Genomic DNA, 56,725 nt, shown 5'->3' with positions numbered 1-56,725 from the left:
GGCTACTCGACCTGTCCACCCGGTACCGGATTCGTGGGCCACGAGGGCGCGATGGCCGACCCGATCTTCTTGCTGAAGGACGACGCTGCGCCGTTCACCAACAGCTACGCCCAATTCGATGCCGAGTAAACAGGTCTCCGTTCCGCGTTCGGCCTGAGCCTTCCCGTGTTCCGGGAGACTTCCGAACCAAAAATCCCAAGATTGTCGATGTCTGTCCGCGGAAGTGCACACCCACGCTGGATGTTCGCATGCATGCGCTTGATCCGTATGCAGTCGGTCACGAGGGAGCGGTGCAGGATTCGATCCGACAGACCGGTTGACGAGTTGGCTCCTGGCCACCGTCGACTTACAGGCCACGAGGGGCCAAGCGCCGGCACATCGAAGATGGGACACCTCCCTCTGGGGATTTCATCACCGTCAACACGGTCACCGGTGAACCGATCACCATCGCGGACTGGATCTGACGCGTCCACGCGGTCGGCCGCTTCCTCTCCGAGATCACCGAATGGGGTTGGAACGTGCATTCCCGCGGTGCCAACCCTCCGTAAGAGACCTGACCGACCGGAACGCGCCCCGCCTCGTATCGACCCGTCGGTTCTGACGGGCCAACTCAGCGTGGTCGTGCGGCTGACTCATGCCTCGCCCCGCACCCGCTGCCTTCCTCGTTACTCACCACGAAATGGCTCTTCGAGACTGCAGTTCGAGACGAATTGAACCGCGGCGGCAGGGCTCGGGTACGTCACCCGCATCAACTTTGGCGGATTTACGTCGCCGCCCACCTAGGTATGACGGGGGTCTCACGGATAGGTCAATCGAGACCTATTTCACTCAAAGTCTTGACCGCATAACTGGACTGATCGTATGATCTAGTCGATTGATTACACCGTCTGAAGCGATTAGAAGGGCTGAAAATGACGAGTATTACTCACACCCTGATCTCCGTACCGCGCAGCACACCCGCCACCGAGATCATCGAGATCATGGAACGCGACGGTGGGGTGGTCATTCAGGGACTGCTCACTCAGGATCAGGTTGCGCGCTTCGATGCCGAGATCGAACCGGCCATGCAGGCTTTGAATCCGGGAACCACGCATGACAACGAGGTGATTCAGGCATTTCACGGCGTCAACACCAAGCGCCTCACCAACCTGGCGACCCACAGCGCGACCTTCCGCAACGAGGTCATCAACGATCCGCTGGTGAAAGAGATCTCCGATCTCACCTTCTTGGAGAAGACCGGCACCTACTGGATGACTGCAGCCCAGGTCATCGAGATCGGCCCCGGAAACCCGCTGCAGCCGATGCACCGCGACCTGGAGAACTTCTGGCCGCTGTTCGAGCTCGGCCGGAAAGGCCCGGAAGGCACGATCAACTTCCTGATTGCGTTCACCGACTTCACCGAGGAAAACGGTGCCACCCGCGTCATTCCGGGAAGCAACCACTGGCCGGACTTCGAGGATCGCGGTAAGCACGAGGACACAATCCCGGCCATCATGAATTCCGGCGACGCACTGCTGCTCAGCGGCAAGACTGCCCACAGCGGAGGCGCCAACCAGACCGCGGACATCTACCGTCGTGCTGTCGCCTTCGCCTTCAACTCCAGCTGCTTCGTCGGCGAGGAGGCCTACCCCTTCATGGTCGACATGGACCTGGTCAAGACCATGACTCCGCATGCGCAGCGACTGCTCGGCTTCCGTTCGCAGTACCCGGCTCTGTCCGGTGGTCTGTGGCAGTACGACTACGGCGAGCTGTCCAGCTACCTGGGTCTGGATGACGAAAAAGCCTACGTCGGCCCACTCAGCGCTCCTGGAGCCCATTGATACGGAAACACTCACTCACCATCATGAATCGCCGGCCTTTGAAATCTATTGTCCGTCTTCGTTCAATGGGGATTGTCGACAACCTCATCCATGAGCAAGGCCGCGGGAAACGGATAAGGCTGTCCGGCAACCGATCACAGGTATCAGCATCCGCGCGGCGCAACTCCCACTGAAGTCTGGCACCTCGAAAAGTCCTGGAGATGCCCGCAGGGGATCGGCGCGCTGTACGAACAGCGGCGACGCAACGATCTTATTCGGAGTTCGACTTGATTCCAACTGAAGGAGAATGCATGGCTGACTCGGGCGTCCGTGCGGTGGCGGTACTGGGAACCGGGCTGATGGGCGCCGCGATCGCCCGGGTGCTGGCGAAATCTGGTTGCGTGGTGACCGTCTGGAACCGGACTGCGGAGAAGGCCAAGGTGTTGGCCGAGCTGGACGGCATCACCGCCGCGGACACGGCCGCGGACGCGGTGGCCTTCGCCGATGTGACACTCGTCGTGCTGCTGAACAGCGCCCACGTCGAGGCCGCGTTTGCGGGGGTTGATCTGGCGGGACGGACGATCGTGAACCTGGTGACCGGCACGCCGGACGAAATGGCCGGCCTGGGCGACCTGGTCACCTCGCGTGGTGGGCGTTATCTTGCCGGGGCCATCGCCGGATACCCACAGGACATCGGCGCCGAGAAGGGCGCACTGGTCTATTCGGGATCCGCGGAGATCTACAACGAGTTGAAGGGCACGCTGGTCAAGCTGGGCGGTCGATCCACCCTGGTCAGCGAGAGGCTCGGCGGCGCAGCGGCGACCATCGCCGCATTGGGCGGATTCGCCGTAGTCGCCATAACCGCGTATATCGAGGCGATCGCCTTCGTTCAGTCCGAAGGCGTCGCGCTCGACAAACTGGGTGACGTGACCGACACGGTACTGGGCGTGGTCGAGAGTGGCATCGCGGAGTCGGCTCGGGCGATCCAGGCCGGTGACTTCGAGACCGATCAGGCCGCGCTCCGAACCTACCTCAAGGCATTCGAAACGTTTATGGAGGCTTTCGACTCGGCCGGCAGTCGATCGGTGCTGATCGGCGCGCTGACAAAGAATTTGGCGGATGGCGTGGCCGCCGGCTATGGCAACAAGGCGCTGGCAGCACTGGCGAAGCTCCCGCGAGAATTGGATGTTCAGTTGATATAGTCGAACGATCAGATTTCGATCGGAGAGATTCTCGCGGGTGTGTGACCACAAAACGTGCTACGGGCGGTACCGGCCCACGGCCACCACGCCGAAGACCTGCCGGGGCCGGTACGCGGTGCGTCAGATCGACTGGGCTTTATACATAGATTCGGGAGAGTGAATGCGCACTGCATCGGTTGTCCTCGTGGGACTCGGCAGCGTTGGCGTCGACGTTGGTCGGACGCTGTGCCGACGCGATGACTGCGCCGTCGTGGGTGCGCTGGACATCCAGCCTGCCCTGCATGGCCGCGATGTCGGCGAGTTGCTCGGCGTGAGTAGCTCCAAGGGCGTCGTGGTCGGCTCCATCGACGCATTGCCGAGGGCGGACGTGGCGTTCGTCGCGACCACGTCGTTCGTCGAGCCGATCGAGCCGCTGGTCACGGACTTGCTTTCGCATGGTTACAACGTCGTGTCGATATGTGAGGAATTGGGATACCCGGCGCACGCTCATCCCGAGTTCTCGGCGCGGGTCGATGAGGTAGCACGTGCAAACGGCCGCAGCGTGGTCGGCACCGGATGTAATCCGGGCATGTTGATGGACACCCTGCCGTTGCTGCTCAGCAGTTTGACTCAGCGCGTCGAGAGCGTGCAGATCGAGCGGGCCACCCAGATGGTGCACTACGGCCACATCCTCGGAAAGTTCGGTATCGGCCTCACCGAGTTGGAGTTCGTGCAGGCCCAGGACGAGGGGCGGGTCATCGGTCACGTCGGATTCACCGAGAGCATCGCGGCATTGGCATCGGGACTGGGGTGGGTGCTGGACACGATCGAGGTCGACTGTCCGGCACCGGCATTTCTCACCGACAGTGAGCGGATCGGTGACAATATTATTGTGGCGCCGGGAACAATTGCAGCGGTCCGCCATGCCGCCCGGGGGATCCGGGACGGTGAACCCGTCATCGAGGTCGCGGTCCATTTCGGCTTCTTCGAAGACGGCGATCCGGTCGTCCCCGGCGACCGGTGGCTGATCGAGGGTGAGGAGCAGACTCTCGAGTTCCTCGCGCCGCGTGGGCTGGACAGCCTGCAGTCGACTGTCGCGGTCGCGTCGAACGCGATCACTGCGATCGTCGATGCGACGCCGGGCCTGCGCACCATGGCCGATCTTCCTGTTGCGGCGGTCGCGTCGAAAGGTGCCCATCGAATCCAGTCTGCGACTGTGGCGTAGTACCTGCGGTACACCGAGTTCGAACCCAGGGCAGGGGCGGTGTCGAACTGGACCGGCGGCGGCAGTCGGCGCCGGTCCTACGTCGATGTGGAGTCCGAATGGCGCAGTCGGCCAACGCGTTACAAGGTATTGGTATCAGGGCGGTCGACGCGAATGCCGACCGGAAAATGGGTGCTGCGGCCGGGCCGGTGTGCGCAATGTGGTGTCGAACTGGGTGGTCGGCGGGTGAACCGGCCGAGCGCGGACACCGTGGTGGGCTTTCCGCGTCTTATGATTCGCTTCGTCGGAGTCGCAATCTGCACAGCTTCTTGCCCGCTTCAGTCCGCGGGCAGGCAAACAAGCGCGCCCGGCGAGCGTACCGACATCTGAGGGCATGATGACGTACCGCCTCAGGTCGTGGACTGACCCGTGTGATGATTGATCATGACGCCCGCATAGATCTGTCGGCCAAGACTCCAGTGCATTGCGTTCTGCCGCTCGCACCGATGAGACGTGCCCCGACAGCGGTGACCTGCCCCGAATAGGGCGCCCGCGCGAGGGCGGGCGCGACGGCCCGGATCGAAATGATCCGAATGTTCGAGCGGACCAAGATATCTATTTCGCCGCCAGGCCAACGCCGCGCTGTACCGCATGGTCCTGTCCCGCTGCGCGGGATGCTGGACCGGAAAGTATCTGGGATCGCTCATGGCCGATGGCAAACGGAACCAGAGAATCGGTTCGCAGAGAAAAATTGGTATCGCAGCGGATGCCGTGCAGTTCCACGTTGGAACTGCACGGCATACAGTTATTCGGCTGAGAGCTTGACGATCGCGGCGAGGTCCTCGTTCGCGAGGCCGGCGGCGACTGCCCGGTCGAACACACCCGTGGTTGCCCGGATCATGGTGGCCGGGCCGTGCGGTGCCATCGTGTCGAGGAAGGTCTGACCGGCCTCCTGGTAAACGGTGAGTGTCGCCCGCTCGGTAGCGAAAGTGCCGGTGTCCACGCGGTTCAGGATGTCGTGGATCTCCTCGGAGAACTGATCGAGGGTGTGTGGCAGTAGGGACCGGAGCGCGTCGGTGCTGACACCGGCGTTGCCCATGTACCGGGTCGCCTCGATGAACGCCACCATGCTGGACATGTAGAAGGCGCCGACCAAACCGGCGTCCATGACGTTGGCTGCGCCGTGGACGGTGCCGACGTGGAATGCTCCTCCGGCCAGCGCCCGAACGATGTCGCTGTGCGCCGTCCAGAGTTGCTCGGGGCCGGCGACCAGGATACGGGCCTCGGCGCTGCCGATCTGCTCGGGGAAGCAGAGGATTGCGCCGTCCAGATACGGCACGCCATGTTCGGCCGCCCACGCCGCGAGTTCGTTTGCCTCGTCCGGTAAGCCGCTCGTCAGGTTCAAGATCGCGCCGGCGACCCGGGTGGGGTCGATCTGTGCGAGCAGGGCGCGGACGTCGTCGGTCGTGCTGACGCAGACGATGGTCAGGTCGGCATTCTGAAACGCCTGGCTGACTTCCGTGAGGACGGTGGCGCCTGCATCGACCAATCGCACGGCGCGCTCCGGGCTGCGATTCCATACTGCGACCGAATACTGCTTCTCGAGCGCAACCCGGGCTATAGCGGACCCCATGTTTCCGCAGCCGATCACGGCCAGGTCAAGTTGGTTCGTCCCCGTCACGTCACTCCTCGTATTCATCGATAGAACATATGAACATGTATTTTGTCCCGCGGGCAGAGCCGCGTTCGGAGGGAACTCCCCCTGGAGCCCATCGCGAGTCCGGGTCTGTGCGGGGTCCGAGAAATCCTGGCTGGCACTGTCGACCGGGCTTTTGGCATAGACACCAAGCCGACGAATGCTGCGGCGCACGTGAAATTCCCAGGTTCGGTGAACTGTCTCAGCCGACCCCGGTAACTGCTCGGCCCAGCCAGGCTTCGAAGCTGCCGTAGCGCCGCTGACCGCACTAATCGAATTGAAGTACCCCGTCGTCGGGATCGGCGCTGAGGATCTCCTTCGTGAGCTCGTGCACCTGCGGGTTCAGCCACGGGAGCCGATCGCCCTGCGACGGCATGTGATCGAGGTACCGCAAGAAGTATCCCGAGGTCACTCCGGTCATCCACGGATCGCGCGGCATGTTCTCGTCGCCGGCACGCAACACCGGGGTAACCGCTTTGGCACCCAGCTTGTCCATCGTGGTGAGCAGCGAACTCCAGAATTGGTTGACCAGTTCGAGTCGCAGCGTCCACGACGAGTTCAGATAGCCGTGCGCCTGCACCAGGTTTGGGACGCCGCTGAACGCGACACCCTTGTAGGTGTAGGTAGTGCTGAAGTCGACCGGGTTTCCGTCGACGGTGAACGCAACCTTGCCGAGGGTGCAGAGGTTCAGTCCGGTGGCGGTGACGATGATGTCGGCCTCCACCATGTCGCCGGACTCCATTCGGATGCCGTGCTCGGTGAACTCGGCGATGGATCCGGTCGCCACGTCGGCCTGGCCGGCCTTGATCGCTTCGAAGAGGTCGCCGTTGGGGACCAGGCACAGGCGCTGATCCCACGGTTGGTAGGACGGGGTGAAGTGCTTCTCGCGGAACTCGGACCCGACTATCGCGTCGATCGCATCGAACAGCGGCTTCTTGAACTCCTCGGGATAGCTCCGTGCGAACTGATAGTTGATCTGTTGCTGTTCCAGGTTGCGCAGGCGGACCGCGTCGAACGCGGCCTCGTCGCCGATTTCCGCCCGCAACTTGATGGCGTCCTCGTCGATGTCGCTGTCGATCGCGACGTACGACGGCGAACGCTGCACCATGGTGACCTTGGTGGCGGTGCCGGCCATCGCCGGGATCAGCGTGATGGCCGTGGCACCGGAACCGATGACTGCCACTTTCTTGTCGGCGTAGTCGAGATCCTCCGGCCATTCCTGGGGATGGACGATCGGGCCCGTGAAATTCTCCTCGCCCGGGAATCGTGGTCGGTAGCCGTTCTCGTTGTCGTAGTAGCCCGAGGCCATGTACAGGAATGAGCACGTGATCGTGTCGGAGCCGGCGGGCGACTCGACCTGCACCGTCCAGGTGCTGGATTCGCTCGACCAATCCGCCTTGAGCACACGATGATCGACGCGGACGGTGGAACGCAGTTGATGCTCGTCGACGGCTTCGTGGAGATAGTCGAGGATGGTCTGCCCGTCGGCGATCGTCTTCTCGTCCCGCCACGGCTTGAAGCTGTAGCCGAGGGTGAACATGTCGCTGTCGGACCTGATGCCCGGGTACCGGAACAGGTCCCAGGTGCCACCGAGGTTGTCGCGCTTCTCGAGCATGACGAACGTCCGCTCGGGATGGGTGGTACGCAGTTCGACCGCGGCGGCGATGCCGGACAGTCCCGCTCCCACGATTACGACGTCGACGTGCGAGTTTGTTGGCTCCATGAAGTCACTCCCTACCGAACGGGCCGGCCGTTACTGATATCAGTTGGGTTGTTGTCGGGACTCGGTGGATGCGGATGTCACGGGGCGTGTTGCCGACCGTGTAACGCCCGCGTCTGGACCGAGAAAAGAATCTATCGATCTAATCAAATGATCTGACTAGCTAGTTTGCAGTAAGTTCGGGATCCGCGTCAACACCGGGAACTCCGCCACGAGTCAGCTTCGGTAGCGGTTTTACCCCGGATGAACCGGGATTGTCGATGGCTCTTGACGACATCGGTGACACCGACCACACTGATCATATGACTTAGGCAGAAGTCTTGGTCAGTCATCGAAATGAGGTCAAGCAGGTGAGTTCCCTGACTGCAGAAGATTTGCTGGTCGCGGTCGAGCCGGATCCGACGCCGCTGGTGCTGTCGGTGGCTCGGACGTTGAGGGCCAGCGCAGAGGTGCCCGAGTTGCGGGCGTTGATAGGTGGTACTACCGGGACGGTGGCGCTGAAGTCGGTCGTCGATCCGCAGGCGGCGACGCTCGATTTCGCCGACGGTCGCGTACATGTGAGGCACGGCGTCGACGGCAGTGTCGAACCTCTCGAACTGCACTTCTACCCCGAATACACGGTCGTCGGGGGAGGGGAGATCGGGCACGCGGTGGGCCGGCTGCTGTCGCCGCCCCTGCCGGACTGGAATGTCGCTGCGCAGAAGTTCTGGGAACTCAACGCCGACTCGGCTGGATTCCCCGAGCAGCTGGTCATCGTGTGCATCGACAACGACGAGCGTCTCGTCTTCGGCGACGGCGTCGCCACTTTCGAGATCCACGGGTCGGCCGAATCATTGTCGGCAGTCCTCAGCGGGATGTTCGATTCATTTCTCATCGCACTGGGTGTCGGTGCCGTCGCGGTGATCGGCTCGGCTGCGCAGATCTCAGTGATGTGCGGTGCACACTGGAAGGTGCGGTTCAATGGCTGAAACAACGAGTGCCCGGGTCCGGCGGTGGCTGGACGAGCGGGCGATCACGTCGATTCGCATCGAGGCAACGAACCTCGACGGGACGTTCGTGGGAAAGTCGATTTCCCCGAAGAAGTTCCTGAGCGGACTCGAGACGGGATTTCCGTTCGCCGACGTCGTCTTCGGCAACGATCTCGGTAACTTTCCCCAGTTCGGTTTCGCCTTTCCGGAGTGGCGCGGCGATCTGCTGGACATCTTCCTTCGCCCCGACCTGGCGACGCTGATCGAATGGGAGCCCGGCAAGGCATCCGTCATCGGCGACTTCTGGACCAAGACCGGTGACCCGGTGTCGGTATGTCCGCGAAATCTCTTGCGCAAGGTGGAGCGGCAGGCTGCTGACGAGGGCTACTCGGTCAAGGCGGCGATCGAGATCGAAGCAACCGTCTTCGAGGAGTCGGTTCACGAAGCGCGACGCAAGGGATACAAGGATCTGACCCCGCTCGGCGGTTCGGCCGGCGGAGCCTATGTGCATGCCAAGTCTGGCGATTGGTGGCAGTTCCTGGACCGAGTGCAGAAGCGTCTCGTAGAAGTGGGACTGGAGTGGGAGGCGTGGAACGACGAGGCGGCCGTGGGCCAGATCGAGATCAACGTCGCCGTCGCCGACATCGTCACCACGGCCGACAACTGGGCCCGGACCCGTCAGGTCCTTCGTGAGGTCGCGAACGAGCTGGGTCGGTCGGTGACCTTCATGGCCAAGTGGTCCGACGCGTGGGGTCAGGCCTCGCATCTGAACATCTCGTTGGCGAACGAGGACGGCAACGCGTTCTTCGCCGAGAACGGACCGTCCGATGTGATGCGAAACTTCATCGGCGGCGTCGTGCAGACCATGCCGGGGGCAACCTCGTTGGCACTGCCGTTCCTGACCTCCTACCGACGGCAGATCCCGCTGGAAGGCCCGCCCACGACTGTCACCTGGGGCATCGACAACAAGACCACCGCCGTCCGCGCGGTGACCCGCCACCCGAAGTACTCGCGCATCGAATACCGGACGCCGGGAGCAGATTCGAACGCCTACCTGGTAGCTGCAGCGGTGCTGGGGGCCGGTCTTTTCGGCGTCGTCAACGGCATCGAGCCGCCGGCCCCGTTCGTCGGCATGGCCTGGTGTAACCCGTCCGGCACCGAGGCGCTGCCGCACACGATCACCCGCGCGGCCGATGCACTCGCAGCCGACAAGGCACTGGCCGAGGTCCTCGGGCAAGAGTTCGTCGACTACTGGATCGGAACCCGACGCTGGGAATGGCTGGCGTTCCACACCATGGGTGGCGGCGACCCCGACTGCGGGATCACCGATTGGGAACTCAACCGCTACTTCGAGCTTGTATGAGCACGCGTATCAAGGCGGCAGTGCTCAATGCCGCGCCAGGTGCGTTGGATATCGAAGAGCTGGTCATCGACGACCCAGGGCCCGACGAGGTGCTGATCCGGATCGCGTACGCCGGTCTGTGTCATTCGGACCTGCACGAGATGGACGGAACCTTCGAGTCCGACACGCCGATCGTGCTCGGCCACGAGGCGGTGGGCGAGGTCGTCGAGGTCGGCAGCGCTGTTACGGAGTTCAGTCCAGGTACCACCGTCGTGACCTGTCTGTCGGCGTACTGCGGGTCGTGTGAATTCTGCCTGGCCGGGCAGCAGACCCTGTGCGTGCGTCGGGCGGAGTTGCAGCAGGGCCGCGCCCGGCCCCGTCTGACCAACAGTCAGGGGGCGGCGGTGCGGGCCACTGCCGGGATCGGTGGTTTCGCCGAGATGGCGCTGGTCCACAAGAACAGCGTCGTCACGATCGAGCCGGGGGTACGTCTGCAAACGGCGAGCGTGCTCGGCTGCGCGGTGACCACCGGGATGGGCTCGGTGCTGCAGAGCGCCTGCGTTCGTCCGGGGCAGACTGTTGCGGTGATCGGGCTCGGCGGAATCGGATTCTCCGCGGTGCAGGCCGCCCGGCTGGCCGGCGCGGCACAGATCATCGGTGTGGACGTCGTGCCGGAAAAACTGGAGCAGGCCAAGTTCTTCGGAGCAACAGAGGTGGTGAATGCCCGCGAGACCGACCCGGTCGCGGCGGTGCAGGCGCTGACCGACGGCGGCACGCACCACGCATTCGAGGCGGTCGGCTCCGGTGCCACGGCAGGGCAGGCGTTCGCGATGCTGCGACCAGGCGGCGTTGCCACGGTGATGGGCATGATCCCGGACTCGCATTCGATTCCACTTCGTGGATCCGAACTCTTCATGCAGGAAAAAAGTCTGCGCGGGTCGTTCATGGGATCGAACCACTTCAAGGTGGATATCCCGATGTATCTGCAGTTCGCACGGGCCGGTTTGCTGCAGCTCGACGAGCTGGTCACCGCCGAATACTCACTCGAAACAATCAACGAAGGGTTCGATGCCCTGGCATCGGGCAGGGAAATCCGCGTTGTCGTAGGAATTGGAGCGACGTCGACATGAGACCTCTCATCGGTATCACGGGCCGATGCTATCGGCTGGAAATGGTGACCGGTACATCGCCACGGTTCACCGATCGCTTGACGAACTCCTTCTTCTCTGACTTCGACCGGTGCGTGGCCGAAGCCGGCGGCATTCCGGTCAACCTTCCGTTCGTGTCGAGTTCGACCGGTGTTGCCGACAGGCTGGACGGGTTGATCGTGACGGGCGGACAGGACGTGCACCCGTCACGCTGGGGTGGCATGCGTCCGGTCGACCCGGCCGCCGATCCGCGCCGGAACGTCGACGTCATCGACTTCGAGCGGGACCAGTACGAGGCCGACCTGATCTCCGACGCGCTGGCGCTGGGCATCCCCATCCTCGGCGTGTGCCGCGGGCATCAGCTGCTGAACACCGTCCTAGGCGGGACACTGATCGAGGACATCGAGGAAACGTCCGTCGTGCATTCTTCGCCGAAGGCTGCGCCCTACGCCGGTGACGACAACCATGTCGTCGACTTTTCCTCCGGCAGCGTCGGGCGCCAGATCTACGGTGCCCGTCGAACTTCCAACTCATGGCATCACCAGGCGGTGGACCGGCCCGGTGTCGGACTCGCGGTCACCGGCCGAACCACCGACGGAAGTGCGGAGATGATCGAGCTGAGTGGCCGACCCGTTGTCGGCGTCCAGTGGCATCCCGAATGGCAAACCGAGCGCGACCCGATCTTCGATTGGCTCATCGAACGGTGCACATGGACGATGAATGATCGCCAGCAGCATCGGAAGGTCGGATGACGCGCTCAGCGCGCTCACTATCGACGGGTTCTGGTTCGAGTTCAGCTATATGAGGAGTTTCACCGGGTATGGGTCTTCAATCTTCACTTGCCGCATTTCAGCGTTCTCGGAACAGCATTGGCGGCGGAGTCAGTTCGGGGCTGCGTGCATCCATGCAGCCGCATCCGTTGTTCGTCAGGGAAGCTCGTGGCGCCCACGTCTGGGATCTGGACGGCGATCGATATGCTGACTGTGTAATGGCCTGGGGTGCACTGGTGCTCGGTCACAGCGACGAACGGGTGGTGTCGGCGGTCCGGGGAGTCCTCGACCGCATGCAGGTGGTCGGCACCGGCCACGCCCTGGAGTACGCGGCGGCCGAAGCGGTGCTGGAGGCGGTTTCGCACGGCGAGCGCCTGTTGTGGAGCAACACCGGCACCGAGGCTGTTCAGGTGTCGCTGCGGCTCGCTCGGGCCGCGACCGGACGCCGACGCATCGTCAAGTTCGCCAAGAGCTATCACGGCTGGCAGGATTCGGTCTATGCGGGTATGTCGTCGGATGAGTACGGCAGGCCGACGCTGACCGCAACCAGAGGCCAGAGCCCCAGCGTTCTTGATGATCTGATCGTTTCGGAGTTCAACGACATCGAGATGATCACCGGCATTCTGGAGGACGCACGCGAACTCGGTATCGCCGCGGTCCTGCTCGATCCGATTATGAGCAATGCGGGGGTGACCGAACCGCTTCCGGAGTTCTTGCGGGCGGTTCGGGCTCTGTGCGACGAGGCCGGCGTGGTGCTCATTTTCGACGAGGTCATCGCGGGCTTCCGGGTCGCACGTGGTGGTGCCACCGAGCGCTTCGGGGTACGCCCGGATCTATCGGTGTTCGGCAAGGCGATGGCCGGCGGGTTCACCCAGAGCGCGGTGGTGGGCCGCGCAGACTTGATAGATCAGGTGACCGACGGCGTGGTGCATGCCGGAACGTTCAACGGAAATCCGGTCGCGTTGGCCGCGGTCGAGGCGACGATGGGTGTGCTCGCGGATCCGGCGGTGTATGCGACGCTGGAGAGCAATGCGGCGCGGTTCCACGATCTGTTCGGTGCGGTACTGGCCGAAGCCGAAGTCCCGGCGCATCTGAACCGTGTGGGGTCGTTGCTGCAATTCGTGCCCGAGGGCGCGGCCACCGGACTCCACGGAACCGGTGGCATCTGGGGGAAGGTCCTGGGCGGGATGCTCGCCGAAGGCGTGATGTTCATGCCCTCGGGAAAAATCTTCCTGAGTACAGCGCACACGGCCGAGGACATCGACTTCATCGCCGAGGCACTGAGCCGCGTCGTCGGCTGAGCTGTTGGCGCAGGCCAACAGCCTGCCCGCGTGATCGAATGATCAAGCAGCGCCATTTCGGTGCCAGCTACCGAATCGACGGGCCCGCGTGGCGCGTCCGGTCGAATTCGCGAAGGTGCACTGCTTTAGGGCTAATAGTGCTGTATTGCAGCATCTTCAAGCGAAAGCATGATGCCCGAAGCGGATGTGACCGATCTAACCAAAACCCTTGTCCGAACTCTGATCAAACGATATGATCAAATGATCAGACATCACCGGTCTACCGGAAGGAGAAGCAAGTTATGACTGTCGACCAGCAGGTACTGCAGCGAGTCCCCGTGACCACGTCTGCGGAGAAGATTCTCGAGATCGTCCGCCGCGACGGCGGTGTGATCATCGAAGACTTTCTCACACGAGACCAGATCAAGCGCTTCAACGCTGACATCGACGATCCGATGGCACAGCTGCGCCCGGGCTCTACGCACGACGGCATGATCGCCGAGTTCCACGGTAGCAACACCAAGCGCCTGACGAATCTGGTCACGCACAGCGAGACTTTCCGCGGGGAAATCATCGACAAGGATCTTGTTCACGAACTGAGTGATCTGACCTTCGTCGAGGAAGCCGGCACGTACTGGATGACCACGGCACAGGTCATCGAGATCGGCCCGGGCAACAAGGCTCAGATGCTGCACCGCGACCTGGGCAACTGGCCGCCCTTCTACGCACTGGGCCCGTCCGGCCCCGAAGCGTGCATCAATTTCCTGATCGCGCTGACCGACTTCACCGAGGAGAATGGTGCGACTCGTGTCATCCCGGGCAGCAATCATTGGGACGACTTCGAGGACAACGGGACTCCGGAAGGCACCATTCCGGCGATCATGAAGGCTGGCGACGCGCTGTTCATCAGTGGAAAGACCGTCCATGGTGGCGGGGCCAACCTCACCGACAACGAGTACCGTCGCGCTGTTGCGTTCACCTTCAACGCTGGCTACTTGACCCCCGAAGAGTCCTACCCGTTCATCGTCGATCTGGAGATCGCCAAAACGCTGTCGCCGCGTGCGCAACGACTGATCGGATTCCGCTCGCAGTACCCGCCGACGTCGGCGGGCCTGTGGCAGGTCGATTACAACGAATTGGCCGGAGTCCTCGGGCTCGACAGCTGAAGCGGTCATTCGAGAATTCAGAGCAGCAACACCGAGCCGCGCGAAAGGCGGAAGCGACTGTGGCAGATAAAGTCAAGACTCCCGAACGGGCCACATTTGACGACTGGCTGGACCTCGCGGTGCAGACCGAGTTGCCGACTGCGATGTGGGTGGACGGCGAGTGGGCGCAAGCAAGCAGCGGCAAGACCGCACCGCATACCAGTCCCCGCCGCGGTGAGACGGTGCAGGTGGCGAGTGCTGACGAGGTGGATGTCGAGCGGGCAATACAGGGTGCGAAGCGCGCCTTTCGCAGCCGGGTGTGGGCAGGATTGGAGCCGCGTGAGCGTGGCGAGACGCTGATCCGGTGGGCCGACCTGCTCGACGCGCATCGCGACGAGCTGGCGTTCCTTGTTGCGTACGAAATGGGTAAACCGGTCACGATCGCGTGGAACGTCGAGATGCGTACCGCGATCAACACTGTGCGCTGGTACGGCGAGCTTGCCGACAAGCTGATGGACGAGTCTCCGCGCGGCCGCAACGGCGCGGTCGCCCTGGTGACCCGTGAGCCGGTCGGTGTCGTCGGCATCATCACGCCGTGGAACTTCCCGATGACGCTCGCGATGTTCAAGATTCCGGCTGCCCTGGTCGCCGGCAACAGCGTCGTCGCCAAGCCGGCGAGTCAGACGCCGTTCTCCCTGCTGCGGGCCGCCGAGCTTGCCTACGAGGCAGGAATACCCCCGGGCGTTCTGCAGGTGATCACCGGCAGTGGCGCCAAGGTCGGCGAACAGCTCGGCATGCACGACGATATCGCGACCCTGGCGTTCACCGGATCCACCGACGTCGGGAAGCAGCTGCTGTCCTACGCGGGTGCGTCCAACGCCAAACCGGTGTGGCTGGAGCTGGGCGGCAAGTCGCCGAACATCGTGTTCCCCGACGCGCCCGACCTGGACCGGGCAGCCTCAATGGCCGCCTGGGCGGTGTCCTTCAATAGCGGTCAAATGTGCACTGCCGGATCGCGATTGGTGGTCCACGAGGACGTACGCGAGGAAGTGGTGGCGAAGGTCATCGACAACCTGAACGCGGCGGTGATCGGTGATCCACTGGACCCGGCGACGACACTCGGTCCGCTGGCCTTCGCCGCACATCGCGACGACGTCCTGGCCGAGATCCGCGCGGGCATCGACTCGGGTGCCAAACTGGTTCTGGGCTCGGATACCAGGCGCGATGACGGCCTGTACGTCGACCCTGCTGTCTTCGTCGACGTCGATCCGGACAGCAGGCTCGCCCAGCACGAGATCTTCGGTCCGGTGCTGGCGGTGCACTCCTTCCGTGCGGAGGAGGAGGCGCTCGCGATCGCGAACAATACGGTTTTCGGATTGGGTTCGTCGGTGTGGACCGCGGATCTGGGCCGGGCTCACCGGATGGCGCGCGGCATCGACGCCGGTATGGTCTGGATCAACTGCTACGAAGAGGGCGACTCCTCGGTCCCGTTCGGCGGCCGCAAGCTGTCCGGGCACGGTGCGGACAGGAGCAATCACGGTCTGGACAAATACACGCACCTCAAGACGACCTGGATCGAGTTGTAGATTCCGGGCGCGCGGCAGATCGTCCCTGGTGGATCTCACGGAAAAGTCGTCGGATGGGAGTGGGGCGCCCCCAGGGCATCCGGGCCACGATGTACTCGGCGCACCCACCGAGAATCAGAAGCGATCGGTGTCGTCGCGGGCCTTCGGCGTGTCCGGACGGGACGGTCCCGGCCGCGGCTATGGTTGGCCGACGCGCAGACAGTGGTGGAGTTGTCGAGTATGCATGTGTGGCCAGTTCATTGGGACCTTACTGCACCGGCAACGGACGGTGACCGTCAGGCAAACCGACACCGACGAGCAATTCGCGGCGATCCGGGTTGTCAACGATCCCGTGTCGCTGGGGGTTGCAGATCGAGAAAGCCGGTCCCGAACTCGGAGGCCGTACTCGAAGCCACCTTCGGCTGGTTCTGGGCCGACGACACACTCGAGGTGGTCGGCGCCACCGTGCATTTGGCACACACATTGGTTGTCGGGGTTTGTTATCGACGAGTGAGGAACGACGTACGCGAGCGATGTCGGTGGCCTTGGTGGACTGCTACTGAGAGTCGAGCTCCTCGCGTTGTACTCCGGCTCGAGGAATAGGTGCATACCGAGTTGCTCGCGAAGGCCGTTGTACTGATCCCCGTATCGGACCTGTTCGGATTTCACCGGCAAGGGAAAGCCCTTCTCGATCGGGATGGGATCCGCGGAGGGCAGTCCGACTTCAAGTACCTCTCACCGCAGCCTGCGGTCACGCCTCTCTTCAGTCACTCCGCGAACGCAGACCGGAAGGTTTCGACACACCCAGGTAAGGGCAACCCGCCGATCCGGGCGACAGGAACTGAGCAAGCGCCGCAATCGCGGTCAGTCCATAGACCTGCTCCGGGGATGTGACGCCCTCGTGTAATTGAGACATTTTGAGTCGCACAGCGCCTTGGAGTAGCCGTTCGTACTCGTCGATATCGATTGAGAAGGCGGTCGCTATATCTTTCGGCGCTGGTCCTCCGAGCGGTTGCCACAGCAGAGCGAAATCGAGAATGTCGTTGTTGCGACGGCGGTTCCACATCGTCATCCAACCTCGGGTCGTGTACTCGCACCGGCGTCTGAGCGTGAATAACGACTCAGTCAACGGGATTTGAATCCGTTCGTTCGCGGACGGCGCGGGTATGCATGTGCTAAGCGCTGTATCTCTTCCAGGGCGCAGTTGGATTCGGGGATCTTCTCCCACAAGCGGTCGATGAACTGGAGTCTTGACAGTCCGAATTGAACGAGGATCTCGTCCTCACTAGCGCCTCCGTATGGCGCCCACATACTCGCGAACCCGATGAGGATCTCCGTCTCTTTGTCACGATGCTTCCGTTTGTGGTCGACTCCGCCCGCCGCGGCGTGTCGCCGCTGGTGCCGTCTGCCATCTGTCGAGGATTTCATGGTATATACGCGATCTACTCGGGGTCGGCGGAGGCCTTCGGGTTGCGGTGCTGCGCGTCGCGTCGATGTGTGGTTTCGGAGGAGGTCGTTCTTTCGCTGGATGTCACGCTGTTTGTCCGTCGAATGCGGCGTCTCCGGAGATTGTGTCCGTACGAGGTCGACTCGGGAGATGCCGAATCGGCACCGAGGGGCCCAATCGGAACGCCAGTTGCAAGCTCTCGCATGCGTCCAGCACTGCGCGGCGACTCTTTGCGTAGGTCTGCACCTCCGGGAAGAACCCGTGGAACACGCCGGTGTATCGCTGGTGACGTACCGCGACGCCTGCCTCGTGGAGGGCGGCGGCGTATGCCTCGCCGTCGTCGCGGAGCGGATCGACCTCGGCGGTGGCGATGTGAGCACGGGCCAGTCCGGCCAGCGAACCGGCCTTCATCGGGACCGCGAGCTCGCCGAGGTCGGTGGGGGATTCACCGACGTACTGCTTCCAGAACCATTGCGCGGTTCCGGCGTCGAGTAGTGGGGCGTCCTTGAAGTCTGTCCACGACGGTCGGGTGAACTGGTCGTCCACTGCCGGATAGACGAGCAGTTGCATCACTGGCTGAGCGATTCCGCGACGGCGGAGGTCGAGGCACAGCGAGGCTGCCAGTCCACCGCCGGCCGAATCGCCGCCGACTGCGAGCTGGGTCGGGGCGACGCCCAGTTCGGCGGCGTTGGCCCGGAGCCAGTCGTAGGCCACCCGAACGTCGATGATCGCCGCCGGAAAGGGGTGCTCGGGCGCAAGTCGGTAATCCACCGATACGACGACGCAGCAGGCCTCGTCGGCGATGATCCGGCACAGCTCGTCGACGCCGTCCAGCGAACCGACAGTGAAGCCGCCGCCGTGGATGTAAAGCAGCGCGCCGGCCTGGGTTGCGCGGTCGGGCTGGTAGATACGGACCGGCACCGAGACATTCCCACCGTCGGCGACTCCGGAGATGGTGCGGTCCTCTACCGATGCGACCCGTGTCGTGCGGGGCGGGGGAGTTGGCGCAGCGAACTGTCGAACACCGTCGAGTCCCAGCGTGTGAAGAGGTCCCGGCAGCAGTTCGTCGAGCTGCTTGGCCACTGCCAGCGCGTCCGAGTCCAGGACGTCCTGCCATTGCGAGTAGGTCATATGCAATCACTCTCCGATCGCGACGATGATGTGGCGGGAAGCCGGCCGTTGGCCGACGCGTTGGTATGTCTGCGGCCGGGTTGGTTTTCGCAGAGCCGCTTTTGGCTGGGGATTGGCGACATCGTTCTCGGTCCGACGATAACTCCTGTCAGATCATACGATCATGTCAGATGATCGGACGGGTGTCCACCACGAGTTCTGCGTGCGGTGTCCTGCGCGGAGTGTCATTGACATCACGCATACCGTGAGGGTATCTATTCAAGGTATGACCAAGTTGATTGACTTGGGCAACTGAACAGATGAGTCGGGCCAGCTAGCAATGGATGAACAGTTCTGTGTAAACCGTTCTCGCACAGGGAGTTGTGATGCGGCCAAATGCATCGGACGTCGGTACGGTCGCGGCTCCTCTTTCCGAAGGATCACGAATGAACACTCTCGCCATGGCGTTGCTGCTGATCGCCAATGTCTCGATGTTTGGCGCCGGCTACTACTACGGCGTCAACTTCCTTCGCCGCCAGCACAATCTCTTGCTCGGGATCGAGTGGCTGGTGATCGCGCTGTCCGGTACGAACGTGCTGTTCCTAGCCGCCACCGGGATCGTGCACTCGAGTTTCAGCTATCACCTGATGGTGTTCTTCGACGCGTTCTCGCGCTCGTTCGGGATGACACTGATCATTGTGCTCGGGATGATGGCGGTGACCCACGGTTACCGGCCCTCGTGGGTGGTAGAGGCCGGTGCCGTCGCAGCGGCGGTCGCCGTGGGATTGAACCGCACACTCGACGTGCGTCCCGTCGAGTTGGGATGGGCGATCTTCTACCTCGTGCTGAATCTTGCGGTGGCACTGTTCATGTTCACGGTCGCATGTCGTTTGTGGCGGAACGGCGTGCGACGGCACGCGGTGGGAGTCTTCGTGGCGACGGCCCTCGGAGCGTTCGTGGCGGTGATCTACGATTTCTTCCCGATTCCGGGTGACGACGCGGATCACACGCTGTTCTACATTCTGGCGTTGTCGGTCTGGGCTCTCATGCTCGTGACCTACTACCACGGATACCGCACGCTCGGCGAGTGCACCCGGGGGGACTCCGGTGACGGCGCCGCGGCCGCGGAGTTATCCGGCGTGGTCAGTCCACAGCGATCAGATGCTTGACCAGACTGCCGGTGGCCGTGCACGGGCCGTCGACTTGTCTTCGCCGAGGGCCGCACTGGCGACCGTCCCGACTGGGCAAGGCGCGTTCGCATATCTCCCGATTCTGCTCGGATCTCCGAGGGTAGCGGTAGGCGCAGGAATCTATGACGATTTCCGTTCTTCGACAACCCAGGCAGCGACCTGTGCTCGCGACGTAAAACCGAGTTTGGTGAGTATGTGTTCGACATGTCCTTGGGCGGTGCGTTGTGAGATGACGAGGCGGGCCGCGATCGCTTTGTTGGTCAAGCCCTCGGCAATCAGTTCTGCGACCTGTTGTTCGCGTTTCGTCAAGTGGTGCGAACCTGGGGAGGGCGGCTTGTGGGGGCGCTCGCCTAGTGCGTAGGCCATTGCGGAATCGATATCCATGGCCCTACCGTGCTGCCGGCTCTCCTCGAAGGCGTGTGCGGTGAGCATCCGACGGGCGGACCGTTCGCACTCTTGGTGATAAATGAGCAGGTCCGGAATGTACACGGAGGGGCTTCCGGCAGCGCGACCGAGCGCTTCCGCGGCTCCCATCAGCGTGCTGGCTCTTCTGGGATCATTGGGTCCGGCAATCCAGGCGTAAACTTCGACGCAATTTGCGCAACCGACCGGATCGTCGGCGAGCCGGGCGAGTCGCAAACCCTGCTCGAGTAACTCACTCACGCGACTCTGAGCGCCCAGACGCCATTGCGCGACGGCCATGGCCCAAAATGCGTACGACCGATACACCGATTCACCGTGAGCCTCCGTGATCGCGAGAACCTCTTCGTAGCACTCGATCGCCCGGTGGGGTTTGTCGGCGAGTTGATAAGCCAATCCCAGAAACGTCAGAGACTCGATCTGCAACGCAAGCTCGTTCTCGGCTTGCGCAAACACAGGCTGTGCTCGATCCAGACTCGAGGCAGCCCGTGTGAGGTCGGCGGTGAATAGTCCGACGATGCCATCCGCGTGGTCGACAATTGCGTGCGCTATCGGGTCGGTGAGCTGGTCGGCGAGGGTGCGTGCTTGCTCGAGGAGGGCAGCACCTCTCCGGTGATCCTGTTGCTGTTCGGACATTACGCAGTCGGCGTACAGCGCCCGGATGTAGGTGATGGTCGGGCGTTGTGTCTGGAGTGAGAGGAATCGGTCGAGCCAACGCCGTACCTCGCTGAGCTGACCTCGCGTCCCCCAGAGCTGCAGCAAGGGTGTGGCGATCTGTAATCCGGCTTCGGCGTTGTTTTCGGCGAGGCAGAAGTCCATCGCGTCCCGCAGGTTGGGTTGATCACTGCTGAGTTGCGCGATCCATTGGAGCTGGCGGGGACTGATGAATTCGTCCTCGGCGGTGCGAGCCAGTTGTCGGTACCAGTCCCGGTGCCGCCGGCGCAGGTCGTGGTAGTCGTCGTTCTGCCGGCCCTTTTCTCGTCCGTACGCGCGGAGGGTCTCGAGCAGTCTGAAGCGGACCGTGCCGCCGTGTTCTTCGCGGATCAGGATCGACTTGTCGACGAGGGAGGCCACCGAGTCCAGCAGTTCGCCGGGCTGCAGCTTCTGCCCGCACACGTGTTCTGCGGCATCAAGTTCGAAGCTGCCGGTGAAGACCGAGAGTCGTTCCCACGTCCGTTGTTCGAGCGGGGTGCACAGGTCGTAGCTCCAGTCGACGCACAACCGAAGCGTCTGCTGGCGTGTGGGTGCGCCTCGGCTCCCGCGCGTCAACACCGCATAGCGGTCGGACAGCCGTAGCAGGATCTGCTCCGGCGACATCGCCCGCAACCGCGCCGCCGCCAGTTCGATGGGCAGGGGTAAACCGTCCAGCCGGTGACAGATCTGAGACACCGCAAGTTTGTTGGTATCGGTCAACGCGAAGGTCGAGACCGCGGCGGTGGCGCGCTCGGTGAACAGCGACACGGCCTCGTAGCGGGGCAGACCCTGCAGCGATGGCTCACGGTCGGGGTCGGGGACCGTCAGCGGGGGCACGCGTAGCGTCGCCTCGCCGGCGATGGCAAGGGGTTCGCGGCTGGTGGCAAGGATTCGCAGACTCTGGTTCTGCTGCAGCAGCACCGTCGCGAGGTCAGCGGCCGCGTCGACCACCTGCTCGCAGTTGTCCAAGATCAGCAAGAGCTTTCGCGACGACAGGAAGTCCAGCAGAATCTCGCGTAGCGACCGGTCGGTCTGATCCCGCAGGCCGAGGGTTGCGGCCGCCACGTCGATCAATCGAGTCGGGGTGTGGACCTCATCGAGTTGGACGAACCATGCGCCGTCGGCGAACTCGCGGCGAATGCTCGTTGCCAGTCGAAGTGCGAGGCGTGTCTTCCCGACTCCACCGATGCCGACCAGGGTCAGCAGGCGCGACGACGCCAGCAGAGTCTTCGCTTCGGTGAGTTCGTGTCTGCGACCGACGAAGCTGGACAATTCCAGTGGTAGGTTCCCCCTCTCGTGGCGGGAAGGGTTGGCGTGAAACCACTCATCGGATGCTGGTGCTGCGACCGGTGGGGACGCATGGAGCACACCGTCGTCTGCAGATATCCCGCGGCGGCATCGGATCTCGCGCAGATTCTCGCCCAATGCCAGGGCGGAGGGTTGCCGGTCCTCGGGGCGCCTCGACATAGCCTGCTCGATCACGGTAGCGACATCGTCTGCAATGCCGTGATCGCGTAGATCCGGTGCCGGTTCGTTGGTGATGCGGACAAATTGGGCGACCAATTGCTCGCCGCTGCGACGCTCGAATGCGGCGTGGCCGGTGAGTGCGCAGAACAGAGTGGCTCCGAGTCCGTAGATGTCGGAGACGGGAGTGGGGGTGGCGCCGCCGAGCACCTCGGGTGCTGTGAACGCGGGTGAACCGGTCACGATTCCGGTGGCGGTCTCGAAACCGCCGGTGATGTGCGCGATTCCGAAGTCCGTCAGCGCCGGCTCGCCGTAGTCGGTGAGGAGGATGTTCGCGGGTTTGACGTCACGGTGCACGATGCCCTGGCGGTGGGCGGTTGCTGAGGACGGCGATCGAAACTATGTGATGCGCATCACAGTTATGAAACTGATCTCAGTCTCAGGTTATGCTTCCCGGCATCTCGTGGGTGTGGCTACTTCCACCCAAACATTCTGCGAATGAATATCTTTGAGAAAGTTTTGAGGGAAACGAATGATGAAGAACTCCGTATCAGGTCTGCGCCGTGGCGCCCGTATTGCAGGCCTGGGTGCTGCTGCGGCTGTTGCACTCGGTTTGATGTCTACTGGTGCGGCGGGCGCGGATACTTTCATCCCGCTGCCTGATGGTTCGAAGACCGGTCCGAATGTGACGGTGACGCGTACCGCGGAGAGCGCTCTGTCGTCGCCGTCGTTGGCTGCCAATGGCGCCGGTCGGGTGGCGTGGGTGTCGGGCACGGTGACGGCTGACGTCACCGGGCTCGAGGAGGTCGCCGAGGTTCCGGTCGCGAACGCCACGACGAACAATGCGGGTACCTACAACGGTACGAATGCGACGACCACACATGGTGTTTCGCGGGTGTCGACGGGGTACATCGTGGGTTGCCAGGTGGACATCACCGGTCTGTCGGCGTCGCCGTCGTTCGCGGCGGATCTGTCTTCGCTGTCGCCGGGCCTAGGGCTGTCGGTTCCGCTGAACTCGGGTGAGGTCAAGTACGTACCGATCGCGGCGAAGGACATCACGAAGGACGGCGTGTACGCGTTGCAGTACCAGGACGCGGAGCTGCAGGTGCAGAAGTGCGGTGGATTTGCGCAGGCTCGGTCGTACTCGGTCGTGGAGATCGTGGGTAACGACTACTCGAAGACCGTTCTGTACGGTGCGCCGTTCAGTATCGGCTGATTTCTTCTGTCTTTCGCTGTTCTTCCACCCACATTCTCGCGTGTGCGAGGTTTCTATCCCTGAGAGGGAACAATGATCATCAACCGTAAGAACGGTGTGCGTCTGGCTGCGGTCGGTGCCGTTGCTGCCGCGACCATGGGCTTGTGCTCCGTCGGTGCGGCGAATGCCGATACGTACGTTCCGCTGCCCGGTGGCAGCATCACGCAGACCCTCGCCGATGGCACTGTGGTGACGGTGAACCTGACGGACGAGAGTGCGAACATTTCGCCGTCGATGGGTTCGACGCCGTTGCACCGCAACGTCTGGGTCTCGGGCAGGGCGTCCGTCGCGCTCGAGGGTGACGGCGTGCAGACCGCGTTCATCTATCCTGGCTACGTTCTGGCGTGCCAGATCGACTTCGGTGCGGGTGTCGACGCACAGGGTGGGGCCTCGATGTCATGGGCCGATATCGAGACCGGGACCGTTGGGAACCCACTTTCCGGGGGGACGAGCGGCGGAATCACTCTCGGTCCCGGTCAGGCGATTCCGGTCGACATCCTCGACCAGGAATATGCCGATCCCTACGGCGCGGAGGCGCATTGGGGTGGCAACTACTTCGAGGGCCCTACCGGTTCGGTCTCGTGGAGCGACTCCACTCTCGGCGTGAGCGGGTGCGCCGGCTACGCCCAGGCCCGCGCCTTCGTTAACGTCGAGGTCGAGACCGAGAATGTCTCCAGCACGGTCACCTTGTGGGGTCAGCCCTTCAGTATCGGCTAGGTGCATCACGCCGACGCGCCGCAGCCGGACTGCATACCCTTCGACATTGTCCAGGATCGGGTCGCCCTCCGAGGTCAGGATCGGGGCAGGCGGCAGCCGCGCGCGTTTCGGCGGGCGCGGGTGCGCGAGGTGTTCGGCCGCCCGGTCTCCCGGCCGACGCATCGCTCGCAGAACCAGGTGACGTCCGCTGTGCTCCGCATCGGAGAACTCTGACCACGACGCAAGGGTGAACGTCCGGTCGATTGCGGGGTAGGCGAGCTCTTGGGTCGCGGGGCCGTCCGGGTCGGCCGCGCGTGGGCGTCGAGCAGTCTTCCAGTGCTGCCGGGTACGGGTTTCTCGTGGGCAGGCGGTAATCCAGCGGCATGGCCGTCCAGCCGGATCGGGCGGCGATCGGGCGGTGCAGTTCGTCGGCCCCGTCGAGGGTTCCCAGTAGGAAACCGCCGCCGTGCAGCTATACGAGGGATGGACGTCGCCCGACCGTGCGGTACAGACGAGTCTGGATCGCGCCCACACGGTGGGGTTCGATCAGTTGATCGATTTTGGTCGAGCGCAGGATCGGCTCGGTCGGCGGAGCCGCGTTCGAAGTGTACTGGTTTGCTCCATCCCCAGTGCAAAGACCGTTTCTGGCACGTGGGTGATCCTGTGAACTAGGGCTATGGCGTCGTCGTCGAGCGGATCCCATGTAGGCCGAACAGCCCGTCGTGGCGATGATTTTGATCAAAAGCCTTGATCGAATGATCAACTGGGCTTACGGTATGAGCCGGATCACCAGTTGATTTGGCGCCGCATACGGCCGGCCCAATTTCGAAGGAACGCAACTTTTCATGACGACGAACGAGCCCACGAGTCTCAGTCCCGATGTCACCACAGAAGCCGTGGTCGGACCTGGCCGAACGCCTCGATCGCGCCCACCAGACCGTCGAGGCACAACATCAGCAAAGGCCGCCCTCGCATGACGATCACCGATCTCCACACCACTGCAGAGCCGACCCCCACCGCCCCCGTGACTTTCGGTGCGCCGCCGTCCCCCGGCCAACTCGCCCACCGGGCAGCGTTGACCCAACTGCGCAATGCCACTGATCTCCTCGGGCTCGACGAGGGACTCCATCAGCTACTCGCCACACCCCGCCGGTCTCTGACTGTGGCCGTGCCCCTGCGTCGGGATACCGGAACCACCGAGATCTACACCGGGTACCGTGTCCAGCACAACCTCACCCGCGGCCCCGGCAAGGGCGGCGTCCGATTCCACCCCGCCAGTGACATCGAGGAGGTCACCGCGCTCGCGATGTGGATGACCTGGAAGTGCGCCCTCCTCGGCCTACCTTATGGCGGGGCCAAGGGCGGCATCGCGGTAGATACCAGTGTCCTGAGCATGGCGGAAAAGGAACGACTCACCCGCCGATACACCCAGGAGATCCTGCCGTTCATCGGTCCCGACAAGGACATTCCCGCTCCCGATGTCAATACCGACGAAACCACCATGGCCTGGATGATGGATACCTACTCCGTCAGTGCCGGCTACTCTGTCCACGGGGCGACCACCGGTAAACCCCTGGCCGTCGGTGGGTCGAACGGCCGGGCCGGTGCCACCTCCCGTGGGGTGGTCCTCGCTGCGCTGGAGGCGATGCGGCAGAAGGGGATCGACCCGGTCGGTGCGGCGGTGGCCATTCAGGGATTCGGTAAGGTCGGTGCCCATGCAGCGCAGTTCTTCGCAGACGAAGGCTGCCGGGTGGTGGCGGTCTCGGACGTGACCGGCGGCTGCTACCGCGAATCCGGGCTCGAGATCGCAGCGATCCAGGAGTGGGTGGGTCGCGGCCGAACCCTCGACACTTACGATGGCGCCGACCAGATCTCCAACGCGGAACTGTTCGCGCTCGATGTGGATGTCCTCGTCCCCGCGGCCATGGACGGTGTGCTGACCGGGCAGAACGCCGACACCGTTCGCGCGCGACTGATCGTCGAGGGTGCGAACGGGCCGACCTCACCCGATGCCGACACGATCTTCGCCGGCAAGGGCATCACCGTCGTTCCGGACATCCTCGCCAACGCGGGCGGTGTCGTCGTCTCCTATTTGGAATGGGTACAGAACCTGCAGGCCTTCTCCTGGAGCAGCGAGGAAGTCAACCGCAAGCTTGTAACCCTGATGCGCACCGCATCCCGCTCGGTGTGGGCTCTCGCCGGCGACAAGAGAATTCCACTTCGGTTGGCAGCCCATGTCTTGGGTGTCGGCAAGGTCGCCGAGGCACACCGGGTCCGCGGCCTGTACCCGTAGGTGGGGAGACACGCAGTGGTGGGGTGGGTCCGATCGGTACACCGAACTCACCCCACAGGCGACGATGAGTCCGGGTGGACTCATCGTTGCGGCTTTCAAATGACGATCGGCATCGGAAACTGTTGTGCTGCAGATGTATCGAGATCGGATTGTAACGGATTCGGCCAGATCGCCGACTTCGCGGGATGAAACTCTCACGAATTGCCTGGCTCGCCTTGTCGGTAATTGCCTCATGTGGCGCTGTGCGCCTTCGGTGTGCGTACCAAAGGCCTCAGTCGACGGTTCAGACGTCATGGTACTTAAAGGTGATTTCTAGCAATAAGTTTGGTCCACGGTGCTGCCGCGACCGATCATCCCTGCGGACGGACGCTGGGGGCGTGCCACTTAAGGATCAGCCTCTTTGCGGAGGTCTTGTTCGATTCGATCGCTTATCTGGCGAGCAATGCTCCTGTAACAGTCACGGTGTGTTCACGGTGGATCGTCGGGATCCGCCCACGGGCCCGAGCCGAACCGTCGGCAGGCGGAGCTACCTCGGCGATCCCGACCGGTCGCGCCGTCGCCATTGACACCCAGAGGGAACCCGGCAATACTGATCAAATGATTTAATCTTTTGATTAAGCCGTTCCGAGGCGGTCGCCATCTTGAACAACTCCGACAACGGCCTCAGATCGTCCCTCTGGGCCGGCGACCTGAGTCACGCACACCGACTGTCCCGACAGATCCAGGCCACGCATGGTCTGGGTCAACTGCTACGAGGATTGCGGTACCGCGGTGCCCTTCGGGGGTCAGAAGGCGCCGACCGCAGCGTGCACGGGCTGGAGAAGTACACCCACTGACGACCACATGGATCAACATCGAAGGAGCATCATGAGCACGACGCAGCACCACGACGCCTTCCAGGCCCGGCTCGACGAGATGAGCACGGCCATGGACGCCCAGGACCTCGACACGCTGCTGGCCTACTACGACGATGCTCTCGTCTTCATCGAGAACGGCAAGGAGATGGACAAGGCCGGCCTCGAGGACTTCGTGCGAGAGATGTGGACCGGCGAGTCTGCATTCTCGGTGAAATTCGTGGGCATGCACACCTGCGATGACGTCCTTGCAGCCACGTTGAAGCCTCGGCGGCTGCTGTGGGGCCGTCGGGCGAGAACGTCACGATTCACTGGCCGATGTTCGTCACCTACACGTTCGATCTCTCCACGCTGAAGGTCGTGCGGGAGGTCACCTTCACCGACGAACCGGCAGTGGCCGAGAAGTTCGCCGCAGTTGGCCGCCTGAGCCCGGCCCGCAACCCCGTGGCGTAGGTCCGTCGACTCACCACAGAGGAGTTGAGACGGCGTCCCGGTCGGTCTCCTGAGAATGAAGAGGAACGCATGACGCAGCAGGACATCTCGGTGCTCGGCCTCGGGCACATGGGCGCCACACTTGCCCACCTCTTTCTGGAGAGTGGGTTCACCACGACGGTCTGGAACCGCTCGGTGGAGAGGGCCGCCCCACTGGTGGCAGCAGGCGCCACCGCGGCACCGGACCCCGCTGCTGCGGTGGGCGATGCCGCCGTGGCGGTGATCTGCCTGGACCGGTACGAGCACGCCCAGGCGCTACTCGAGCAGGCAGAAGTCGCAGGCACGCTGTCCGGGCATGTCATCGTGAATCTCACCTGGGGCACGCCAGACGAGGCTCGCACCATGAGTCGCTGGGTCGGGGAGCGCGGTGGGCGCTACCTGGATGGGAACATCTACGACTACCCGACGAACCTGGGGCCGGATTCCGCGGGGCTGTCGTACGCCGGCGACCGCTCGGTGTTCGATGCCCACCGGCATCTCTTGGCGGCGCTCGGCCGCCCGCGTTACGACGGCGCTGATCCCGCCCTGCCGAACATCCTCGGCTCGTCGGGTGGCATCGCCCACCACGTGGCGGTGGCCGGGTTCTACGAGGCCGCGGCCTATGCCGCCCACTACGGGGTCAGTCCCGCCATCTTCCTGGAGTTCCACGAACGGCTTGGGGCGCCGTTGACCTCGCACGCCTGCCAGGTCGCCGTCGAGCACCTGCAGAGCGGTGACTTCACCAGCAACCAGGCCGCGCTGCGGACCCACTTCGACTCGATGGTCGTGAACTGCGCGGACATGCGGCGGATCGGGCAGCCCGCGATCATGCTGGGTGCGTTCCACGACGTCCTCGCGAACGTTGTCGAGGCGAAGGGCGACATGGCGCTCGCTGCGGTCTACGAGGACCTCAGCCGCCCCGAAACCTAACCGCACTTCCCGACGTGGAAGAGGGTCTTGAACCGGCGGGCTCATCCAGCCCAAAATCGTTCAACAGATTAAGTCGCATGATCAGGCGCATTAGATCAGAAGTCCAGCACCACTCTCGTGGTGTTCTCGCCTGAGTCTCGACGAATGGAGATGCGCAATGACGACTCGCGAAATTCGTGAGCTTCCGGTCTTCTCGGAGTTGGATGACCCTGGGTGGGGTCGCGACTTCTCGTGGATCACCGACGACCTGTTCCAACGGGAGTACCAGGGACCGATGCAGACGTCCCGGGGAGGCCTTGTCGTCTACCGCAACGCCGACATTGCCGCGCTCGTCAAGAGCCGGGACGTGTCCCACCAGTCGGCTGCAGCTGCTCTCGCCGGCATCGGGGAGTTCGAGCCGCCACTCGCGGCGCTCAGCGAATTCTTTCGAAACTCGACATTCACGATGTGGCCGCCCCAGCACACGCCGAACAAGCGACTCATCGCGGCACCGCTTGCACCGGCAGCCATCTCGCCTTTCGCCGATCGCTTCGCACAGATGGTGCGGGCTCGGATCGAGTGGGCGCTCGAGGCGGGAGCAATCGACTTCCTGACGGAGTTCGCCCAGCCGCTCGTCGCTGAATTCTGGTCGCACGCTCTAGACATCCCGCTCGACCAGTGCGAGCGTCTGATCAAGGCTGCACACGACATCGTCGAATCCTTCTTGCTGGCCCCGACTCCCGACGTCCTGCGAACCGCTGATGCGGGCGCGCGCGAATACGTTGACACGCTGTCCTCGGCGCTTCGACGCACGGCGGAACGCGGCACGTCCACGCTTGTGGACAAGCTGGTGGCCGACTATGAGGCCATGGAGGCCGGGCCTGCCAAGCCGGCCGATCCGTTCTACGCGTTCTCCCTGGCGCTCCTGGATGGCTTCAACACCTTGGCGCCGGGATAGGGTCGCTGGTGCACACCCTGCTCGACGCGGGTGTCGACCTGGCGAAGCAGGAGGGCGACATTGCGAGCGTTGCGCGGCTGGGATTCCTCGAGGCGACGCGTCTGCACCCCCCCGGTTGCGATGACGATGCGCGAGGCGGTGAACGACTTTGTCCTGGGTGATGTCGCAGTCCCGAAGGGTTCGGCCATCCTCGTGCTCTGGCTGTTCGGAAATCGCGATCCGGAGTTCTTCCCGGACCCGGACCGATTTGTTCTCGAGCGTGAGAACAGGATGCGGCAGTACACCTTCGCGGGTGGCGCGTACGCGTGTGCGGGCCGCAACATCGTCCAGATGCTGGGCGAAGTCGTTCTTTCCGAACTCTCCAAAGCGGCGGTGTCCATTGACCGGAACGGTCCCGCCGTCTGGGGCGAAGGTTCGATGATCCACGAACTCGATGCGCTGCCGTTGCGCTTCACGCGCGCAGTCGTGGACGCCGGTGTGCTTGCCGCAGGAAGGGAGTCGAGCTGATGTGGATGCGTGTGGCCCAGAAGCGGGCGGAGACCGCGGACGTGGTTTCCCTGGTGTTGGAACGCGAGGATGGCAGCGAAGTGCCGTGTTGGACTCCTGGAGCGCATGTCGACATCTGTGTTGCTGACTTCGTGCGTCAGTACTCCCTTTGCTCGGTTCCCGCGCAGCGCCAGGCCTGGCGACTCGGCGTTCTGGGTCAGGCTGCTGGGCGGGGTGGCTCAGTGGCCGTGTCGGGATTGAACGAGGGTGACGTGGTCGAGGTGAGCGAGCCGCGCAACCACTTCGAGTTCCTCGAGTCCCGGCGCTATCTCTTCGTCGCCGGTGGCATCGGCATAACTCCTATCCTCCCGATGGTTCAAGCCGCCCACGACGCAGGGGCCGAATGGCGCCTGGTGTACGGCGGGCGATCACGTGCGACCATGGCGTTCACGGAGGAACTGGCCGCGTACGGTGATCGCGTGACCCTAATCTCCGAAGATGAGGAGGGGTTGATCGACCTGAAGGCAACCCTGGCCCGGAGTGATGACGAGACGCGGATCTACGCCTGTGGTCCCGAGCCGATGCTCGACGCCCTGGAGGTGGCGATGGATCGCGGTGTCCCGGGTGTGCTGCATCTCGAGAGGTTCTCTCCGAAGACTCTCGCGGACGTCCCTGAGGACGAACCGTTCGAGGTCGAGTTCGTGACGAGCGGGATCAGCCGTACCGTCCCGGTCGGTCGATCGATCCTCGAGATCGCGGTGGAAGAAGGGCTGGACGTCTTCTCTTCGTGCGAAGAGGGAACATGCGGTACCTGTGTGACCTCGATCCTGAGTGGGTGTGCCGATCATCGGGACTCGCTCCTGACCAAGGCGGAACAGGACCGCCATGACGTCATGTGCATCTGTGTCTCGCGCGCTCAGCCGAACTCAGGTCCGCTCTGCCTCGACCTGTAACCGACGCGGGCGCAGACCGGACGTGATCCGGTCACCCGACGACTGAACAGTTCTCGACCCGAAGGCGGCCCGGTGCATACTGCTACACAGCTCGAAAAATCTCACTTCGCCGTCACGCTCAATGGCGAGGATTCCGATGTAGACCAGTTGTTCCCCGCGTGGCGAGCTCACGACCGGTTCGCGATCGTTGTGGCGGAGCCTTTCGGGGCGCTGGGCGCGAGCCTGATGATCCAAGCCGCCATCGCTCTGCACTTCGATGCAGTGCCGACTCGTCGCGATGGCGTTCCGGTCTATCCCGAGATCTACGCGATCCATGTGGGGGGACGCTTCGGCGACCTTAGTCCCTTCGACTTTTGGCCCACCAGGAAGGAGGTCTTCATTGATAATGATCCGCTGGCCGTCCTCACTGCCATCAACGACCGAGCCATCACCCGCCTCGCCGTGCCCGACGCGATTGCGACCTCGGTCGACTTCTCGAGCCTGATCTCCGCCGGATGGTCAGAGCGCAATTCTGCGCTGGAGCGAGTCACCAGCGCGTTCGCCTATTCCCCTATGGGCCGAGTCGGGAGTTCGGATGTCACCGTCACCGGACTCGATCCGGTCACGGAGGTGAACCCGTACTTCACGCTGGACCCGCAGGCCAGTCTTGACACCTTCGGCGGACTGACGTCGCAGGACTTCGGTCAATTGTGGGACGGCGCCGAGTTTGACACCCAGGTCTGGCTGCAGGTCGTCGCTGCTCGGCTTGCCGAGCAGCCGGCACAAGTACGCGAGTGTGCCGTCGAGAGCCGTCGGGCACTGATGGCCGACGGACTCGTCACCGAGTCCTACCGTCGGGTGAGCCCGGCCGCAGCGCTCGGCATGTTGGTGCGCTGATTGGTGGTAAGGCCGGTTTCGAAGGCGGTGCGGAACCGCCGACAGACGTCGCTGACCGCCTGGCGGCCCTTGGTCAATGTCTCGACCTCGGTGAAGAAAGCCGTGGATGAACCGCCCTGGGCGAGGCGGAGGCTTGATGGCGTTCGTCGACCACGGACACGACGGGACGGGACGGCGAGCCTGTCGCAGCGTTGCTCCGTCCCGGCAACGCAGGATCGAGTACCGAGGCCCGACACATCGAGATAACCGGAAAAGTGTTGGCGCAGTGCCTGTTCACCACCGGATCCAGACCCCCGGCAAGAGATTGATTCGTACCGACGGTGCCAGGGCGAGCCACGAACTTCTGAACTCCCGCACAAACAGAGGGTCACCGTCGCCACGCGTGGTCATATGCTGTCGATGCCGACGAGGAGGTCCGCGATGGTGCCTGGGTCATCGATGCCACCGGCATCGTCGACCTCACCGGCCGGCCGGCGAGGATGCGGCTCATCATCCGCAAGGAGAGGCCGGACCCGGGAGCTCAGTTGCGGTTCAGCGGCACCGACGGACTCCGGTTGACGGCTTTCGCGACCAATAGCGTTCGGGGTCAGGTCCACGATCTCGAACTTCGCCATCGTCGCTGTGCCCGCTGCGAAGACCGCATCCGTGTCGCGAAAGACACCGGACTGTCGAACCTGCCGCTACACGGTTTCGATCAGAACCGGATCTGGTTGGCGATCGTGCGACTCGCCCTCGACCTGACGGCCTGCACACAGATGCTCGGATTCACCGACCATGATGCCCGATGGGAACCGAAACGGCTACGGCTACCGGTCTTTCCGATCGCAGGCCGCATTGCTACCCACGCCCGCCGAACCCACCTTCGACTGTCGAAGCAAGCACCATGGTCGAACGTGATCATCGACGCCTTGAGCCGATTGGCGGCACTTCCCGCTCCAGTCTGATCGGTCACCAGCCGACCACCGAACGAAAGGGCCTCCCGGACCGTGGACCCGGATCGCCAGCCGACGACATCGGCGACCCGACCGCGCCCCGGGGTACCGATAGGCTCGGAAAAACCTAAATCTCCAACCGATCAGGCAAGTCGGTCGGTAGGAAGGAAGATCGAGGAAAACTCGGCGTGTCGGCCAGGTCCAGTTCAACCGACTTGTTGAACTCCAGGTAGGGGCATGGTCGGCAGCAATGATTCTTTAGGCGGTAGCCGGGGTCGCGACCGGTACTGCCGATCCGATTGGTCAGGGCGGCCGAGACCATCAGGTCGAGTAATGCCGTCTTGGTTGACCCAGGCTCCAGGTTGGCCGTTGGTGCTGAGGGAGAACCGCCATACCCTTGGGCCAACTAATGACCAAGTCAACAGATCCAGTATCCGGTAGGCTGATGGCCACCGGGATCTGATGGAGAACGAGGAGCGACGATGGCACGTTTGCCTGCCGGGCAACGCCGAGAGGACTACATCACCGCTGCGGTGCAGATTATTGCCGAACGCGGTGTGCATGGTGCGACCACCCGCCGCATCGCGGAACGTGCGCAGGCCCCGCTTGCGAGCTTGCACTACTGCTTCCATACGAAAGAAGAGCTGTTTCTCGCCATCTACGAGGATATGGCCGCGACACAGTTACGTGAAGGTTTTCACGTACGCAAAGGCTCAGGGCTGGGCCGGGCAGCCTCGGGGCTTCTGCGTCAGATCCAAGCATGGGTCGAGAAGGATGACACATACGCGCAGGCCCAGTTGGAACTATTCTTCTGGGTCCTCAGGCAAGACAGTGACTTGGCCAAGCGGGTGTATCAACTCTATCTCGACATGCTCGAAGGCTTATTGCGTCAGGGATTGCGGCCCGACGATGACGTCAACTTGGTCGAGGTCCTGGCTCGAGCGCTCGCCTCGGTGGCAGATGGTCTGATTCCGCAATGGCTGACCTACAAGGATGCGGTCATGCGTGGCACAACAGTCGATGTGATCGCCGAATCCCTGGAACGCCTCGCCGACGCGCACCGGATCCCACAGGCGACGGCAGCCAGCTGAAAGACCCGGCAAGAAGACGTCATTGTGCGATGCTCCCGCTTGCCTTCCCGCTTGCCTTCCCGATTGTGGATCGCGGGTCGTGGATTGCGAGGGCCGGCTCGGCCGGTCAGTGCGCCTATTCGCCTCGGATGGGGCGGGTGTGGTGGAGGCCGGTGCCGTCGCAGCGGCGGTCGCGGTGGGATTGAATCGCACACTCGACGTGCGTCCCGTCGAGTTGGGATGGGCGATCTTCTATCTCGTGCTGAATCTTGCGGTGGCGCTGTTCATGTTCACGGTTGCAGTTCGTTTGTGGCGGAACGGCGTGCGACGGCACGCGGTGGGAGTCTTCGTGGCGACGGCCCTCGGAGCGTTCGTGGCGGTGATCTACGATTTCTTCCCGATTCCGGGTGACGACGCGGATCACACGCTGTTCTACATTCTGGCGTTGTCGGTCTGGGCTCTCATGCTCGTGACCTACTACCACGGATATCGTGCCCTCGGCGAGCGCACCCGAGGCGCCTCGAGCGACGGTTTCGCGCTCGCGGCGGCGGAGGGTTCCGGCGCCGTCAGCGAGAGCCGTACCGTCCGACGTGTGTGATGCGACGAAAGGGTGTGACGGCATGGTGCCGCCCGCAGGCGAGGGAAGAGGGGGGCTCCCCGGCCGCGGGCGGCGTGGCCCTCCAGCCGAGGGGTGACCGGTCAGGGGGCCTCGCTGGTCCGTGGGGCCGCCGGGCCCGCGGAGCAGCGTAGGTGTCGGGTACCCGCTCTGTGTGGGTCTATTCACCGCGGGGAGCATAGATTCACCCGGGGCAATCCTCGAAAACGACTGGGTGAGTGTCCAGTTGAAGCGGAAACCTGGAGGGCCTGCTGACCGAACCGACCGGACGGTTATCTCGTCGTATTTCGGTCCACACACGGGTAGAACGCAAGTCCGCCATCAGCGGGGGCGGTCGGCGATATCCTGGGGTACATCGTCGAGAGGTGGGCAGTGTGGCATGCGTCGACCGTGTTTCGAACGGGACGAATCGATGTAGTCGATGACTGACGTCGATCCGTTCGCCACCCAACGCGACGTGTCCGGTTCGGTCACGGCGGAGTTGGCGGTGGCCGGATTCGAGGACGCGCAGGAGATCGGCCGCGGCGGATTCGGGATCGTGTACCGGTGTACTCAGATTGCGCTCGACCGCACCGTGGCGGTGAAGGTCCTCACCGCCGACCTCGACGAGGAGAATCGGGCCCGGTTCCTGCGGGAGCAGCGTGCGGCGGGCCGGCTGACCGGACACCCGAACATCGTCAATGTTCTCCACGCCGGCGTCACCGAGAACGGCCGGCCGTTCATCGTGATGCCGTACCAGGCGCAGGGTTCGCTCGACGAACGGATCCGCCGCCACGGGCCGCTTCCGCTGGACGAGGCGCTGCGTCTCGGGGTGAAGATGGCCGGCGCCCTGGAGACCGCCCACCGCCTCGGAATCCTCCACCGCGACGTCAAACCGGGCAACATCCTGATCACCGATTACGGTGAGCCCGCACTCACCGATTTCGGTATCGCCCATATCGCCGGCGGGTTCGAGACCAGCGAGGGCATCGTGACGGGGTCGCCGGCGTTCACCGCTCCCGAGGTCGTGGCGGGCGATCCCCCGACTCCTGCCGCCGACGTCTACGGGCTCGGCGCCGCCCTGTTCGCGGCGCTCACCGGTCACGCGGCGTTCGAACGCCGTAGCGGTGAACAGTTGGTGGCGCAGTTCCTGCGGATCGCGTCCGAGCCGGTTCCGAACCCTCGCGAGCACGGCGTACCCGAGGACGTCAGCGCGGTTGTCGAACGCGCCATGTCGTCCGAACCCGGGGCCCGCCCGTCCGCCGTGGAACTGGGCAGACAACTGCGTGAGGCGCAACTGCATCACGGTTTCCCGGTCGACGAGATGGCCATGCATGCGGAACCTATTGCAGTGCAAAGCGGATCGTCCGCCGTCGGGCAAGGTGCGCAAGGCAGGCCCGGCTGGTCACCGGCCGACTCGGGCCGGACGGGTGGACTTCCGCTGGAGCTGACCAGCTTCGTCGACCGTCGCACGGAACTCGCGGAGGCGACGAATTTGCTGTCGACGTCGCGGCTGGTGACGCTGACCGGGATCGGCGGGGTGGGCAAGACCCGGCTCGCCATTCGTGCTGCCACCAAAGTGCAGCGGAACTTCGCGGACGGTGTGACGCTGGTCGAACTGGGTGAGCTGCGCGATGATTCGCTGCTGCCGGGGGTCGTGGCCGCTGCGCTGGGGGTGCGCGACCAGTCGGCGCGATCCGCCCACGACGTTCTGGTGGAGTACCTCGCCCCGCGCGACCTGCTACTTGTGCTGGACAACTGCGAGCAGGTGGTGGCGGCGGCCGCGAAGCTCGCCGAAATCCTGCTTCGCGCGTGCCCGCAGGTGCGGATTCTCGCGACCAGTCGAGAGCCGCTCGGGATCGGCGGCGAAACGGCCCTCCTGATCCCCCCACTACCGGTCCCGGATCCCGATCACCTCCCGAAGGGTCTTCCCCGCAACGACGCGGTCACGCTGTTCGTCGAACGAGGTGCCGCCGCGGTCCCCGGGTTCGAGCTGACCGAGGACAACAAGGTCGCCATCGCCCGGATCTGCCAGCGGCTGGACGGGTTGCCGTTGCCGATCGAGTTGGCGGCCGCCCGGCTTCGGGCCATGACGCCCGACCAGATACTGCGGCGGCTGACCGACCGCTACCTGCTTCTCACTCGCGGCAGCAGGGACGCGCCGTCGCGACAGCAGACGTTGCGGATGTGCATCGACTGGAGTTACGACCTGTGCACCCCCGCGGAACGACGGATGTGGGCGCAACTGTCCGTGTTTGCAGGCAGTTTCGAACTCGAGGCCGCTGAACAGGTGTGCGGCTGTGACGAGGCGGAGGACCTGCTCGACACAGTGACCTTCCTCGTCGACAAGTCGATTCTGACACGCGAAGAATCGGGTCCCGCGGTGCGGTTCCGTATGCTCGAGACGTTGCGTGCCTATGGGCGAGAAAAGGCGGAGGAGAGTGGGGAGTACACGGAACTTCGCCGTCGGCACCGCGACTGGTGTGAGCGCCTGGCGCTCGAGGCCGATGCCGAATGGATCAGTTCCCGGCAGCTCCCGTTGATCGCCCAACTGGGGCGGGAGCAACCGAATATCCGTGAAGCGCTGGAGTTCTGCGTGTCCGACAGCCCCGACATCGGACTGCGCATCGCCGCCGCTCTATACCCGTTCTGGCTGTCCCGGGGGTTGTTCGGCGAGGGGCGGAGATGGCTCGGTCGCCTCCTCGATCGCAAGCCCCCCGAACCGGCGAGCGATCGCGCCAAGGCGCTCTACGCCGCCACGGTGCTGGCCGGAGTGCAGGGCGACATCCCGGTCTCGGACGCCCTGGCGGGTGAGGCGCAGGCGCTCGCCGATCGGACGACCGACCCGATGGTGCGTGCACATGTCGACCACACGGTCGGATACGCGGCACTGTTCGGTGGGCGTCTCCCCGACGCACGGGCACGGCTCGAACTGGCCGCCGAGGCGTTCGGGGGCCGCAACGACGTCTACGAGGTCGCCGCCATCGTGGGCCTCGGTATGACGCACGACCTCTTGAACGACACGGTTCGAGCCATCGAAAGCCACGAACGCGTCCTCGCGATCACCGAGGCGCAAGGTGAATCGGTCTATCGGTCGTATTCGTTGTGGGCGCTGGCCGTCGCCGTGTGGCGGCTCGGGGAGAGGGCGCGCGCCGCGCGCCTCCTGGGGCAGGCACTCCAAGTCGACCGCCGGGTGAACGACCGGCTCAATGCCAGTGTCTGCCTGCAGGCCCTCGCGTGGATCGCTGCCGAGGAACAGAACATGGAGCGGTCGGTCGTGTTGCTGGGTGCCGCCGAGACGCTCGCCCGGTCGGTGGGCAGTTCGACGGTGCTGGTGCCCGGCCTGAGCGTGTACCAGGACGAGTGCGAACGGCTGACCCGGGGCGCGATGACCGAGCAGGCATTCGCCGCCGCCCACCGAAAGGGCGAGGCGTTCGGTTTCGACGCAGCCGTCGCCTACGCGCTCGGCGAGCAGGTCTCGGCCGCGTCGACGTCCGCCGGTCCGTCCCCCAAACCGACGAAGCGGGAGCGTGAAGTTGCCGCCCTCATCGCCGAGGGGCTGACCAACAAGGAGATCGCAGCCCGACTCGTCATCTCGCCCCGCACCGCGCAGGGGCACGTGGAGCACCTCCTGACGAAACTGGGATTCAACTCGCGCGCACAGATCGCGGCGTGGGTCGTGGAATCACAGAGCGAGGGTTCCTGAGCTGCCGTTGCCGGGTGGGTGTTCGGCGTCGAAATATCATGCGGTGAGGGTGATGTCCACGGTGTGGATACCGCTGGTGGTGGGCTTCACCGATGCCGCGCCGGTGCCGATGGGTGAGAGGGCGCGCACGGTCCAGTCGCCCGGTGCAACGAAGAAACGGAAATCTCCGGCGCCGGAGGCGACGATCTCGGCAGTGAACGTGCCTGTGCCGTCGAGAAGTCGAACGAAGGCGCCGCCGACAGGTTGTCCGTCACCCGTGACGACCTTGCCGCTGATGGCGGTTTCCCTGTCGAGGTCGACCCCGGCGGGGATGGTGTGGGTGTGCGTTGGTGCTGCGCTCATGTGCTTGTTCCCGCGGTTCGCTACTTGCCCAGTTCGATGGGTACACCGACGAGCGAGCCGTACTCGGTCCAGCTGCCGTCGTAGTTCTTGACATTCTTGTGGCCGAGCAGTTCCTTGAGCACGAACCAGGTGTGGCTGGAGCGTTCCCCGATCCGGCAGTAGGCGATGGTGTCCCGGGATCCGTCGAGGCCGGCTTCGCCGTAGATCGCGGCGAGTTCCTCGTCGGACTTGAAGGTGCCGTCCTCGTTCGCCGCCTTGCTCCACGGAACGTTGAGCGCGCCCGGGATGTGGCCGGGACGCTGGCTCTGCTCCTGCGGCAGGTGCGCCGGCGCGAGGATCTTGCCCGTGAACTCGTCCGGCGATCGGACGTCGACGAGGTTCAGCACACCGATCGCGTCGACGGCCTCGTCGCGGAACGCGCGGATCGACAGGTCCGGCTCGGCCGCCCGGTAGGTGGTGGACGGGCGAGTGACCGCGTTCTTCGAGAGGGGTCGGCCCTCGAGTTCCCACTTCTTGCGGCCGCCGTCGAGCAGTTTGACGTTGTCGTGACCGTAGAGCTTGAAGTACCAGTAGGCGTACGCGGCGAACCAGTTGTTGTTGCCTCCGTAGAGGACGACCTCGTCGTCGTTGGCGACGCCGCGTGCCGACAGCAGATCGGAGAACTGCTCACGGTCGAGGAAGTCGCGGCGGACCCCGTCTTGCAGATCCTTCTTCCAGTCGAGTTTGATGGCGCCCTCGATGTGGGCGCCGTCGTAGGCGGACGTGTCTTCGTCGACTTCGACGAACACAATGTTGGGCGCGTTCACGTTCTGCTGAGCCCAGTCGGTGGAGACCAGGACGTCGGAGCGAGCCATGTTCTTTCCTTCACTGTGAACTTTCCGGGGTGCTGCGCTGTGGGTCGGGTGGGTGGATGCGGTCGGTCGGAATCGGGCGACGAGCGGATAGATCTGGCAGCCGAGGCAGATGCCGAAGGCCGCGTTGAGGAACGCCGCGAACAGTGCGAAGCCGGTGAAAACGGCACCGACGACCGGTGCGCTCAGCGCGAATCCGAGCAGCCCCGCCGCTGCGAAGACGAAGCCGACCAGCTGGGCGAAGCGCAGGGGCGCGGTGGGTTCACGCTCGCTCGGCGGTGCGATGTGTGGGGCGACCAGCTTTCCGAAGATCCGGCCGTAGGGGCTGCGCCGCGGTCCGACGGCAGCGCTGACGGCGAACACGACGGTCTGGACAGCCAGGATCACACCGGCGGTGACAGTCGAGACGGATGCTGCGAGCAGGACGGCAACGAGAACCGTCGTGGTGATCCAGGCGGCGAACCGGGGACCGCGGACATCGACCTGGTCGATGGCGGCTGCCGTGGCGGTGATGGGTGTTGTTGCTGGTGTGGTGGACATTGACTGTGCTCCACGAAATGTGTCGGATGGCCGAGGGAATGCGATGGAACGCGATCGAGTCGATCACCGAAAGGGCGGGAAGTCAGCAATTGGCCGCAGGACGATTCGGAAAATGACGCAGAACGGCGGTCAGCGACGCCAGAGACAACAGCAACCGCCGACGCGGCACAGGTCGACTGTGCGGCGACGAGTGAGCAGCAGCTCGCGGCGGGTCTGCACCCGCCAAAGTCTACGCGCAGCACCCTGCACTGAAGACGGACAATTCCGGTCTCCACGAACTGCGTCAGGGCTCTGCGCGTCTTACGGAATCAGGATGAACTTCCCCGCGGGGTGGGATTTCGCGAGTTCGATGTGGGCCTGCGCGGCATCAACCAGGGCAAACGTCTTGGCGATGGTGACCGTCAGGCGTCCGGCGCCGGCTTGCTCGACCAGAACGTCGCGAGCCTTCAGCCGGGCTTCGGCGCTTGCCGGGTTCCCTCCGCCGACGGACGCGAAGCCGTCGGCTTGCGCACGACCGAAGGCGGCGATCGTCACGATCCGGGTCTTGTCCTCGACCACCGCCAGCGACACGTCGACGGCCTCGTCGGTTCCGGCGGTGTCGAGTGCCGCATCGATGCCCTGGGATGCGGCCTCGCGCACTCGCTCCTCGAGGCCGTCTCCGTAGAGGACGGGAGTTGCTCCGAGGTTTCGGACGTAGTCCTGATTCGCCGCTCCCGAGGTACCGATGACCGTCGCGCCGCGGGCGACGGCGAGTTGCACGGCGAGGGCACCGACGCCACCGGAGGCGCCGTGAATCAGGATGGTGTCGCCGGAACCGGCCCGGATGGTGTCCAGGGCATCCACCGCGGTGCCGCCCGCCAACAGCAGACCGGCGGCCTGCTCCCAGCCGAGGCCGGCCGGTTTGCGGGTGATTGCGGAGACGGGCACGACCACTTGTTCGGCGTAGAGGCCGGTGCCGGGGCTGACGATCACCTCGTCGCCCTCCGCGACCTCGGTGACTCCTGGCCCGACGGCCGCGACCACGCCGGCGGCCTCGCCGCCGACCTTGACAGGCAGCTTCTCGGGATCGTCCCCGAAGGCACCGCTGTAAAGCTTGTAGTCGATGGGGTTCACGCCGATCGCCTTGACGTCGACGAGCACCTCTCCCGATGCGGGTGGCGGAACCTCCACGTCGACCACGGCCAGGGCGTCGGATGTTCCGTATGATTGCGCGACAACAGATTTGGTCATGTGCGGCGTAACCCGCCTCAGGGAGCTGCTATTCCTGTTGTGCGAGATCTACTCTGACGGATCCGAACACTTGCGCTCCGTGCTCCGTGCTCCGTGCTCCGTGCGACGGGGCGGCTGGGGAGCGACGACACTGTGGTGGGCCTATTCCGATGTGGGTGAAAGTCGTTCGATGTGTTCGAGCAATTCGACAAGTTCGCCGATGGTGAGCTCAACGGTGCCGAACAGGGGATCACCGTTCTTCGCGGCGCGAGCGACGGCCTGTCCGATGCGGGCGGTGAGTTCTTCGATCAGTGGGTCGGCGGCCATGACTGAGAATTCTCCTGGAAGGCGGGAACTATGTCTGCCGAATCATTTCCAGTCGTGGGCGGGACCGGGTGTGTCACTGTTGTGAGTGGGACGAAGCCCGCGGCCACCCGGGTTGAATGAACGCCGTCGCGACACGAAGAACTCTCGTCCTCGCCGCCGCGACGCTGTCAGGGAATGGCAAGCTCGGTGATCAGGGCTTCGACCCGCGCTTTGATCTCGTCGCGGATCGGACGCACGGCGTCGACGCCCTTGCCTGCCGGATCGTCGAGCGCCCAGTCCCGGTAGCGGACCCCGGGAAAGACGGGGCAGGTGTCGCCGCAGCCCATGGTGATGACGACGTCGGAACTTTCGACGGTGTCGGGTGTGAGGATATTCGGGGACTGGCCGGAGATGTCGATTCCAATCTCGGCCATAGCCTCGACAGCGGCGGAGTTGATGGTCGCGGCCGGGGCGCTCCCGGCGGAGCGGACCTCGATCCGATCACCCGCGAGGTGGGAGAGGAATCCGGCGGCCATCTGGGAGCGGCCTGCGTTGTGAACGCAGACGAACAACACGCTGGGCGGAGTCATGAGAGTGCCCCATTCGTGACTGACGCGCGGAACCGCGTGCGAAGCGCCAGGGCCACATAGACCAGTCCGACGAGGACGGGGACCTCGATCAGCGGTCCTACGACACCGGCCAGGGCCTGCCCGGACGTTGCGCCGTAGGTGGCGATGGCCACGGCGATGGCGAGTTCGAAGTTGTTGCCCGCGGCGGTGAACGCCAGGGTGGTGGTGCGTTCGTAGCCCAGACCCATGGCCGCGCCGTAGACGCAGCCGCCGACCCACATGATCGCGAAATACGCCAATAGCGGGATCGAGATCCGGACGACGTCCCACGGCCGAGAGGTGATCTGGTCGCCCTGCAGCGCGAAGAGGATCACGATCGTGAACAGCAACCCGTACAGCGCCCACGGCCCGAGGCGGGGAAGGAATGTCGACTCGTACCATTCGCGGCCCTTGGCGTTCTCGCCGAAGCGGCGGGTCAGGTAGCCGGCGAGCAGGGGGATGCCCAGGAAGATCAGCACCGACTTCGCGATCTGCCACGGTGAGGCGTCGATGGTGGTCTGTTCGAGACCGAGCCAGCCGGGCAGCACGGACAGGTAGAACCAGCCGAGCGCGGCGAACATGATCACCTGGAACACCGAGTTGATCGCCACCAGGACGGCGGCGGCCTCCCGGTCACCGCACGCGAGGTCGTTCCAGATGATCACCATCGCGATGCAGCGGGCCAGGCCGACGATGATCAGACCGGTGCGGTACTCGGGCAGATCCGGCAGCAGCAGCCAGGCCAGGGCGAACATCAGCGCCGGACCGAGGACCCAGTTCAGCAGGAGGGAACCGATCAGCAACCTGCGGTCGCCGGTGACGGTGTCGAGCCGGTCGTAGCGGACCTTCGCGAGCACCGGATACATCATGATCAGCAGTCCGAGCGCGATCGGCAACGAGATGCCGTCGATCTCGACGGCGCTCAGGGTGTCGCCGAGCCCGGGAATCAGACGGCCGAGCAGCAGGCCGGTGGCCATCGCGACGCCGATCGACACCGGCAGGAAACGGTCGAGAGTGGAGAGTTTGCCGACGACGGAGGGGTGCTCGGTGGTCGGGGCCGCGCTCATTCGGGCGTCTCTGCGCAGGTGGGGGACGGCACGGCGGGGCCGCCCTCGGTCAGCAGCACGGCGGACAGCTGTTGCAGCGCCGACGGGATCACCCAGTAGTACACCCAGGTGCCGCGGCGTTCGCAGTCCAGCAGCCCGGCGGCGCGGAGCACCTTCAGGTGGTGGGAGATCGTCGGCTGAGACAGGTCGAACGACGCGGAGATGTCGCAGACACAGGCTTCGCCGCCGGCGTGACTGGCAATCAGGCTCAGCAGCCGCAGGCGCACCGGATCGCCGAGGGCCTTGAACATCCGGGCCAGATCCCCGGCCCAGTCCTCGGTCAGTGGTTCACGCGCGAGCGGCGAGCAACACGCCTCACCGTCCAAAAGCTCCTGATTCGACATGCGTCGATATTGACAGATATCGAATCAAGCCGCAATGCACCGTTCGGTCGGAGCGTGGCGTCGGGCCGGGTTCTTACTACTCGGCACGTCCGGACGGGAAGTGCACCGACCCGTCGTTACCGATGCAGCCACCCTGGACCGGGCCGCTGCCGAAGAAGACGCCGTTGAGCTGCCCGCTGCCTCCGGGAGGTTTCGATCCGACCCCGGCACCGCCGACGCCGATCGCCCCGCACTGATAACTGTTGTTGTCGGCCGGGGTGCTGGGGTCGGTGTGGACGTGGAGTTGCGTGCCGGGTGTGTTCGGGTCTCCATGAAATGCCGGTGCCGCCGCGGCGACGCCGGAACCGAGTGCAAAAGCGGTGGCGATCGCGGCCGATATGACCGCCGTGCGCAATGCGAACGTGTTCATCTGATCTCACCTTTGATTCGATTGTCGCCCGGCTTCGGCCGGCCGATGATTCTCGGGGTGCAGGCAATGTCCGGTGTGTCTGTTTCCCGATGGAACAATTATGGTCCGAGCGGTAGTCGGAATTCAGCCCTTCGCGTAGTTGCCGACAGTCCGAATGCGAAGCTCCGCCGGCCGCCGCACCCCTTGCCCGATAGCGTGGTCGTGACCCCGAGCTTGACACAGTGCCGAAACCGGTTGACCCCGTGCAGTTCACGCTTGCGTGCCGGAGAACGCTAGCGTTGCGTTCCCAGGCATCCGCACGTCCGAAGGGGGAAAATGCCACGCATGGCCGGTGACGAGATTTCGGACGGCGACGACGCGCATCCGGCCGCGACGCCGCAGTTACGCCGGCGGCTGGGGGTGTTCGACTCGGTGATGATCGGCCTCGGGTCGATGATCGGAGCGGGGATCTTCGCCGCGCTGGGGCCCGCAGCGTCCGCCGCCGGCGGCGCACTGCTCGTCGGGTTGGCCGTGGCCGCGGTGATCGCCTACTGCAATGCCGATTCCTCGGCCCGGCTCGCCGCGCTGTATCCGCAATCCGGCGGCACCTATGTCTACGGGCGGGAACGCCTGGGACCGTTCTTCGGATATCTGGCGGGCTGGGGATTCGTGGTCGGCAAGACTGCCTCGTGTGCCGCGATGGCCCTGACCGTCGGTGCCTACGCCTGGCCCGGCCGCGAGCATCTCGTCGCAGTCGTTGCCGTCGCCGCCATCACCGCCGTGAACTACTTCGGTGTGCAGAAATCGGCGATGGTCACCCGGCTCATCGTCTTCACGGTGCTCGCCGTCCTCGCCGTGGTCGTCACTGTGTGCCTGATCGGTCCCGACACCGGGTTCGACGGCCTCGGGATCGCTTCCGGCCACGGCGTGACCGGGGTTCTGCAGGCCGCCGGTCTGCTGTTCTTCGCGTTCGCCGGATACGCCAGGATCGCCACCCTCGGCGAGGAGGTGAAGGACCCGGCCCGGACCATCGCCCGGGCGATTCCCCTCGCCCTGGCCATCACCCTCGTCGCGTACCTGTGCGTCGCGGTCGCGGTCCTGAACGCTCTCGGTGCCGACGCTCTCGCGGTCGCGACGGATCCGCTTGCGCAGGCGGTTGCCGCTGCGGGATTCGGGGGTCTCGAGCCGGTGGTTCGGGTGGCCGCGGTGATCGCCGCCCTCGGCTCGCTGCTCGCCCTGATCCTCGGAGTCTCGCGGACGACGTTCGCTATGGCACGCGACGGCCACCTGCCTCGCCTGCTCGATGCCGTCCACCCCCGGTTCGCGGTGCCCTACCGGGCCGAGTTGGCGGTGGCTGTGGTGGTGGCGCTGCTCGCCGCGACAGCGGATCTGCGCGGCGTCATCGGGTTCTCCTCGTTCGCCGTGCTGGTCTACTACCTGATCGCCAACGCGTCCGCCTGGACGCTGTCCGCGAAACCGTGGCCGCGTCTGGTGGCGTTCGTCGGCGCCGCCGGGTGCATCGTCCTCGCCGCGTTCCTTCCCCTGGCCTCGGTGATTCCGGGTGTGGGCGTCCTCGCGCTCGGGGCCGTGATCTACGCGATCCGGTCGTTGCGCCGCTCGCCCGGATAGGTGGACACGCTTCGACGCGCGATCGGCACGGGGTGCAGTTAATCTGTCATCGGTGCGATCGTCGATCGCGCCTCGTCGCCGGAGCCGATGTGTTGCGTAAACCTGTCCGCAGCTGAAACTTTCACTTGCTCCATCAAGCTGTTCCCACATTCCCAGTGCCCTGACCGTGCTCGGTGTTCGAGAGGGGAATGACTTCACATGTACAAGCCGAACGAGCGTCCCGACTCCGGTGCGGAACTCCACTGGATCACGCGCGGCCGGTGCCGAGACGGAGACCCGGATCGACTCTTCGTGAGAGGCGCCGCGCAGCGCAAGGCCGCCGCGCTGTGCCGGCACTGCCCGGTGCTGATGCAATGCGGCGCGTATGCGCTCGACAACCGCGTCGAATTCGGCATCTGGGGTGGGATGACCGAACGTCAGCGCCGGGCACTGCTCGAGGCGCATCCCCGAGTCCGCTGGTCGGATCTCTTCGCGAGGCCGTCACGCGCCCGGTAGCGCTCAGTAGTACGCCGCTGCCGCGACGAACGCGGCAGCGGCGGCGGCCTGCACCTCCCCGATCGTGAGCGATCAGTACGGCAGCGATGAGCAGCTGGGACGGTCGACTATGGCCTGACCCTCGCACATCACGCCCTGCGCGTCGTCGTCGAAACGGTCGCGCCGATCCCGGTCGCGGTTGTCACGGTCCGACTGTGAGGTGACGGCGACGTCACCGCCCGTCGAGGCGGGCATGGCGTGCGCGATTCCGGCCGCGCCGGTGACGGAGAATGCGACTGCGGCGAACATCAGGCCGGCGCGAATGGCGGTGTGGCGAAACATGCGGAGTCCTTGCTGGTGTGGGGGCGGGTGTTCTTTGACCACACCAACATTGCCCCCGGAAGGAGCCGGTCGACAGCCACCCAAGGGTGTTCATTGCACACCCCCTGTGTGAGGCGGCGGGTGCGTCAGGCCCGTCGGCGTCCCTTCGCGTGCGGTCGGCGGTTCGGCGTCGCCTCGCGCAACGCGGTGCGCAGTCCCGCCCGTCGTCCGGTGCGCTCGTCGGCGGGCCCGGTGGGGGAGGTGCGGAATTTCAGTTCGGACGCGGTCTCGGGAGCGTCATCGGCGGTCGCGGACAGGAACCGGTCCGGGAACGCCAGCTTGTGGATGGTGCGCAGGGTCAAAAAGTATTGCTTGGCAAGCGAACCGGTGGTGTAGGGCAGATCGTATTTTTCGCACAGTGCGCGGACCCTCGTCGCGATTTCCGCGTAGCGGTTGCTGGGAAGGTCGGGGAACAGGTGGTGCTCGATCTGGTAGCAGAGGTTGCCGCTCAGGAATGCCAGCACCGCACCGGCCCGGAAGTTGGCGGTGCCCAGCATCTGGCGCAGATACCACTCCGCCCGGGTCTCGTGTTCCAGTTCCGATGGCGTGAACTTTTCGGCACCGTCGGGGAAGTGCCCGCAGAAGATCACGACGTACGCCCACAGGTTTCGCAGCAGGTTGGCCGAGAGGTTCGCCGTCAGCGTCCGTCGCCACCGCCGCCCGCTGACGGCGGGAAACAGCACGTAGTCCTTGCCGGCCTGGCGAGCGATCTTGCCGAGCAGTGCTCGGGTGTGGGCGGTCTTCTCGGCGGCGGTGTCGACGCGGTCCCGTTCGGAATACAGGCCGTGCAGGGCGATGCCCCATTCGAATGTTGATGCCAACAACAGGTTCCGTAGTGGCTGCAGCAGATTGTCGGGCTTCCAGGGCTGGTCGCGGGTGATACGGATGACGCCGAACCCGAGATCGTCGTCCATTCCGACCACGTTGCTGAACACGTGGTGGCGATAGTTGTGCGAGTACTGCCATTGCGACGACACGCCTGCCATGTCCCACTCCCAGGTGCTGGAGTGGATTTCGGGGTCGTTCATCCAGTCCCACTGGCCGTGGGAGACGTTGTGCCCGATCTCCATGTTCTCCACACTCTTGGCCAGAGCCAGGGCCGTCGTCCCGAGGATCCACCCGATTCGCGCCCGGCTGCAGTGGATCACCAGGCGCGCAGCGGCATCCAGTACACGCTGAAACGCAATCGTGCGACGGATGTAGGTGGCATCGCGTTCACCGAGCGAATCGGTGACGTCCCGGCGGATGGCGTCGAGTTCGGAGCGGAGCGCCTCGACATCCTCCTCGGTGAGATGCGCGTATTCCTTGATGTCGGATATCGCCATTCTCGACTCCCGATTCCGAACCTGCTCCGTGCTTCACCCTGAAGTGAACGCCGCATTTCGCGGGCTGTCAACACTGTAGATCTACAGTACAGGCCTACAGTGTTCATGGAGGTGCTGTGATGGCCGATGAGCCCGATCGTCGTTCGATCCACTCTGACGGCGGCCCGATCACCCGGGAGCGGATACTCGAAGAAGCACTCGCGATCGTCGACCGAGACGGAATCGACGGGCTGTCCATGCGCCGTCTCGGTAAGGCTCTCGACCGCGATCCGATGACTCTGTACCGCCACGCTCCGAACAAGGCCGCGTTGCTCGACGGTCTCGCCGAGCGCGTGCTCGAGGAGCTCGAGGTCGATACCGGCGACGGCGATTGGGCCATGCAACTACGGGAGGTCGCGCGGGGTTTTCGCAGGCTGGCGCTCGCCCATCCTCAGGTGGTGCCGCTCCTGGTCACCCGCCCGCTGTCGACGCCGCTCGGGCTCAGGCCACTCGGCACCCTGCGGCCGCTCGAGGACATCCTGACGCTGCTGACCCGGGCGGGTTTCACCGACGCCGACGCCCTGCACGTCTATCGGGCGTTGTTCGGTTTCCTCTACGGTCACGTCCTCAACGAACTGCAGGAACTCGTCGAGCGCCCCGACGAATCCGACGACCTCCTGCGTCTCGGCCTTCACCGTTTGCCGATCGGTGAATTCCCCCTGCTCCGGGGGCTGGCGCCGGTGCTGGCGTCCTACGACGGCGCCGCCGAACTCGAACGCGGAGTCGACATCCTCCTTGCGGGCCTCACCGCGACGCTGGAGCGCCGGGACGGCTCACCGCCGGAATGAGCGAGTGAGAATCGCTGCCCCGCAGTCTGTCTGTGATCGGCTCAGCCGACGCCGACGGTCTGTCGCTCGGGCTCGATCACGGCCACGACGCGTTCTTCGTCTCGGGGGTAGGGTGCGCCCGTGTACTTCGTGCACAGCTGGTCGATGATCTCCCATGCCGCATCGCCGTCGAGCCACTCGACGACCCGTCCACGGACGACAACGGGCTCGAACGGGTTGTCGGCGGGCGCGATGGACAGTGCCAGCCGCGGGTCGCGGCGCAGATTGCGTGCCTTGCGCGAGCCTGGACCGGTGAGGAAGACGATCTGGTCGCCGTGGGTGCCGATCCAGAGGGGAACGGTGTGGGGCGAGCCGTCCGGGAGGGCGGTGGCGAGGTGGGCGATCGAGGTGCCGTCGAGTACGCGGCGCACGTCGGGGTCAAGCATGGGTCTGCTCCTTCATCGGGGATGACGGTCCTGTTGGGTTCCTTCAGGAGACCCCACGAGCGTAGCAGTGTGAGTTCCTTCAGGGAACCCCGATTGCTAGACTGACGTCATGCAACGCACAAGTTTCGGCGGGATGGCGTGCTCGATCGCGCGAACACTCGACGTCGTCGGGGAGCCGTGGACGCCGCTGGTCCTGCGTGACGTGTGGGCGGGATTCACCCGGTTCGAGCAGATCCAGGCCGACCTCGGCATCTCGCGCAAGGTCCTGACCGAGCGGCTCAACCACCTCGTGGAGTGCGGAGTGCTCGAGCGCCGGCCCTACGACCAGCGACCCCGGTACGAATACGTTTTGACGGACAAAGGTGTCGAACTCCTCGACGTTCTGATGGCCATGGCCAATTGGGGCGACAACTGGCTCGCGGGGGAGGCGGGCCCGCCCGTCCTCTACCGCCACCAGGCATGCGGCGAAATCAGCAAAGTCGACCTCCGCTGCACGCACTGCGGAGAATCGATGCACGCCGGCGACGTCGAACTACTGCAAGGGCCCGGCGCCGCCGTGTGACCGAACCGAAATCGAACTACGAACGCGAGGAACGGCATTCGTTTCGTCCCCACTCAACCGGACGTTGTCCGGCGCCGTGGTGTCATTCGTAAATATCGACGACTACTCGTGTCGGCTCGGAGAGGGTCGCGACCTGGAATCGTGGATGGCCGGTGCGGAGACCGATGAACGATTGGGTGGTTCTCTCGAAGTTCGGCGTCAGGTGCACCTCGACGACACTGTGCGCAGCGGGATCCGACAGAGGATTCGGTCCGCTGTAGGCGGCGATTCCACTCTCGGCAGGCGGGAGTGTGTCGAAGAAGTAGATCTGCAGAATCGATCGGGCGTTGATGGGTATCGCGGTCTCTGCGCCGCGTGGAGTTGCCTCGGCAACGTACTCGGCGCGCCGGCGGGGCACCCAGGTGCCGCCGAAGTCGTAGACGACGCGGTCGAATCCATCGTGCCGCTCGATGTGCATGCCACTGGCGGTCACGACGACGCTCGGTGGCGCCGGCGGTAACGGCACAGTCGGGTGAGCCGGGATGTCCAGTGTCGGAGGCGGTGGTGCCGTCGGTGTGGGAGCGGGGACACCGGTGCCGGAATCCGACGGCGGTGGTTCGAGAGGGAGATCAGGGCCTTCCTGGGCCGCGGGGATGTCATGCAACGGGATCAACGATCCTTCGAGGTCTCCGGTTCGGCCACTGGTCGACCGGCAGCCGGTCGCCAAGGCGATCCACGTCATCACCGCGACGACCAGGGCTGCTTTGCGCGCGTCGACCCTCATACGGTGTTCATCGCCCCGGACCGGCGAAGCGTGACTACCCTTGCGCCCCGGCGCGCGCGAGGACGAGCATGCGTTCTTCGATGGTGGCGCGGACGGGCCGGATGTCGGCCGTGATTCCGGCGGAGTCGAGTACCGAATCGATCCTCGCCGGGTCCGTGTCCGGGACTCGGATCGCACGGCCGTCCAGGATCACCGGGATTCCGGCATCGTTCAGTGCCGCGAAGGCCTGGGCCCATTCCGGAGTGTGCACCGCCACCGCGCGGGTGTCGCCGATGATGTCGTCCTCGCTGCCGGCGCCGACGAGTTGACCGGACGACATCAGCAGCAGGCGATCACACTGCTGCGCTTCTTCCATGTAGTGGGTGGTCACCAGGACGCCGACGCCCTTGTCGGCCTGGTGCCGGATCGTGTCCCACAATCTCGCGCGGGACAGTGCGTCCACACCGGAGGTCGGCTCGTCCAACACCAGCACGTCCGGTTCGTGTGCCAGTGCCACGACGAACGCCACCTGTCGTTGCGAGCCCAGCGCCAGGTCCCTGACGAGGGTGTTGCGCGCGTCGTGGAGTTCGGCGGGGACGCCGGGTGCCGGAACACCGTAGGCCTCCGCGCTGAAGGCCAGGTTCTCCTCGACGGTCAGATCGCGGTAGAGACCGAGGTTCTGGGGCACGTAACCCATGCGCGCCCGGCGCGTTCGGTCCGGCGGGCCGCCGAGCAATTCGACCGCGCCCTCCGTCGCGGCGAGCAGACCCAGGAGCATCCGGATCAGCGTGGTCTTCCCGGCACCGTTGGCTCCGAGAAGACCGACCACCTCGCCGGGGGCGACCGTCATCGACATCGAGTCGACGGCCGTGAAGTCACCGAACTTCCGGGTCACCGAGCGGGCGCGAAGTACCTCACCGGTCATGATGCCCCGACCTCCCGTCGACGTGTCATCGACAACGCGATGACGATGTCTTCGAGGTCTGGCGTCACGATCGTCGCGTCGGTGTCGGGATACCCGTCCTCCCAGTACTCGTGACGCTCCCGGCCGCGGCGCCACGACCATTCCGGTCGCACGGGATCTGCCGCCGAGGTGATGGTGCCGGTGAATCCGGCACGCACCTCGTCGTAGGACCCCTGGGTCAGGATCCGGCCGGAGTCCAGTACGACGAGATGCCCGGCTCGCTCGGCCTCGTCGAGGTAGGTCGTCGACATCAACACGGCTGCACCGTCCGCGGCGGCCTCCGAGATCAATCGCCACAGGTCGATGCGGCTCACGGGGTCGACGCCGGTGCTCGGTTCGTCCAGGATCAGCAACTGGGGTCTGTGCAGCATGGCCATCGCCGTGCCCAGTTTGCGTCGCATCCCTCCCGACAGCGCCGAGGCGAGCCGATCCGCCGCCCCACCCAGCCCGGCCCGGTCGATGAGTTCCTCGCGCCGCTCGGCCAATTCGTTGCCGCCGAGGCCGTAGATGCCGCCGACGAAATCCATGTTCTGCCGAACCGTGAGCGCCGCCCAGCTCCCCGGGCCCGCACAGAGGAACCCGATCTCGTGCTTGCCCGGGGCACGAACCGTCCCGGTCTCGGGCACGACTTCTCCCACGAACGTCCGCAACAGCGTCGACTTTCCCGCCCCGTCTCCGCCGACCAGGGCCACCACCTGGCCGGCAGGCACGTCGATGCTCACCCGGTCGAGGGCCGTCCGGTCGCCGAACCGGACGACGACGGACTCGGCCGCGGCGATCACGAGGCGTCCGCAGCGGTCGGATCGACCGTCTTCGCCGCCGCGGGCTTGCTCGCCTTCGAGACGTCGGGCGCGAGATCTCGCCGGAAACGCAGCGTCGAACCCGTGAAGACCACGACCGCCATCACGGCCAGCACGACCAACGGCAACCACAACGACGAGATCGGGGCATCGCGCAGCATCACGCCCTGCGAGATCATCGTGAAATAGGTCAGCGGAAGCAGGTATCCGATCCAGCGGACTCCTGCCGCCATCGCATCGAGCGGAAAAATCATGCCGGACAGCAAGATCTGTGGCATCAGGAACAGGAACGCCGTCTGGATCGCTTGCCCGGTGGTCTGCGAGATCGTCGAGATCAACACACCGAGGCCGAGAACGACGAACAAGAAAAGCGCGGCACCCAGCGCGAACACGAGCACATTGCCATTGAACGGCACACCGAACAGCACCATACCCAGCACTGTCACGACAGTCATGTCCAGCGCCGCGAGCAGGAAATAGGGCACGATCTTTCCCAGAATCACCTGACTGGGCCGGATCGGCATGACCGCGAGTTGCTCGAGGGTCCCGGCCTCCCGCTCACGAACCAGACCGATGCTGGTGACGATCGTGCCGATGAAGGTCAGGATCAAGCCGATGATTGCCGGCACCATCACCCACGACGTCTTCAAATCAGGATTGAACAGCACCTCGGTCCGGACCTGATCGCCGAGCTTGTTCAGAATCGACACCGTCGACTGCGCGGCGAACAGATTCGAGCCGTCCACCAGTGCCGTCGACTGCTCGACTGGGGTCGATCCGGTCACTACCGCCACGTCGACCTTGTTCTCCCGCAACAGATCCGTCGCCTGCGCGGTCGAGCCGCCGACGTCTGTCTGCGTCACCTCGAAGAACGGCGGCAACGACGTGCTCACCTGCTGAGCCGAGGGACCCAGGACGGCCGTTTCGACCGAGGAGACATAGAAGTTGGCCGCGTAGCCGAATATCACGAGCAGGAGAAGCGGCAGCGCGATCAACATCGCCAATGTGCGGGGGTCCCGCCGAAGTTCGCGAAATTCCTTGAGAATCATGGCGCGCATATCCGATGCTAGGCACGCCGAGTGGTCTGGGTCAACGGTCGACGAACTACGCGTCGGGCGCGGTGGGGGCAGGTCAGACCCCCTTTTCCGGCGTTCTGCGGGCGACTGTCAGTGCCGAAGGGCAGCGTCCAGCATCCGGATCAATTCGCCGACCCGCCCGCCGCCACCCGGTGCCGCAGGAAAGCGTCCGAGCACGTCGACGACGACAGGCGTCGCACGCCGGGCCGCCCGCTCGATGTGCTCGGCACCGACGGTCCGATCGTCGCCGGCGACGAGCTCGGATGCTCTGGCCGCGTACGCGCCTGCGCCGAGAATGTGCTTGACCTGCGTGGCCTTCGCCAACGGATGAAGGTAGGCGGCGCCTGCCGCAGCCATCGCCGCCCACGCTGCCTCGCGCGCAGCCTCGGTGTCCGTGCCCTTGGCGGCCGCAAGCGCCGCCCACGCTGCGTCGCGCAGAGACTTCCCGCGCTCACCGCCCCGAGCGAACTCCCGCGCGGTATCGATCGCGTCGCGAGGTCGCGAATCGGCCGGCTGGTCGGCCTCGAATATCGCGAGGACCCCCACCGCGCATTCCGCGGCAAACGCGGTGACCTCACGAAGATCGCGACTACTCAGAACGATCTCGGTTGTTTCTTCCGCCATGGATCCATTGTCGGCCACCGCACCGCCGCCGCGACCGGCATCGAGACTGTCCCCCTAAGTGGACTGTGGCGCACGACACAGCCGCTCGTACCCTTCCTGGCACCGACGAAAGTGCGTGTTCAAGACAATCCCACGCCCGCGAATGGGCCGAACGGAGTATGTGATGAGCGGAGACCTGAACGAGGTCGGGACCGGTGTCAACCTTTTCGCCGCGGGTGAGGTTCGCGGCACCGCGAGGTGGTTCAACGACACGGCCGACGTGCTGTCGATCGATGACGATGATCTGGAGGAGACGATCGCGTTCGTCAGTAAAGGCGGAATGACCTTCCTGTCGCCGATCCTGCCCGATCTGCGCGCGATCGTCTGTACCGCAGGCAGCCGGGAGTCGCATCTGGCCATCCTGTGCCGGGAATCCGACGTGCCGTGCGTGCTCGCCGCCGACCTAACCGGCGAGGTCGCCGACGGCGACACCGTGGTCCTGGACCTCTCCGACACCCAGACCGCGCGCGTCGCCGTAGCGGCAGGGGCGGTGACGGCATGACCGTGACCACTCCCGTGAACGTGGAGGCCCTCTATGCCGACCCGGACTACGAACCCACCCTCGACGAGTGGAACTGGCTGGTCCACGCCGCCGGTGCGGCCTACAAGTCCGAACTGTCCGCGCGAACCGTGTTCGAGTCGGAGCTGTTCGGGATGAACACCTACATCCTGATGTCGATGATGGAGGACTACCTGCGGGTGCCCGAGCGCATCCGCACCATTCTGAAGCACGCCACGCCCACCGAACTGGTGCGCAAGGCACTGCCGATCGGAAACAAGCGCAGCTTCATCAACCTCGCGGCGACCCCGCTGCACTACCTGACAGGCCGCGAACTGTTCGTCGACCTGGGCGAGAACAGCCTGTCCGACGGCCTGGAGGATCAGCTCGAGGTTCTCCGCTTCTGGCGCGAGGCGACCATCGCCATGCGCACCGACAACGTCCTGTTCAACATGGACGCCGAGCCTGCCAACAGTTCCCATGTCATCGACGACGACCTGCTCGGCGAGATCCGGTCCCATCTCGTCGCCGCGGACGACACGGTCAAGGCGGGAATCCGGAAATTCGGTGCGCGGCTGACGGCATACGCCTTCCTGGAGAACTGCGACGCGCGCACCGCGGTGTGCGACACCGGCCCGTACCAGCTCGAGGACGGCACCTTCCTGGCGCTGCGCGAGACCTGCACGGACGGTGACGGCGACTTCCCGTGGGTCGACGGCATCCGGGAGACCCTGCCCTACCACCACTTCGTCATCGCCTACCGGCTGCCCGCCACGGTGAAGATGGACAACAACGTCTGGGGTACAGCCTGGTTCACGCCCAGCGACTATCAGGCCGACATCATCGAGACCCGCGTGTTCTGCACGGACGGCGGCACGCTGCGCCCGCTGGGCGCCGAGGAGGTCGAGGAAGCAACCAAGGCGATCCGGAAGGCGCACCGGGCTCTGTATCAGCGGCTGGCCGAGTCGGATCCGGAGGAACGCAACCTCTATGCCACCGAGATGTACGCGTGGAAACTCAAGGCCTGGGCGCGGCTCGCCGGCTGCTACGACGAGATCGATTGGACCATCACACCGCGGATCGCCGACTCCTTCCAGAAGTTCAGCGATCCGGACCTCGCGCTGCAACTGATCGGCGGCGTCTTCGTCCCTCGAGACCGTGACGGTTGTTTCCGTCCGTTGGGGAGGTAGCCATGACCATCATCGGTAAAGGTGTTCCTTCGTACTCGTTTGCGGAAGCGGCGGGGACCATCCGGCGCTTCTCTTCGCCGAACGACGTGATCGACTCGCTCGATTCGGACCTCGAGACCACGATCGCGTTGGTGGCATCGGGAGGAACGACGTTCCTGTCCCCGATCCTCGGGAGATTGGGCGGAATCATCTGCCTCGACGGCACTCTGCGCTCGCACCTCGCGATCGTCTCCCGCGAATTCGAAGTGCCCTGCCTGGTCGGCACCGAACTGATCACCGACGTCGTCGACGGCATGACGGTCACGCTGGCGATCGAGGACGGCGCCGGCGTGGTCCATGACGTCGCGCAGGCCGAGGCTCCCGATTCCCCAGCCGACGTCGGCGACGCCTGGTGGGCGTACATCCGCCGGGTCGGTGACGAGATCGCGGTCAAGGACTTCGATGTCACGGTATCTCCGGCAGCGCTCGATGCACTCATCGCGCAGGAGTTGACGGACGATCGGCTCGACGACCTGATCCAGCACATGGGCCGAGCCTTCAAACCGGAGATCACCCGTCGCTCCGGCTTCACGTCGGAACTGTTCCCGATGTTGCCGTACATGTCGATGTCGGTGATCGAGGACTTCCACAGCTACGCCGAGCGGATAGCGATCATCGACAAGGCCATGCCCGCCGAGGAACTGGGACGGCGGCTGCGGGAGGGCCCGAACAAGGTCAGCCCCCTGTGGATCTGGATGATCGGCTACCATTTCCTCTGTGGCCGCGAATGCCTGATCAAGGTGGGTACGCTCGCACCCGGCGACCGACGTGAGGACATCCGCGCGGTGGTCGACTTCTGGCGCCGGCTCACGCTCGCGCACCGCGGCGACGGCACGCTCGACTACAAGGACGCCGGATTCACCAACCGCTACCTCCCGGGCAGCGTCGTCGACGAGTTGAGCGGAGGCGCACAGGCTCTCGACTCTCCGACGTCGAAGGCGTTGAAGCGACTGAACGCGACCGTATCCGGCTACTCGTTCCTCTACTTCTGTGACTCGCGGGTGGGCATCTGCGATTCGGGCCCCTATCCGCGGTCGGGAACGCGGCAGACGATCGTGCGCGACTACCTCTCGCTCGCCCCGAGTAGCTGGGCCTACCCGTGGGCCGAGGATCTCGCCCCGACGTATGTCGGGTTGACGATGGCGCTGACGTTCGATCGCGCCGCGTTCACGGAGTTCGAGATCAACGACTGGGGAACGACGTTCACCGAACCCGACCAGCTTCTCGCGTCGGTCGACG

The 56,725-nt window shown here is 64.6% G+C and carries 53 protein-coding genes and 4 pseudogenes (2 of these 57 cut by a window edge); 35 read left to right on the top strand and 22 right to left on the bottom strand.

What is annotated here, in order from left to right:
• The 4 genes from ROP_RS15010 to ROP_RS14995 all read left to right on the top strand — a co-directional run.
• Window positions 1–129: the 3' portion of a phytanoyl-CoA dioxygenase family protein gene (locus ROP_RS15010; RefSeq protein ID WP_012690234.1), read on the top strand. Its footprint begins 765 nt before the window's first position; the window shows 129 of its 894 coding nt (coding positions 766–894); its start codon lies beyond the left edge, outside the window; it ends in the stop codon at window positions 127–129.
• 782 nt (window positions 130–911) lie between these two features.
• Complete coding sequence (locus tag ROP_RS15005) at window positions 912–1,820, top strand: phytanoyl-CoA dioxygenase family protein (protein WP_012690233.1); 909 nt, start codon at window positions 912–914, stop codon at window positions 1,818–1,820.
• 290 nt (window positions 1,821–2,110) lie between these two features.
• Complete coding sequence (locus ROP_RS15000; protein ID WP_012690232.1) at window positions 2,111–3,001, top strand: NAD(P)-binding domain-containing protein; 891 nt, start codon at window positions 2,111–2,113, stop codon at window positions 2,999–3,001.
• A gap of 160 nt (window positions 3,002–3,161) precedes the next feature.
• On the top strand, window positions 3,162–4,205 hold the full coding sequence (locus ROP_RS14995) for a dihydrodipicolinate reductase (protein ID WP_012690231.1): 1,044 nt from the start codon (window positions 3,162–3,164) through the stop codon (window positions 4,203–4,205).
• Between the two features lie 784 nt (window positions 4,206–4,989).
• Here ROP_RS14995 and ROP_RS14990 read toward each other — a convergent pair.
• Together ROP_RS14990 and ROP_RS14985 are read right to left on the bottom strand one after the other, a co-directional pair.
• Window positions 4,990–5,865, bottom strand: a complete 876-nt coding sequence (locus tag ROP_RS14990; RefSeq protein WP_158306509.1) for an NAD(P)-dependent oxidoreductase — start codon at window positions 5,863–5,865, stop codon at window positions 4,990–4,992.
• Window positions 5,866–6,148: 283 nt separating this feature from the next.
• Window positions 6,149–7,603 (bottom strand): flavin-containing monooxygenase, encoded by a 1,455-nt coding sequence (locus tag ROP_RS14985; RefSeq protein WP_012690229.1) that lies wholly within the window; start codon window positions 7,601–7,603, stop codon window positions 6,149–6,151.
• A gap of 347 nt (window positions 7,604–7,950) precedes the next feature.
• On the opposite strand from ROP_RS14985, the gene ROP_RS14980 reads away from it, so the two are divergent.
• The 7 genes from ROP_RS14980 to ROP_RS14950 all read left to right on the top strand — a co-directional run bounded on the left by ROP_RS14980 (window position 7,951) and on the right by ROP_RS14950 (window position 15,839).
• On the top strand, window positions 7,951–8,568 hold the full coding sequence (locus ROP_RS14980; protein ID WP_012690228.1) for a hypothetical protein: 618 nt from the start codon (window positions 7,951–7,953) through the stop codon (window positions 8,566–8,568).
• Window positions 8,561–9,931, top strand: coding sequence for a glutamine synthetase family protein (locus tag ROP_RS14975; RefSeq protein WP_012690227.1), 1,371 nt, complete (start codon window positions 8,561–8,563; stop codon window positions 9,929–9,931). Before ROP_RS14980 ends, ROP_RS14975 begins: the two co-directional genes overlap by 8 nt.
• Window positions 9,928–11,040 (top strand): Zn-dependent alcohol dehydrogenase, encoded by a 1,113-nt coding sequence (locus ROP_RS14970; RefSeq protein ID WP_012690226.1) that lies wholly within the window; start codon window positions 9,928–9,930, stop codon window positions 11,038–11,040. Before ROP_RS14975 ends, ROP_RS14970 begins: the two co-directional genes overlap by 4 nt.
• Entirely contained in the window at window positions 11,037–11,810 is a 774-nt protein-coding gene (locus ROP_RS14965; RefSeq protein ID WP_012690225.1) for a gamma-glutamyl-gamma-aminobutyrate hydrolase family protein, read from the top strand. The genes ROP_RS14970 and ROP_RS14965 overlap by 4 nt, the downstream gene beginning before the upstream one ends.
• 68 nt (window positions 11,811–11,878) lie before the next feature.
• Window positions 11,879–13,129 (top strand): aspartate aminotransferase family protein, encoded by a 1,251-nt coding sequence (locus tag ROP_RS14960; protein WP_012690224.1) that lies wholly within the window; start codon window positions 11,879–11,881, stop codon window positions 13,127–13,129.
• 281 nt (window positions 13,130–13,410) lie between these two features.
• Window positions 13,411–14,274 (top strand): phytanoyl-CoA dioxygenase family protein, encoded by an 864-nt coding sequence (locus tag ROP_RS14955; RefSeq protein WP_012690223.1) that lies wholly within the window; start codon window positions 13,411–13,413, stop codon window positions 14,272–14,274.
• Between the two features lie 59 nt (window positions 14,275–14,333).
• Window positions 14,334–15,839: an aldehyde dehydrogenase family protein gene (locus ROP_RS14950; protein WP_050785075.1), complete on the top strand. Its 1,506-nt coding sequence runs from the start codon at window positions 14,334–14,336 to the stop codon at window positions 15,837–15,839.
• A gap of 742 nt (window positions 15,840–16,581) precedes the next feature.
• Here the strand turns inward: ROP_RS14950 and ROP_RS42585 are convergent.
• Window positions 16,582–16,890 carry a hypothetical protein gene (locus ROP_RS42585; protein ID WP_148222474.1) on the bottom strand — a complete coding sequence of 103 codons (309 nt, stop codon included), beginning with the start codon at window positions 16,888–16,890 and terminating at the stop codon, window positions 16,582–16,584.
• 459 nt (window positions 16,891–17,349) lie between these two features.
• Entirely contained in the window at window positions 17,350–18,396 is a 1,047-nt protein-coding gene (locus ROP_RS14945; RefSeq protein WP_012690221.1) for an alpha/beta hydrolase, read from the bottom strand.
• A gap of 425 nt (window positions 18,397–18,821) precedes the next feature.
• Between ROP_RS14945 and ROP_RS14940 the strand changes: the two genes are divergently transcribed.
• Complete coding sequence (locus ROP_RS14940; RefSeq protein WP_012690220.1) at window positions 18,822–19,544, top strand: hypothetical protein; 723 nt, start codon at window positions 18,822–18,824, stop codon at window positions 19,542–19,544.
• 141 nt (window positions 19,545–19,685) lie between these two features.
• Here ROP_RS14940 and ROP_RS14935 read toward each other — a convergent pair.
• Window positions 19,686–22,517, bottom strand: a pseudogene (locus ROP_RS14935) (protein kinase domain-containing protein); the annotation flags it as partial.
• Window positions 22,518–22,674: 157 nt separating this feature from the next.
• On the opposite strand from ROP_RS14935, the gene ROP_RS14930 reads away from it, so the two are divergent.
• A complete protein-coding gene (locus ROP_RS14930; protein ID WP_012690218.1) occupies window positions 22,675–23,358 on the top strand; it encodes an MspA family porin in 684 nt (227 codons plus the stop codon).
• Window positions 23,359–23,430: 72 nt separating this feature from the next.
• Window positions 23,431–24,114: an MspA family porin gene (locus ROP_RS14925; protein ID WP_012690217.1), complete on the top strand. Its 684-nt coding sequence runs from the start codon at window positions 23,431–23,433 to the stop codon at window positions 24,112–24,114.
• On the opposite strand, the gene ROP_RS45255 is transcribed toward ROP_RS14925, so the two are convergent.
• Complete coding sequence (locus ROP_RS45255; protein ID WP_419789313.1) at window positions 24,101–24,505, bottom strand: hypothetical protein; 405 nt, start codon at window positions 24,503–24,505, stop codon at window positions 24,101–24,103. The two genes, ROP_RS14925 and ROP_RS45255, sit on opposite strands and share 14 nt — an antisense overlap.
• 561 nt (window positions 24,506–25,066) lie before the next feature.
• On the opposite strand from ROP_RS45255, the gene ROP_RS14915 reads away from it, so the two are divergent.
• From ROP_RS14915 to ROP_RS14865, 13 genes and pseudogenes are all read left to right on the top strand, one after another.
• Window positions 25,067–26,386 (top strand): Glu/Leu/Phe/Val family dehydrogenase, encoded by a 1,320-nt coding sequence (locus ROP_RS14915; RefSeq protein WP_012690216.1) that lies wholly within the window; start codon window positions 25,067–25,069, stop codon window positions 26,384–26,386.
• Between the two features lie 635 nt (window positions 26,387–27,021).
• Window positions 27,022–27,222: pseudogene (locus ROP_RS45250) on the top strand (aldehyde dehydrogenase PuuC); the annotation flags it as partial.
• 31 nt (window positions 27,223–27,253) lie between these two features.
• The gene (locus tag ROP_RS14910; protein WP_012690215.1) at window positions 27,254–27,595 is read left to right on the top strand and encodes a nuclear transport factor 2 family protein; all 342 of its coding nucleotides are present in this window, start codon (window positions 27,254–27,256) and stop codon (window positions 27,593–27,595) included.
• Entirely contained in the window at window positions 27,559–27,693 is a 135-nt protein-coding gene (locus ROP_RS44810; protein WP_269454444.1) for a hypothetical protein, read from the top strand. The genes ROP_RS14910 and ROP_RS44810 overlap by 37 nt, the downstream gene beginning before the upstream one ends.
• 24 nt (window positions 27,694–27,717) lie before the next feature.
• Complete coding sequence (locus tag ROP_RS40410) at window positions 27,718–28,641, top strand: NAD(P)-binding domain-containing protein (RefSeq protein ID WP_331457976.1); 924 nt, start codon at window positions 27,718–27,720, stop codon at window positions 28,639–28,641.
• Between the two features lie 274 nt (window positions 28,642–28,915).
• Complete coding sequence (locus tag ROP_RS14900; protein WP_148222473.1) at window positions 28,916–29,578, top strand: hypothetical protein; 663 nt, start codon at window positions 28,916–28,918, stop codon at window positions 29,576–29,578.
• Window positions 29,579–29,698: 120 nt separating this feature from the next.
• Complete coding sequence (locus ROP_RS14895) at window positions 29,699–30,085, top strand: cytochrome P450 (RefSeq protein ID WP_043824779.1); 387 nt, start codon at window positions 29,699–29,701, stop codon at window positions 30,083–30,085.
• On the top strand, window positions 30,085–31,017 hold the full coding sequence (locus ROP_RS14890) for a PDR/VanB family oxidoreductase (RefSeq protein WP_012690210.1): 933 nt from the start codon (window positions 30,085–30,087) through the stop codon (window positions 31,015–31,017). The genes ROP_RS14895 and ROP_RS14890 overlap by 1 nt, the downstream gene beginning before the upstream one ends.
• A gap of 72 nt (window positions 31,018–31,089) precedes the next feature.
• Complete coding sequence (locus tag ROP_RS14885; protein WP_012690209.1) at window positions 31,090–31,893, top strand: hypothetical protein; 804 nt, start codon at window positions 31,090–31,092, stop codon at window positions 31,891–31,893.
• Between the two features lie 133 nt (window positions 31,894–32,026).
• Window positions 32,027–32,837: pseudogene (locus ROP_RS42565) on the top strand (transposase); the annotation flags it as partial.
• A gap of 470 nt (window positions 32,838–33,307) precedes the next feature.
• A complete protein-coding gene (locus ROP_RS14875; protein WP_012690207.1) occupies window positions 33,308–33,916 on the top strand; it encodes a TetR/AcrR family transcriptional regulator in 609 nt (202 codons plus the stop codon).
• A 139-nt stretch (window positions 33,917–34,055) separates the two neighbouring features.
• On the top strand, window positions 34,056–34,493 hold the full coding sequence (locus tag ROP_RS40405; RefSeq protein ID WP_012690206.1) for a hypothetical protein: 438 nt from the start codon (window positions 34,056–34,058) through the stop codon (window positions 34,491–34,493).
• A 439-nt stretch (window positions 34,494–34,932) separates the two neighbouring features.
• On the top strand, window positions 34,933–38,196 hold the full coding sequence (locus tag ROP_RS14865; protein ID WP_012690205.1) for a protein kinase domain-containing protein: 3,264 nt from the start codon (window positions 34,933–34,935) through the stop codon (window positions 38,194–38,196).
• Between the two features lie 36 nt (window positions 38,197–38,232).
• Here the strand turns inward: ROP_RS14865 and ROP_RS14860 are convergent, their stop codons facing one another.
• The 4 genes and pseudogenes from ROP_RS14860 to ROP_RS14850 form a co-directional block, all read right to left on the bottom strand.
• On the bottom strand, window positions 38,233–38,538 hold the full coding sequence (locus ROP_RS14860) for a DUF1416 domain-containing protein (protein ID WP_012690204.1): 306 nt from the start codon (window positions 38,536–38,538) through the stop codon (window positions 38,233–38,235).
• A 20-nt stretch (window positions 38,539–38,558) separates the two neighbouring features.
• Window positions 38,559–39,392, bottom strand: a complete 834-nt coding sequence (locus ROP_RS44120) for a sulfurtransferase (RefSeq protein ID WP_043826567.1) — start codon at window positions 39,390–39,392, stop codon at window positions 38,559–38,561.
• A gap of 84 nt (window positions 39,393–39,476) precedes the next feature.
• Window positions 39,477–39,929, bottom strand: a pseudogene (locus ROP_RS44115) (DUF4395 domain-containing protein); the annotation flags it as partial.
• 300 nt (window positions 39,930–40,229) lie between these two features.
• Complete coding sequence (locus ROP_RS14850; protein ID WP_012690202.1) at window positions 40,230–41,159, bottom strand: NADP-dependent oxidoreductase; 930 nt, start codon at window positions 41,157–41,159, stop codon at window positions 40,230–40,232.
• A 171-nt stretch (window positions 41,160–41,330) separates the two neighbouring features.
• Between ROP_RS14850 and ROP_RS43195 the strand changes: the two genes are divergently transcribed.
• Window positions 41,331–41,471, top strand: coding sequence for a hypothetical protein (locus ROP_RS43195; protein ID WP_158306508.1), 141 nt, complete (start codon window positions 41,331–41,333; stop codon window positions 41,469–41,471).
• A 161-nt stretch (window positions 41,472–41,632) separates the two neighbouring features.
• On the opposite strand, the gene ROP_RS14845 is transcribed toward ROP_RS43195, so the two are convergent.
• From ROP_RS14845 to ROP_RS14830, 4 genes are all read right to left on the bottom strand, one after another.
• Window positions 41,633–42,034 carry an arsenate reductase ArsC gene (locus ROP_RS14845; protein ID WP_012690200.1) on the bottom strand — a complete coding sequence of 134 codons (402 nt, stop codon included), beginning with the start codon at window positions 42,032–42,034 and terminating at the stop codon, window positions 41,633–41,635.
• Window positions 42,031–43,119 (bottom strand): ACR3 family arsenite efflux transporter, encoded by a 1,089-nt coding sequence (gene arsB / locus ROP_RS14840; RefSeq protein WP_012690199.1) that lies wholly within the window; start codon window positions 43,117–43,119, stop codon window positions 42,031–42,033. Before arsB ends, ROP_RS14845 begins: the two co-directional genes overlap by 4 nt.
• A complete protein-coding gene (locus ROP_RS14835) occupies window positions 43,116–43,502 on the bottom strand; it encodes an ArsR/SmtB family transcription factor (RefSeq protein WP_012690198.1) in 387 nt (128 codons plus the stop codon). Before ROP_RS14835 ends, arsB begins: the two co-directional genes overlap by 4 nt.
• 76 nt (window positions 43,503–43,578) lie before the next feature.
• Complete coding sequence (locus ROP_RS14830; protein WP_012690197.1) at window positions 43,579–43,911, bottom strand: hypothetical protein; 333 nt, start codon at window positions 43,909–43,911, stop codon at window positions 43,579–43,581.
• Window positions 43,912–44,235: 324 nt separating this feature from the next.
• Between ROP_RS14830 and ROP_RS14825 the strand changes: the two genes are divergently transcribed.
• Both ROP_RS14825 and ROP_RS14820 read left to right on the top strand, forming a co-directional pair.
• Window positions 44,236–45,519, top strand: coding sequence for an APC family permease (locus tag ROP_RS14825; protein ID WP_050785074.1), 1,284 nt, complete (start codon window positions 44,236–44,238; stop codon window positions 45,517–45,519).
• A gap of 198 nt (window positions 45,520–45,717) precedes the next feature.
• The gene (locus ROP_RS14820; RefSeq protein ID WP_012690195.1) at window positions 45,718–46,014 is read left to right on the top strand and encodes a WhiB family transcriptional regulator; all 297 of its coding nucleotides are present in this window, start codon (window positions 45,718–45,720) and stop codon (window positions 46,012–46,014) included.
• A gap of 72 nt (window positions 46,015–46,086) precedes the next feature.
• On the opposite strand, the gene ROP_RS14815 is transcribed toward ROP_RS14820, so the two are convergent.
• Together ROP_RS14815 and ROP_RS14810 are read right to left on the bottom strand one after the other, a co-directional pair.
• Window positions 46,087–46,335, bottom strand: coding sequence for a hypothetical protein (locus tag ROP_RS14815; RefSeq protein WP_012690194.1), 249 nt, complete (start codon window positions 46,333–46,335; stop codon window positions 46,087–46,089).
• A gap of 125 nt (window positions 46,336–46,460) precedes the next feature.
• Window positions 46,461–47,699 carry a fatty acid desaturase family protein gene (locus ROP_RS14810; protein ID WP_012690193.1) on the bottom strand — a complete coding sequence of 413 codons (1,239 nt, stop codon included), beginning with the start codon at window positions 47,697–47,699 and terminating at the stop codon, window positions 46,461–46,463.
• Between the two features lie 119 nt (window positions 47,700–47,818).
• Here ROP_RS14810 and ROP_RS14805 point away from each other — a divergent pair, with 119 nt between their 5' ends.
• Entirely contained in the window at window positions 47,819–48,526 is a 708-nt protein-coding gene (locus tag ROP_RS14805; protein ID WP_043824776.1) for a TetR/AcrR family transcriptional regulator C-terminal domain-containing protein, read from the top strand.
• A gap of 41 nt (window positions 48,527–48,567) precedes the next feature.
• Here ROP_RS14805 and ROP_RS14800 read toward each other — a convergent pair whose 3' ends face one another.
• A complete protein-coding gene (locus ROP_RS14800; RefSeq protein WP_012690191.1) occupies window positions 48,568–48,951 on the bottom strand; it encodes a PPOX class F420-dependent oxidoreductase in 384 nt (127 codons plus the stop codon).
• Window positions 48,952–49,060: 109 nt separating this feature from the next.
• Between ROP_RS14800 and ROP_RS14795 the strand changes: the two genes are divergently transcribed.
• On the top strand, window positions 49,061–49,513 hold the full coding sequence (locus ROP_RS14795; RefSeq protein WP_012690190.1) for a winged helix-turn-helix transcriptional regulator: 453 nt from the start codon (window positions 49,061–49,063) through the stop codon (window positions 49,511–49,513).
• A gap of 82 nt (window positions 49,514–49,595) precedes the next feature.
• Here ROP_RS14795 and ROP_RS44110 read toward each other — a convergent pair whose 3' ends face one another.
• From ROP_RS44110 to ROP_RS14770, 5 genes are all read right to left on the bottom strand, one after another.
• Window positions 49,596–50,276: an AMIN-like domain-containing (lipo)protein gene (locus ROP_RS44110; protein WP_012690189.1), complete on the bottom strand. Its 681-nt coding sequence runs from the start codon at window positions 50,274–50,276 to the stop codon at window positions 49,596–49,598.
• A gap of 34 nt (window positions 50,277–50,310) precedes the next feature.
• Window positions 50,311–51,180: an ABC transporter ATP-binding protein gene (locus ROP_RS14785; RefSeq protein WP_012690188.1), complete on the bottom strand. Its 870-nt coding sequence runs from the start codon at window positions 51,178–51,180 to the stop codon at window positions 50,311–50,313.
• The gene (locus tag ROP_RS14780) at window positions 51,177–52,001 is read right to left on the bottom strand and encodes an ABC transporter ATP-binding protein (RefSeq protein WP_012690187.1); all 825 of its coding nucleotides are present in this window, start codon (window positions 51,999–52,001) and stop codon (window positions 51,177–51,179) included. The genes ROP_RS14785 and ROP_RS14780 overlap by 4 nt, the downstream gene beginning before the upstream one ends.
• Entirely contained in the window at window positions 51,998–53,077 is a 1,080-nt protein-coding gene (locus tag ROP_RS14775; RefSeq protein ID WP_012690186.1) for an ABC transporter permease, read from the bottom strand. Before ROP_RS14775 ends, ROP_RS14780 begins: the two co-directional genes overlap by 4 nt.
• Window positions 53,078–53,185: 108 nt before the next feature.
• A complete protein-coding gene (locus tag ROP_RS14770) occupies window positions 53,186–53,719 on the bottom strand; it encodes a putative immunity protein (RefSeq protein WP_043824774.1) in 534 nt (177 codons plus the stop codon).
• Between the two features lie 163 nt (window positions 53,720–53,882).
• Between ROP_RS14770 and ROP_RS14765 the strand changes: the two genes are divergently transcribed.
• The 3 genes in view from ROP_RS14765 to ROP_RS14755 are tightly spaced (at most 2 nt apart) and all read left to right on the top strand, a layout consistent with a single transcriptional unit that may run on beyond the window.
• Window positions 53,883–54,260 (top strand): PEP-utilizing enzyme, encoded by a 378-nt coding sequence (locus ROP_RS14765; RefSeq protein ID WP_043824772.1) that lies wholly within the window; start codon window positions 53,883–53,885, stop codon window positions 54,258–54,260.
• Window positions 54,257–55,447, top strand: a complete 1,191-nt coding sequence (locus ROP_RS14760; protein WP_012690183.1) for a hypothetical protein — start codon at window positions 54,257–54,259, stop codon at window positions 55,445–55,447. Before ROP_RS14765 ends, ROP_RS14760 begins: the two co-directional genes overlap by 4 nt.
• 2 nt (window positions 55,448–55,449) lie before the next feature.
• Window positions 55,450–56,725: the 5' portion of a PEP-utilizing enzyme gene (locus tag ROP_RS14755; protein ID WP_012690182.1), read on the top strand. The gene runs 347 nt beyond the window's last position; only the first 1,276 of its 1,623 coding nucleotides appear in the window; it begins with the start codon at window positions 55,450–55,452; its stop codon lies beyond the right edge, outside the window.

The sequence above is a fragment of the Rhodococcus opacus B4 genome (assembly GCF_000010805.1).
Classification (GTDB): domain Bacteria; phylum Actinomycetota; class Actinomycetes; order Mycobacteriales; family Mycobacteriaceae; genus Rhodococcus_F; species Rhodococcus_F opacus_C.
This window is presented reverse-complemented; position numbering and strand designations above follow the sequence as displayed.

Coding starts and splice junctions, on each gene's coding strand:
- ROP_RS44810 (WP_269454444.1), top strand. CDS start 27,559: ATGTTCGTCACCTACACGTTCGATCTCTCCACGCTGAAGGTCGTGCGG.
- ROP_RS14890 (WP_012690210.1), top strand. CDS start 30,085: ATGTGGATGCGTGTGGCCCAGAAGCGGGCGGAGACCGCGGACGTGGTT.
- ROP_RS14850 (WP_012690202.1), bottom strand. CDS start 41,159: ATGACCAAATCTGTTGTCGCGCAATCATACGGAACATCCGACGCCCTG.
- ROP_RS42585 (WP_148222474.1), bottom strand. CDS start 16,890: ATGACGATGTGGAACCGCCGTCGCAACAACGACATTCTCGATTTCGCT.
- ROP_RS14865 (WP_012690205.1), top strand. CDS start 34,933: ATGACTGACGTCGATCCGTTCGCCACCCAACGCGACGTGTCCGGTTCG.
- ROP_RS14835 (WP_012690198.1), bottom strand. CDS start 43,502: ATGTCGAATCAGGAGCTTTTGGACGGTGAGGCGTGTTGCTCGCCGCTC.
- ROP_RS14810 (WP_012690193.1), bottom strand. CDS start 47,699: ATGGCGATATCCGACATCAAGGAATACGCGCATCTCACCGAGGAGGAT.
- ROP_RS14845 (WP_012690200.1), bottom strand. CDS start 42,034: ATGACTCCGCCCAGCGTGTTGTTCGTCTGCGTTCACAACGCAGGCCGC.
- ROP_RS14985 (WP_012690229.1), bottom strand. CDS start 7,603: ATGGAGCCAACAAACTCGCACGTCGACGTCGTAATCGTGGGAGCGGGA.
- ROP_RS14820 (WP_012690195.1), top strand. CDS start 45,718: ATGTACAAGCCGAACGAGCGTCCCGACTCCGGTGCGGAACTCCACTGG.
- ROP_RS15000 (WP_012690232.1), top strand. CDS start 2,111: ATGGCTGACTCGGGCGTCCGTGCGGTGGCGGTACTGGGAACCGGGCTG.
- ROP_RS14975 (WP_012690227.1), top strand. CDS start 8,561: ATGGCTGAAACAACGAGTGCCCGGGTCCGGCGGTGGCTGGACGAGCGG.
- ROP_RS14915 (WP_012690216.1), top strand. CDS start 25,067: ATGACGATCACCGATCTCCACACCACTGCAGAGCCGACCCCCACCGCC.
- ROP_RS44110 (WP_012690189.1), bottom strand. CDS start 50,276: ATGAGGGTCGACGCGCGCAAAGCAGCCCTGGTCGTCGCGGTGATGACG.
- ROP_RS14765 (WP_043824772.1), top strand. CDS start 53,883: ATGAGCGGAGACCTGAACGAGGTCGGGACCGGTGTCAACCTTTTCGCC.
- ROP_RS44120 (WP_043826567.1), bottom strand. CDS start 39,392: ATGGCTCGCTCCGACGTCCTGGTCTCCACCGACTGGGCTCAGCAGAAC.
- ROP_RS14955 (WP_012690223.1), top strand. CDS start 13,411: ATGACTGTCGACCAGCAGGTACTGCAGCGAGTCCCCGTGACCACGTCT.
- ROP_RS14830 (WP_012690197.1), bottom strand. CDS start 43,911: ATGAACACGTTCGCATTGCGCACGGCGGTCATATCGGCCGCGATCGCC.
- ROP_RS14900 (WP_148222473.1), top strand. CDS start 28,916: ATGCAGACGTCCCGGGGAGGCCTTGTCGTCTACCGCAACGCCGACATT.
- ROP_RS14785 (WP_012690188.1), bottom strand. CDS start 51,180: ATGACCGGTGAGGTACTTCGCGCCCGCTCGGTGACCCGGAAGTTCGGT.
- ROP_RS14910 (WP_012690215.1), top strand. CDS start 27,254: ATGAGCACGACGCAGCACCACGACGCCTTCCAGGCCCGGCTCGACGAG.
- ROP_RS14770 (WP_043824774.1), bottom strand. CDS start 53,719: ATGGCGGAAGAAACAACCGAGATCGTTCTGAGTAGTCGCGATCTTCGT.
- ROP_RS14940 (WP_012690220.1), top strand. CDS start 18,822: ATGAACACTCTCGCCATGGCGTTGCTGCTGATCGCCAATGTCTCGATG.
- ROP_RS14930 (WP_012690218.1), top strand. CDS start 22,675: ATGATGAAGAACTCCGTATCAGGTCTGCGCCGTGGCGCCCGTATTGCA.
- ROP_RS15005 (WP_012690233.1), top strand. CDS start 912: ATGACGAGTATTACTCACACCCTGATCTCCGTACCGCGCAGCACACCC.
- ROP_RS14965 (WP_012690225.1), top strand. CDS start 11,037: ATGAGACCTCTCATCGGTATCACGGGCCGATGCTATCGGCTGGAAATG.
- ROP_RS14875 (WP_012690207.1), top strand. CDS start 33,308: ATGGCACGTTTGCCTGCCGGGCAACGCCGAGAGGACTACATCACCGCT.
- ROP_RS14825 (WP_050785074.1), top strand. CDS start 44,236: ATGGCCGGTGACGAGATTTCGGACGGCGACGACGCGCATCCGGCCGCG.
- ROP_RS14970 (WP_012690226.1), top strand. CDS start 9,928: ATGAGCACGCGTATCAAGGCGGCAGTGCTCAATGCCGCGCCAGGTGCG.
- ROP_RS14805 (WP_043824776.1), top strand. CDS start 47,819: ATGGCCGATGAGCCCGATCGTCGTTCGATCCACTCTGACGGCGGCCCG.
- ROP_RS14925 (WP_012690217.1), top strand. CDS start 23,431: ATGATCATCAACCGTAAGAACGGTGTGCGTCTGGCTGCGGTCGGTGCC.
- ROP_RS14895 (WP_043824779.1), top strand. CDS start 29,699: ATGACGATGCGCGAGGCGGTGAACGACTTTGTCCTGGGTGATGTCGCA.
- ROP_RS14860 (WP_012690204.1), bottom strand. CDS start 38,538: ATGAGCGCAGCACCAACGCACACCCACACCATCCCCGCCGGGGTCGAC.
- ROP_RS14995 (WP_012690231.1), top strand. CDS start 3,162: ATGCGCACTGCATCGGTTGTCCTCGTGGGACTCGGCAGCGTTGGCGTC.
- ROP_RS14945 (WP_012690221.1), bottom strand. CDS start 18,396: ATGACCTACTCGCAATGGCAGGACGTCCTGGACTCGGACGCGCTGGCA.
- ROP_RS14795 (WP_012690190.1), top strand. CDS start 49,061: ATGCAACGCACAAGTTTCGGCGGGATGGCGTGCTCGATCGCGCGAACA.
- ROP_RS14775 (WP_012690186.1), bottom strand. CDS start 53,077: ATGCGCGCCATGATTCTCAAGGAATTTCGCGAACTTCGGCGGGACCCC.
- ROP_RS14760 (WP_012690183.1), top strand. CDS start 54,257: ATGACCGTGACCACTCCCGTGAACGTGGAGGCCCTCTATGCCGACCCG.
- ROP_RS14800 (WP_012690191.1), bottom strand. CDS start 48,951: ATGCTTGACCCCGACGTGCGCCGCGTACTCGACGGCACCTCGATCGCC.
- arsB (WP_012690199.1), bottom strand. CDS start 43,119: ATGAGCGCGGCCCCGACCACCGAGCACCCCTCCGTCGTCGGCAAACTC.
- ROP_RS14815 (WP_012690194.1), bottom strand. CDS start 46,335: ATGTTTCGCCACACCGCCATTCGCGCCGGCCTGATGTTCGCCGCAGTC.
- ROP_RS14960 (WP_012690224.1), top strand. CDS start 11,879: ATGGGTCTTCAATCTTCACTTGCCGCATTTCAGCGTTCTCGGAACAGC.